Origin of the sequence: Atlantibacter sp. RC6 (assembly GCF_014193285.1) — a bacterium.
In the GTDB taxonomy this organism is placed as follows: domain Bacteria; phylum Pseudomonadota; class Gammaproteobacteria; order Enterobacterales; family Enterobacteriaceae; genus Atlantibacter.
In genome coordinates, this window is record NZ_JACHZE010000001.1 from 173,015 (window position 1) to 229,689 (window position 56,675).

Annotated in this window: 56 protein-coding genes, 1 other RNA gene and 1 other annotated feature (2 of these 58 running past the window's edge); of the genes, 21 read left to right on the plus strand and 36 right to left on the minus strand. The window is 53.4% G+C overall.

The features are described 5' to 3' along the window. The 12 genes from gspF to iagB all read left to right on the plus strand — a co-directional run. Window positions 1-1,029, plus strand: the 3' portion of a protein-coding gene (gene gspF / locus FHW74_RS00795) for a type II secretion system inner membrane protein GspF (protein ID WP_183168696.1). Its footprint begins 177 nt before the window's first position; the window shows 1,029 of its 1,206 coding nt (coding positions 178-1,206); its start codon lies off the left edge, out of view; its stop codon occupies window positions 1,027-1,029. Window positions 1,030-1,037: 8 nt separating this feature from the next. Beyond that, the gene (gene gspG / locus FHW74_RS00800) at window positions 1,038-1,514 is read left to right on the plus strand and encodes a type II secretion system major pseudopilin GspG (protein WP_183168697.1); all 477 of its coding nucleotides are present in this window, start codon (window positions 1,038-1,040) and stop codon (window positions 1,512-1,514) included. Further along, a complete protein-coding gene (locus FHW74_RS00805; protein WP_183168698.1) occupies window positions 1,511-2,014 on the plus strand; it encodes a GspH/FimT family pseudopilin in 504 nt (167 codons plus the stop codon). Before gspG ends, FHW74_RS00805 begins: the two co-directional genes overlap by 4 nt. A 2-nt stretch (window positions 2,015-2,016) precedes the next feature. Then, complete coding sequence (gene gspI / locus FHW74_RS00810; RefSeq protein WP_183168699.1) at window positions 2,017-2,391, plus strand: type II secretion system minor pseudopilin GspI; 375 nt, start codon at window positions 2,017-2,019, stop codon at window positions 2,389-2,391. After that, window positions 2,384-3,115, plus strand: coding sequence for a type II secretion system minor pseudopilin GspJ (gspJ, locus tag FHW74_RS00815; RefSeq protein ID WP_183168700.1), 732 nt, complete (start codon window positions 2,384-2,386; stop codon window positions 3,113-3,115). The genes gspI and gspJ overlap by 8 nt, the downstream gene beginning before the upstream one ends. Next, on the plus strand, window positions 3,112-4,164 hold the full coding sequence (gene gspK / locus FHW74_RS00820) for a type II secretion system minor pseudopilin GspK (protein ID WP_183168701.1): 1,053 nt from the start codon (window positions 3,112-3,114) through the stop codon (window positions 4,162-4,164). Before gspJ ends, gspK begins: the two co-directional genes overlap by 4 nt. Before the next feature lie 13 nt (window positions 4,165-4,177). After that, window positions 4,178-5,344: a type II secretion system protein GspL gene (gspL, locus tag FHW74_RS00825; RefSeq protein ID WP_183168702.1), complete on the plus strand. Its 1,167-nt coding sequence runs from the start codon at window positions 4,178-4,180 to the stop codon at window positions 5,342-5,344. Next, window positions 5,341-5,820 (plus strand): type II secretion system protein GspM, encoded by a 480-nt coding sequence (gene gspM / locus FHW74_RS00830; protein ID WP_183168703.1) that lies wholly within the window; start codon window positions 5,341-5,343, stop codon window positions 5,818-5,820. The genes gspL and gspM overlap by 4 nt, the downstream gene beginning before the upstream one ends. After that, window positions 5,817-6,620, plus strand: a complete 804-nt coding sequence (locus FHW74_RS00835; RefSeq protein WP_183168704.1) for an A24 family peptidase — start codon at window positions 5,817-5,819, stop codon at window positions 6,618-6,620. The genes gspM and FHW74_RS00835 overlap by 4 nt, the downstream gene beginning before the upstream one ends. A gap of 231 nt (window positions 6,621-6,851) precedes the next feature. Next, complete coding sequence (locus FHW74_RS00840; protein WP_183168705.1) at window positions 6,852-9,578, plus strand: glycosyl hydrolase family 18 protein; 2,727 nt, start codon at window positions 6,852-6,854, stop codon at window positions 9,576-9,578. Window positions 9,579-9,783: 205 nt separating this feature from the next. Continuing rightward, complete coding sequence (locus FHW74_RS00845) at window positions 9,784-12,378, plus strand: chitinase (protein WP_183168706.1); 2,595 nt, start codon at window positions 9,784-9,786, stop codon at window positions 12,376-12,378. A 61-nt stretch (window positions 12,379-12,439) separates the two neighbouring features. Then, window positions 12,440-12,874: a type III secretion system invasion protein IagB gene (gene iagB / locus FHW74_RS00850; protein ID WP_183168707.1), complete on the plus strand. Its 435-nt coding sequence runs from the start codon at window positions 12,440-12,442 to the stop codon at window positions 12,872-12,874. A gap of 81 nt (window positions 12,875-12,955) precedes the next feature. On the opposite strand, the gene FHW74_RS00855 is transcribed toward iagB, so the two are convergent. From FHW74_RS00855 to FHW74_RS00865, 3 genes are all read right to left on the minus strand, one after another. Continuing rightward, window positions 12,956-13,402: a type II secretion system protein N gene (locus FHW74_RS00855; protein ID WP_183168708.1), complete on the minus strand. Its 447-nt coding sequence runs from the start codon at window positions 13,400-13,402 to the stop codon at window positions 12,956-12,958. A gap of 327 nt (window positions 13,403-13,729) precedes the next feature. Next, window positions 13,730-13,951: a fumarate hydratase FumD gene (gene fumD, locus FHW74_RS00860; protein ID WP_183168709.1), complete on the minus strand. Its 222-nt coding sequence runs from the start codon at window positions 13,949-13,951 to the stop codon at window positions 13,730-13,732. Between the two features lie 81 nt (window positions 13,952-14,032). Continuing rightward, window positions 14,033-14,464, minus strand: coding sequence for an OsmC family protein (locus FHW74_RS00865; RefSeq protein WP_183168710.1), 432 nt, complete (start codon window positions 14,462-14,464; stop codon window positions 14,033-14,035). A gap of 177 nt (window positions 14,465-14,641) precedes the next feature. Here FHW74_RS00865 and FHW74_RS00870 point away from each other — a divergent pair, with 177 nt between their 5' ends. From FHW74_RS00870 to lpp, 3 genes are all read left to right on the plus strand, one after another. Continuing rightward, window positions 14,642-14,785 (plus strand): hypothetical protein, encoded by a 144-nt coding sequence (locus FHW74_RS00870; RefSeq protein ID WP_183168711.1) that lies wholly within the window; start codon window positions 14,642-14,644, stop codon window positions 14,783-14,785. Between the two features lie 451 nt (window positions 14,786-15,236). Continuing rightward, entirely contained in the window at window positions 15,237-16,649 is a 1,413-nt protein-coding gene (pykF, locus tag FHW74_RS00875; RefSeq protein WP_183168712.1) for a pyruvate kinase PykF, read from the plus strand. A 307-nt stretch (window positions 16,650-16,956) separates the two neighbouring features. Beyond that, window positions 16,957-17,193 carry a murein lipoprotein Lpp gene (lpp, locus tag FHW74_RS00880; protein ID WP_001082307.1) on the plus strand — a complete coding sequence of 79 codons (237 nt, stop codon included), beginning with the start codon at window positions 16,957-16,959 and terminating at the stop codon, window positions 17,191-17,193. Window positions 17,194-17,257: 64 nt separating this feature from the next. Here the strand turns inward: lpp and FHW74_RS00885 are convergent, their stop codons facing one another. The 7 genes from FHW74_RS00885 to sufA form a co-directional block, all read right to left on the minus strand. Then, window positions 17,258-18,307, minus strand: a complete 1,050-nt coding sequence (locus FHW74_RS00885; protein WP_183168713.1) for a L,D-transpeptidase family protein — start codon at window positions 18,305-18,307, stop codon at window positions 17,258-17,260. Between the two features lie 100 nt (window positions 18,308-18,407). Continuing rightward, complete coding sequence (sufE, locus tag FHW74_RS00890) at window positions 18,408-18,824, minus strand: cysteine desulfuration protein SufE (RefSeq protein WP_183168714.1); 417 nt, start codon at window positions 18,822-18,824, stop codon at window positions 18,408-18,410. A gap of 13 nt (window positions 18,825-18,837) precedes the next feature. After that, window positions 18,838-20,058 carry a cysteine desulfurase SufS gene (sufS, locus tag FHW74_RS00895; protein WP_183168715.1) on the minus strand — a complete coding sequence of 407 codons (1,221 nt, stop codon included), beginning with the start codon at window positions 20,056-20,058 and terminating at the stop codon, window positions 18,838-18,840. Next, window positions 20,055-21,326, minus strand: a complete 1,272-nt coding sequence (gene sufD, locus FHW74_RS00900; protein ID WP_183168716.1) for a Fe-S cluster assembly protein SufD — start codon at window positions 21,324-21,326, stop codon at window positions 20,055-20,057. Before sufD ends, sufS begins: the two co-directional genes overlap by 4 nt. Next, window positions 21,301-22,047 (minus strand): Fe-S cluster assembly ATPase SufC, encoded by a 747-nt coding sequence (gene sufC, locus FHW74_RS00905; protein WP_183168717.1) that lies wholly within the window; start codon window positions 22,045-22,047, stop codon window positions 21,301-21,303. Before sufC ends, sufD begins: the two co-directional genes overlap by 26 nt. Before the next feature lie 16 nt (window positions 22,048-22,063). Next, a complete protein-coding gene (sufB, locus tag FHW74_RS00910) occupies window positions 22,064-23,548 on the minus strand; it encodes a Fe-S cluster assembly protein SufB (RefSeq protein ID WP_183168718.1) in 1,485 nt (494 codons plus the stop codon). Between the two features lie 2 nt (window positions 23,549-23,550). Beyond that, a complete protein-coding gene (gene sufA, locus FHW74_RS00915) occupies window positions 23,551-23,928 on the minus strand; it encodes a Fe-S cluster assembly scaffold SufA (RefSeq protein WP_183168719.1) in 378 nt (125 codons plus the stop codon). 545 nt (window positions 23,929-24,473) lie between these two features. On the opposite strand from sufA, the gene FHW74_RS00920 reads away from it, so the two are divergent. Further along, window positions 24,474-24,653, plus strand: coding sequence for a glycogen synthesis protein GlgS (locus tag FHW74_RS00920; protein ID WP_255459852.1), 180 nt, complete (start codon window positions 24,474-24,476; stop codon window positions 24,651-24,653). Window positions 24,654-24,728: 75 nt separating this feature from the next. Here FHW74_RS00920 and FHW74_RS00925 read toward each other — a convergent pair whose 3' ends face one another. From FHW74_RS00925 to FHW74_RS00935, 3 genes are all read right to left on the minus strand, one after another. Next, complete coding sequence (locus FHW74_RS00925) at window positions 24,729-24,923, minus strand: hypothetical protein (protein WP_183168721.1); 195 nt, start codon at window positions 24,921-24,923, stop codon at window positions 24,729-24,731. 261 nt (window positions 24,924-25,184) lie between these two features. Further along, entirely contained in the window at window positions 25,185-25,595 is a 411-nt protein-coding gene (menI, locus tag FHW74_RS00930) for a 1,4-dihydroxy-2-naphthoyl-CoA hydrolase (RefSeq protein ID WP_161660091.1), read from the minus strand. Next, window positions 25,592-28,648, minus strand: a complete 3,057-nt coding sequence (locus tag FHW74_RS00935) for an FAD-binding and (Fe-S)-binding domain-containing protein (RefSeq protein ID WP_183168722.1) — start codon at window positions 28,646-28,648, stop codon at window positions 25,592-25,594. The genes menI and FHW74_RS00935 overlap by 4 nt, the downstream gene beginning before the upstream one ends. Window positions 28,649-28,898: 250 nt before the next feature. Here FHW74_RS00935 and ydiK point away from each other — a divergent pair, with 250 nt between their 5' ends. The 3 genes from ydiK to FHW74_RS00950 all read left to right on the plus strand — a co-directional run bounded on the left by ydiK (window position 28,899) and on the right by FHW74_RS00950 (window position 31,153). After that, a complete protein-coding gene (ydiK, locus tag FHW74_RS00940; protein WP_183168723.1) occupies window positions 28,899-30,014 on the plus strand; it encodes an AI-2E family transporter YdiK in 1,116 nt (371 codons plus the stop codon). Window positions 30,015-30,199: 185 nt separating this feature from the next. Then, window positions 30,200-30,307, plus strand: an RNA gene (gene rprA, locus FHW74_RS00945) — antisense sRNA RprA. Between the two features lie 171 nt (window positions 30,308-30,478). Next, window positions 30,479-31,153 carry a helix-turn-helix domain-containing protein gene (locus tag FHW74_RS00950; RefSeq protein ID WP_183168724.1) on the plus strand — a complete coding sequence of 225 codons (675 nt, stop codon included), beginning with the start codon at window positions 30,479-30,481 and terminating at the stop codon, window positions 31,151-31,153. 84 nt (window positions 31,154-31,237) lie between these two features. On the opposite strand, the gene FHW74_RS00955 is transcribed toward FHW74_RS00950, so the two are convergent. The 12 genes from FHW74_RS00955 to ppsA all read right to left on the minus strand — a co-directional run bounded on the left by FHW74_RS00955 (window position 31,238) and on the right by ppsA (window position 44,468). Continuing rightward, complete coding sequence (locus FHW74_RS00955; RefSeq protein WP_183168725.1) at window positions 31,238-32,212, minus strand: fimbrial protein; 975 nt, start codon at window positions 32,210-32,212, stop codon at window positions 31,238-31,240. Between the two features lie 91 nt (window positions 32,213-32,303). Then, a complete protein-coding gene (locus FHW74_RS00960) occupies window positions 32,304-32,834 on the minus strand; it encodes a fimbrial protein (RefSeq protein ID WP_183168726.1) in 531 nt (176 codons plus the stop codon). A gap of 9 nt (window positions 32,835-32,843) precedes the next feature. Next, entirely contained in the window at window positions 32,844-33,359 is a 516-nt protein-coding gene (locus FHW74_RS00965) for a fimbrial protein (RefSeq protein ID WP_255459832.1), read from the minus strand. 9 nt (window positions 33,360-33,368) lie between these two features. After that, window positions 33,369-33,953: a fimbrial protein gene (locus FHW74_RS00970; RefSeq protein WP_255459833.1), complete on the minus strand. Its 585-nt coding sequence runs from the start codon at window positions 33,951-33,953 to the stop codon at window positions 33,369-33,371. Continuing rightward, window positions 33,946-34,548 carry a fimbrial protein gene (locus FHW74_RS00975; protein ID WP_183168727.1) on the minus strand — a complete coding sequence of 201 codons (603 nt, stop codon included), beginning with the start codon at window positions 34,546-34,548 and terminating at the stop codon, window positions 33,946-33,948. The genes FHW74_RS00970 and FHW74_RS00975 overlap by 8 nt, the downstream gene beginning before the upstream one ends. Window positions 34,549-34,608: 60 nt before the next feature. After that, window positions 34,609-35,358 carry a fimbria/pilus periplasmic chaperone gene (locus tag FHW74_RS00980; protein ID WP_183168728.1) on the minus strand — a complete coding sequence of 250 codons (750 nt, stop codon included), beginning with the start codon at window positions 35,356-35,358 and terminating at the stop codon, window positions 34,609-34,611. A 103-nt stretch (window positions 35,359-35,461) separates the two neighbouring features. Beyond that, window positions 35,462-37,993 (minus strand): outer membrane usher protein, encoded by a 2,532-nt coding sequence (locus tag FHW74_RS00985; RefSeq protein ID WP_183168729.1) that lies wholly within the window; start codon window positions 37,991-37,993, stop codon window positions 35,462-35,464. Between the two features lie 8 nt (window positions 37,994-38,001). Continuing rightward, window positions 38,002-38,553 carry a fimbrial protein gene (locus FHW74_RS00990; protein WP_183168730.1) on the minus strand — a complete coding sequence of 184 codons (552 nt, stop codon included), beginning with the start codon at window positions 38,551-38,553 and terminating at the stop codon, window positions 38,002-38,004. A gap of 107 nt (window positions 38,554-38,660) precedes the next feature. Next, window positions 38,661-39,194, minus strand: a complete 534-nt coding sequence (locus FHW74_RS00995; protein WP_183168731.1) for a fimbrial protein — start codon at window positions 39,192-39,194, stop codon at window positions 38,661-38,663. 593 nt (window positions 39,195-39,787) lie between these two features. Continuing rightward, window positions 39,788-40,720, minus strand: coding sequence for a fimbrial protein (locus FHW74_RS01000; protein WP_183168732.1), 933 nt, complete (start codon window positions 40,718-40,720; stop codon window positions 39,788-39,790). 409 nt (window positions 40,721-41,129) lie between these two features. Then, a protein-coding gene (locus FHW74_RS01005; RefSeq protein ID WP_183168733.1) for an IS1 family transposase occupies window positions 41,130-41,824 on the minus strand; the annotation gives its coding sequence in 2 pieces (ribosomal slippage) (window positions 41,130-41,578 and window positions 41,578-41,824; 696 coding nt in all). Window positions 41,825-42,089: 265 nt separating this feature from the next. Next, entirely contained in the window at window positions 42,090-44,468 is a 2,379-nt protein-coding gene (gene ppsA, locus FHW74_RS01010; protein ID WP_183168734.1) for a phosphoenolpyruvate synthase, read from the minus strand. Between the two features lie 336 nt (window positions 44,469-44,804). Between ppsA and FHW74_RS01015 the strand changes: the two genes are divergently transcribed. Then, window positions 44,805-45,638 (plus strand): pyruvate, water dikinase regulatory protein, encoded by an 834-nt coding sequence (locus FHW74_RS01015; protein WP_125293472.1) that lies wholly within the window; start codon window positions 44,805-44,807, stop codon window positions 45,636-45,638. Window positions 45,639-45,792: 154 nt separating this feature from the next. Beyond that, window positions 45,793-46,839 carry a 3-deoxy-7-phosphoheptulonate synthase AroH gene (gene aroH, locus FHW74_RS01020; protein WP_183168735.1) on the plus strand — a complete coding sequence of 349 codons (1,047 nt, stop codon included), beginning with the start codon at window positions 45,793-45,795 and terminating at the stop codon, window positions 46,837-46,839. A gap of 41 nt (window positions 46,840-46,880) precedes the next feature. Here aroH and selO read toward each other — a convergent pair whose 3' ends face one another. The 11 genes from selO to rplT form a co-directional block, all read right to left on the minus strand. After that, window positions 46,881-48,326, minus strand: coding sequence for a protein adenylyltransferase SelO (gene selO / locus FHW74_RS01025; RefSeq protein ID WP_183168736.1), 1,446 nt, complete (start codon window positions 48,324-48,326; stop codon window positions 46,881-46,883). A 61-nt stretch (window positions 48,327-48,387) separates the two neighbouring features. Next, a complete protein-coding gene (locus tag FHW74_RS01030) occupies window positions 48,388-49,107 on the minus strand; it encodes an EAL domain-containing protein (RefSeq protein ID WP_183168737.1) in 720 nt (239 codons plus the stop codon). Between the two features lie 347 nt (window positions 49,108-49,454). After that, window positions 49,455-49,919 (minus strand): NlpC/P60 family protein, encoded by a 465-nt coding sequence (locus tag FHW74_RS01035; protein WP_183168738.1) that lies wholly within the window; start codon window positions 49,917-49,919, stop codon window positions 49,455-49,457. Between the two features lie 83 nt (window positions 49,920-50,002). Next, window positions 50,003-50,749, minus strand: coding sequence for a vitamin B12 ABC transporter ATP-binding protein BtuD (gene btuD / locus FHW74_RS01040; RefSeq protein ID WP_183168739.1), 747 nt, complete (start codon window positions 50,747-50,749; stop codon window positions 50,003-50,005). Continuing rightward, window positions 50,749-51,300, minus strand: coding sequence for a glutathione peroxidase (locus tag FHW74_RS01045; protein ID WP_183168740.1), 552 nt, complete (start codon window positions 51,298-51,300; stop codon window positions 50,749-50,751). The genes btuD and FHW74_RS01045 overlap by 1 nt, the downstream gene beginning before the upstream one ends. A 30-nt stretch (window positions 51,301-51,330) precedes the next feature. Then, complete coding sequence (gene btuC, locus FHW74_RS01050) at window positions 51,331-52,308, minus strand: vitamin B12 ABC transporter permease BtuC (RefSeq protein ID WP_183168741.1); 978 nt, start codon at window positions 52,306-52,308, stop codon at window positions 51,331-51,333. 101 nt (window positions 52,309-52,409) lie between these two features. Beyond that, the gene (gene ihfA / locus FHW74_RS01055) at window positions 52,410-52,709 is read right to left on the minus strand and encodes an integration host factor subunit alpha (protein WP_001229266.1); all 300 of its coding nucleotides are present in this window, start codon (window positions 52,707-52,709) and stop codon (window positions 52,410-52,412) included. A 4-nt stretch (window positions 52,710-52,713) separates the two neighbouring features. Continuing rightward, window positions 52,714-55,101, minus strand: coding sequence for a phenylalanine--tRNA ligase subunit beta (pheT, locus tag FHW74_RS01060; protein ID WP_183168742.1), 2,388 nt, complete (start codon window positions 55,099-55,101; stop codon window positions 52,714-52,716). 15 nt (window positions 55,102-55,116) lie between these two features. Then, entirely contained in the window at window positions 55,117-56,100 is a 984-nt protein-coding gene (gene pheS, locus FHW74_RS01065; protein WP_183168743.1) for a phenylalanine--tRNA ligase subunit alpha, read from the minus strand. A gap of 54 nt (window positions 56,101-56,154) precedes the next feature. Next, window positions 56,155-56,278, minus strand: a sequence feature (Phe leader region). Continuing rightward, complete coding sequence (pheM, locus tag FHW74_RS22750; protein ID WP_001386830.1) at window positions 56,229-56,273, minus strand: pheST operon leader peptide PheM; 45 nt, start codon at window positions 56,271-56,273, stop codon at window positions 56,229-56,231. Its footprint overlaps the feature before it by 45 nt. 115 nt (window positions 56,279-56,393) lie before the next feature. Continuing rightward, a protein-coding gene (gene rplT / locus FHW74_RS01075; protein WP_000124849.1) for a 50S ribosomal protein L20 crosses the window boundary here: on the minus strand, window positions 56,394-56,675 show its 3' portion. The gene runs 75 nt beyond the window's last position; 282 of the gene's 357 nt are visible here — the last part of the coding sequence; its start codon lies off the right edge, out of view; the stop codon is at window positions 56,394-56,396.

Consider the following 56,675-nt stretch of genomic DNA (forward strand, 5'->3'; position numbering starts at 1 on the left):
TCCAGCAATTCGCTGGCGCTATTTACCCGGCAACTGGCCACGCTCACCAATGCCGCCCTGCCGCTGGAAAGCGCGTTACGCGTTATCGCCCGGCAAACGGAAGATAAAAAATTCGCCCAGGCGCTGACCTCGGTGCATGAAAAAGTGGTGGAAGGCCATTCGCTCTCCGAAGCGCTGGCAGAGTATCCGCAAACTTTCGACAACTTGTACCGCACCCTGGTGACCGCAGGGGAAAAAACCGGTCATCTGGGCAGCGTGCTGGATAAGTTGGCGGACTATAACGAAATCCGCCAGCAAATGAAGAGCAAATTAACGCAGGCGATGGTTTACCCGATTACCCTCACCATCGTGGCAATTACCGTTATCAGTATTTTGCTGGTTGCCGTTGTGCCGCAGGTGGTCGGTCAATTTGTCCAGATGAAACAGGAGCTGCCGTTTACCACCCGCACGTTAATTGTGGTCAGCGATTTTTTAACGGCCTACGGGCTGTATATTCTGGTGGCGATAGTGGGCGGAATTATTGGTTTTCGATACTGGCTGAAAAAAGGCAATAACCGTATGCGCTATCACCGCTGGCAGGTGAAATCCTCCCCGTTGCAGAAACTGGTGCGGGCCATTAATAGCGCCAGATACATACGCACCCTGAGCATATTACAGGCCAGCGGCGTACCGCTATTAGAGGCGATGATTATTTCGGTGGATGGTCTGGAAAATTTATTTGTCCGCGAACGTTTATTAGAAGCCGCCGATAAAGTTCGCCAGGGCGCAACGCTCAATTCTTCGCTGGAGCAGACGCAACTTTTCCCGCCAATGATGCTGTACATGGTGGCGTCCGGGGAGGAGAGCGGCGAACTGGGCCCGCTGATGGAGCGGGCGGCGGATAACCAGGACAAAGGATTACAGCATCGTATTACCCTGACGCTGGCGATATTCGAGCCGGTGCTGGTGATTACTATGGCAAGCGTCGTGTTATTTATCGTGATGTCGATTCTGCAACCGATATTGCAACTTAACAATATGGTGGGATGAGAAACGCTATGAAAATATCAATCAACGCCGTACCGGCATTACGTCATCAACGTGGTTTCACCCTGCTGGAAATAATGGTGGTCATCGTTATTCTGGGCATTCTCGCCAGTATGGTGGTGCCTAACTTAATGAGTAATAAAGAGCGCGCCGATAAACAAAAAGCCGTCAGCGATATTATTGCCCTGGAAAACGCGCTGGATATGTACAAGCTCGATAATCACCGTTACCCCACCACCGAACAGGGATTAAATGCGTTAGTCACCAAACCGGAATTATCGCCGGTGCCGGATAACTATCGCTCTGATGGCTATATCAAACGGTTGCCGCAAGATCCGTGGGGCAATGATTATTTAATTGTCAGCCCCGGGGAACATGGTCCTATCGATGTCTTTTCTTCCGGTCCGGACGCCGAGCCGAATACCCCGGATGACATTAATAACTGGTCACTGGATAAAAAATCTGGCGATGGGCAGAAACAGCAATGATCGCGCCGCGACAACAGGGATTCACCTTATTAGAGGTGATGCTGGCCATCATGATTTTCGCCAGCAGCGCGCTGCTGGTGGTGATGACTATCCCTGACCGCAGCGGGCCTGGCGTGTTTGGGCAGCAATTTAAAACCCTGCTGGAATACGCCTCAACGCGGGCCGTTATGCAAGGCAACATCATCGGGATGGTGATAACTGACCGGGAGTTTTTACTGGTGGAGCTTAATCACAACGAGGTGGCGACAGACCAGGCCGCAGCCTGGCGTCCGCTGGATGCCGGACGCGTCACTACGCGGGGCGATTTCCCGGAAAATTTGCGGATCTCACTGGTCCCTCAGCGGCTTGCAGAGTCGCTGGCGTCGCCGCCGCAGGTGCTGTTTTTACCCGATGGCGAGACCAGCGCCTTTACGCTGTCACTCAGCGCCAACGGCGAGCAGCAAAGCTTTGACGTTGTCTCAAAGGGCGCAATGCCGATTGCCCTGGTGAATAAGGAATAACTATGGCGCACCGTGAATCTGGAATGACATTGCTGGAAGTCATGGTTGCGCTGGCTATTTTTTCTACCGCCGCGCTGGCGCTGATGAACACCATCAGCGTGAGCACCAACTACACCGGACGGCTTGGCGATGTGTTACGGGCCAGTTGGGTGGCGGAAAATATCATCGCCGAAGCGCACCTGGCCTCCAATAAATTCAGCCAGGAGATGCAGCAAGGAACGGTGACGATGGGTGGACAACAGTGGCGCTGGCAGGCGCAAATGGTGAAAGACGAAGCCGGTAAACCCGCCAATCAGGTCTCGGTTTATGCCGGTGAAGAGAATGCCAGCGCCCTGGTGACGTTATCGGATGCATCCGTATGGAGCAGCGATGAATAGCATGGTTCGCCGCCAACAGGGCTTCACATTGTTGGAAGTGATGATCGCCCTGATGGTGTTTGCGCTTATCAGCATGATGGCCTGGCAAATTATTCATGGCGCCATGGAAAACGCCGCCTTTACCGATAAGCAGACAGCGAACCTGAGCCAATTGCAGTTGACGTACAGCCGCCTGGAACGGGATTTCACCCAAATGGTGCCGCGTCCGGTTCAGGGTGACGATCGGGCGTTTCATCTGAATGGCGAGGCGCTGGCCTTTACCACCCAGGACAATCTGGCGGCTTTTGGCCGCCCCGCGGAACCGGATATTTTGCGCGTCACCTGGCTTGTGAATAAGAACACGCTGTGGCGGGAGTTCTCCCCCGCCCTGGATTTAGCCGCCAACACCCAGGGCACACGGGTGCCGGTGCTGGAGCATGTCAAAGGGGTGCAGTGGCGCTTTTTCCAGGAGGGTTGGCGGCCCACCTGGGACAGCAAAGCAAACATTCCGCAAGGTGTTGAGCTGACCCTGACCATGGAAAACGACGAACAGTGGCGCTGGGTTTTTGTCGCCAGCGAGGGATGGCCACAGGAGATCGCCGCCACCAGCGGCGAAGAGACCACGGCGAGCACGGATCAGCAAAACGCAGACAACGGCACGGCCGCACCCGCAGACAACAAGGCGCAAGCCGAATCAGGCGCGGCAGAGAACAAAACCGCATCACCACAAGGAGGCACGCAATGAGTCATTCTCGCGAACATCGTCAGCGCGGCGTCGCGTTGCTGGTGGTGCTGATCCTGCTGGTGCTGATGTCGGTAATGGCCGCGCGTATCAGCCAGCAATTTACCGGCAATCTCCAGCGTATTCAGTATCAGTTAAGCCAGCAGAAACTGCGTTGGGCCATGCTCAGCGCCGACAGGCAAATCCGCAGCGCGCTGGAAAAAGACATGGCGGACCCGCAAAAAGCCAGTGCGTTCAAGCGGATCTGGGACCAACCGCTGGAAACGGACATCGATGGCGCGGTAGTGAAAAGCGATGTGGTTGACGGGCAAAACTGCTTCAACGTCAACTCCCTGCTCCCCTCGCCCGAGGCCGCCCCTACGGCTGCGGTAACCACCACGCCGTCGGACAGCAGCGATCCCAACGCGGGTCTCTCCGAGGAAGCGCAACGTAAAAAAATGGTGGAATTCCTGCTCAACAGCGCCGGGATTAACCCGATGACCGCCGAAACGCTCTACAAACAGCTGACTGATTATCTGGGTATCGAAAACAGCGATCCCAATACGCCAGCGCCGGATTTCACTCAGGCTTATGCCTCGCAAAAACCGCCGCGCGTTCCGGCGCGTCAGATGATGGTTTCTATCAGCGAGATGAAACTGCTGCCCGATTTCCCGGTTGGCTATTACCCACGGGTGGCGAAGCTGTTTTGCGCATTACCCTCCACCAAAACAGCGGTGAATGTGAATACCCTGGAGCGCGACCAGGCCGCGCTGCTCTCGGCGATGTTCTTCGGCAGCCTGACGCCGGAAGACGTGATGCGCCTTATCGATCAGCGCCCGGAAACCGGCTGGGAAACGGTGGACAGCTTCAAAGAGCAGCTCGAAAAACAATTTCCGGTGAAAAGCCAGTCGGTGGATCTGGGCGCGTACATCACCACCACCAGCCATTTTTTTACTGTGTATCACAGCGGGAAGACGGATGCGTTAACGCTTCGCAGCGCTGACTCTCTGTATATCAATGCGGACGCGGGCAGCCAGTTGCTGTGGTCCCGCCGCTATCGCCTTGTCGATTAAAAGGAATGCGCGCATGAAAGAAGCATTACTCATCAGGCCAGGCTCGACACCCGAAGAGGTTGTCTGGTGGTGCGTTCTGGGATCGCCGGAACCCCCGGCGCAGCTTCAGGGATGGGCGCAGTTAAGCGAATTGTCCGGGCACCCGCTCGCCAAATCGGTATGCCTGCTGATCCCGGCCAGCGAGGCGATTTTTCGGGATTTTACCCTGGTGAAAAAAGGGCCATTCAGCCAGATGCCGCAGTTTAGCTGGCTGGCTGAAGAGACGCTAATGGGTGATGTGGAAGATCTGCACTGGACCGTGGTGCGCAAAGTCGCTAATCAGGTGGTTGCCGTCGCGGTCAACGCCACGCAGCTGCAACGCTGGATCGATGCCTGCCGCGACGCCGGGTTGGAGCCCATCAAAGCCATCCCGGACGCCCTGTTGCTGCCGCTTAATAACGATGGAGCAACCCTGGTTGCGCTGGACGATCAGTGGTGGATCCGCCAGAGCGAAGCGCAAGCGACAGTGATTGGTGCGCCGTTATTGCCTGTGGTCTTTGAACGCCTCGGTGAAGGCAATCACCAGTGCTATGGCGCCATGCCCGCCAACTTCAGCACGGCGGTTGAGCCCAATCCCTGGCAGCACCCGCTGCTGCTGATCCAACCGGAACTGCGCGCCAAAAAACTCAATTTGCTGCACGGTCCGTTCGGCCAGCAGGCAGATTTGAAAGATGAAATGCGCCGCTGGCGCAAGCCGCTGATCGGCACCCTGGTACTGGCGCTGCTGCTTAGCTTGCTGCCCCAGCTTGCCAATTTATGGCAGGTGAAAACCCACCAGAAAGAGGCAGAACAACAAGTTCAGGTGCTGTTTAGCGACTATTTTCCCAAAGCGAAATTCACCACCAATCTGAAGTACCACTTTACCCAGCAGCTGAAAAATCCGCCGCGCGATTTTTTCTTTGATATCGCTCAGTTAGATCGGGCGCGAAGTGCTTTCAATGACATCCAGATGGGCGTCATTAGTTACCAGGGCGCGCAGCGCAGCTTCACGGTGAAGGTTACCGCGCCCAGTAAAGCGCGCGTTGAAGCGTTTGTCAGCCAGGCCAAACCCACTTTCATCTTTGAGATTGAGGGCGGTCAGGAGAATGCGGCAGAGAAGACCTTCTCCGCCGTTCTGAAAAGTCAGGCAGGTAAAAAATGAAACAGAAGCTGAACGCCTGGTTTAACGCGCGCAACGGGCGCGAAAAAATGATGGTGCTGATGATGGTGTTCGCCTTGTTATGGGTGGCGTTTTTCTATGGCATCTGGCTCCCGCTTCAAAGCGCGATTGACGATGGGAAAGCCGCCATCGAGCGGGCTAACAGCACGCAAACCTGGATGCAGCAGCAGGTGGTGGAGAACGATTTACGGGTACAACGGGCGCGGGTCGCTAATCCGCAGCAGGCAATTAACAACAGCCTGAAGCAGAGCAATATTCCACACACGCCGTTGGCGGTTCAGGGCCAGAAGGCGACCGTCACACTCGAGCCTGTCTCCTTCGCCGCGTTTTATCAGTGGTATGTGATGCTCAACCGCACAGCGGGTGTCCAGATAGACAGCGTACAGTTGACGCCGCTGGGCAAAGACGACAGCGCCCTGAAAATTGATGTCACGTTGTTCTGGGGGAAAGCCGCATGAATACGCCCCAGCAGCTGTTTATGATGATGCGTGAAGAGTACAGCTTACTGTTTTTTGCCCAGTGCATGCTGCTGGGGGCGATCATCGGCAGCTTTCTGGGCATGGTGATTTCCCGGGGGCCGGGGCTGGCGCAATCGGAAACCGGCGTGATTTATCAGCTCTCTTTTCCGGCGTCCCATTGTCATCATTGTCAACGGACATTGCGCTGGTGGGAAAATATTCCGCTGGTAAGTTGGTTTTTATTACGCGGACGTTGTCATTCATGTGGCGAGCCTATTCCCGGTTGGATACCTGGCGTGGAAATAATCAGCGCCCTACTGTTCACGGTGATCGCGTTAATATTCCATCGACCGCTGGATATTTTCGCCGGCTGGCTGTTGGTGAGCTTTTTAATCATATTAAGCGTGATGGACTGGAAATATTTCTTATTACCCGACATGTTCACCCTGCCACTTTTATGGATGGGATTGTTATTTAATACCGCCACCGGCTCTGTGGCATTAAGCGATGCGATTATTGGCGCAGCGGCGGGATATCTCTCTTTATGGAGCCTTTACTGGCTGTTCCGTTTACTGATGAAAAAAGAGGCGCTGGGTTATGGCGACTTCAAGCTGCTGGCGGCGCTCGGGGCCTGGCTTGGCTGGCAGGCGATCCCGTATATCTGCATTATCGCCAGTTGTACCGGGCTGTTGTTTGCCGCCAGTTACCAACGTCGCGACAATACCCAGCCATTTCCTTTCGGCAGTTATTTAAGTTTTGCGGGTTTATGGGTGTTTATTTTTTACCACTATAGCGGTTGAACAGTAGCAATTCTGGATTAAATCAGCAAAGGGATTCCAGCGGGCCAATAAGCATTCGCAATGAAAACGCTTTTATTGGTAATCACTATCGCTTATTCGAGGAGAACGCGAGCACAAAAAACATTCTGAATTAGTTGAAGGGTTTAAAAGACAAGTCGTTCAGTTACATGCTTTCTCTGTTTTTAACAGAAAACGGCAAGCCTGAAATTTCACTGAATACGGGGCTATTGAATGAAACGATTTACGTTAAGTCTATTGGCGATGACCATTGCCTCTCTGTCTACGTCTTCCTGGGCGGCCTTGCCCAGTAAGCCAAGTATCAGCAGCGGCAATGATAAATTCGCTCTGGTGGAAATTGACCAGTCCGCCACCGCCTATAACGATCTGGTTAAGGTCAATAACGCAGCGAATGTGGTTGTTGAGTGGAATATCTGGAATGGTGACACCGGTACCAGCGCGAAAGTGCTGATGAACGGTAAACAGGTCTGGAGCGGTGCCGCAGGCGCCAGCGGCAAAGCCTCTTTTACCGTGAATAAAGGGGGACGATACCAGACCCAAGTTGAAGTTTGTAACGCCAGCGGGTGTACCAAGAGCGACAGTAAACTGATTATTGTCGCCGATACCGACGGTAGCCACCTGACGCCGCTTGTGGCGACCCCAGGCGAGAAAAACAAAACCTATTCCACTCATCCGAACAAAATCATTGGCGCCTATTTCCCGGAATGGGGGGTGTATGACCGTAACTACTCGGTTGATAAAATCCCCGCCGCCAACATGACCCACCTGCTGTACGGCTTTATTCCTATCTGCGGTGGTGATGGCATTAACGACAGTTTGAAAACCATCAGTAACAGCTTCGAAGCGCTGCAACGTTCCTGTGCCGGGCGTCAGGACTTCCAGGTTTCCATCCACGATCCCTGGGCGGCAATCCAGAAACCGCAAAAAGGGGTTACCGCCTGGGACGACCCCTACAAAGGCAACTTTGGTCAGTTGATGGCGTTAAAGCTGGCGCATCCTAACCTGAAGGTGCTGCCTTCTATCGGCGGCTGGACCCTCTCCGACCCGTTCTTCTTTCTCGGCGATAAAACCAAACGCGACCGTTTTGTCGCGTCCGTCAGGGAATTCCTGAAAACCTGGAAATTCTTTGATGGTGTGGATATCGACTGGGAATTCCCGGGCGGCGGCGGTGAAAACCCGAATCTGGGTTCACCGCAGGATAAAGAGACCTACACCGCGTTAATGCGTGAACTGCGCGCCATGTTAACCGGGCTGACGGCGGAAACGGGCAAAACCTATATGCTCACCTCCGCTATCGGCGTCGGTAATGACAAAATCGCCAATGTGGATTACCGCACCGCCAGTCAGTATCTCGATAACATCTTTATGATGAGCTACGACTTTTACGGCGCATGGAGTATGACCGATCGCGGCCATCAGACTGCGCTGTATGCGCCACAATGGAAGCCTGATACGCAATATACCGCCGATAATGGGTTAAAACTGCTGCTTGAACAGGGCGTTGATCCGAAAAAACTGGTTCTTGGCGTGGCGATGTATGGCCGCGGCTGGACCGGCATTAGCGGGATTACCAACAACAACCCGTTCACCGGCGGCCAGGCAACCGGGGCCGTTAAAGGGACCTGGGAACCCGGCGTGGTCGATTATCGCCAGATTGTGAATGAATACCGTAACGGCTCGGGTTGGGCGTACAGCTACGACGAAACTGCCGAAGCGCCCTATTTGTTCAAACAGTCTACCGGCGATTTGATCACCTATGACGATCCGCGTTCCGTGGCGGCCAAAGGTAAATATGCGCTAAGCAAAGGGCTGGCGGGGATGTTCGCCTGGGAAATCGACGCGGATAACGGCGAAATCCTCAACGCGATGCATGAAAGCCTGATGGGCGGCGGCGACAGTGGCGGCGGAACACCGGCACCCACACCGACGCCCACCAACCAGCCGCCGGTAGCCAGCGCGACGGACCAGCAGGTTATCGGCCCGTCGCAGGTCACGCTGGATGGTTCAGCCTCACACGATCCAGAAGGCGGCGCGCTGACCTATGCCTGGAGCCAGACCTCAGGCACCACCGTGACCCTTAGCAATAAGAACACGGCAAAAGCCACCTTCAATGCGCCAGCCACCACCACCGACAAGACCTATGGCTTCCAGCTCAAAGTCACCGACACCGGCGGGCTTAGCAGCACGGCCAACGTTCAGGTGCTGGATAAAGCCCCTGCGCCAAACCATGCCCCCACTGTAAACGCGTTTGAAGCCATCACGCTTCAGGCGGGTCAACAGATGAATCTGCATGCGCAAGCGCTGGATCAGGACAACGATCCGCTGACCTATCAATGGAATGTGCCCGCCGAATTCGCGCCTGAAGGCAATAATACGGCGGATCTGAGTATTACCGCACCTGATGTGACCGCGAATCAGTCGTTTAGCATTTCGGTCAGCGTCAGCGATGGTAAAACCAGTACCCAGCAGTCGGTTAGCGTGACCGTCACACCGCGCCAGAACGACGAGCCGTTGCCGTCACCGGATCCAACCCCGGGGCCGTCGCCGGAACCGACTCCTGAACCGCAACCGACGCCGGATGACGGCACCAGCGGCGGCGGCAGCGCAGGCGGCAGTTGCGCAACGCCAACCGATCCGAACGCCAGCAAGTACCCGGCCTGGTCGGCCAGTAAGGTGTACAACGGCGGCGAAACCGTCAGCTACAACAATCTGGCCTGGAAAGCGAAGTACTGGACGCAAAACAACGCGCCTGGCTTTGACTCCGATCCATGGCAGTTGGTCAGCCAGGTGAAAATGTCCTGGAGACCGGACGTGGTTTATAACGGCGGCGAATCTACCGATTACGCCGGCTTCCAGTGGAAAGCCAAATGGTGGACCAAAGGTGATGAGCCGGGTAAAGCCGATGTGTGGGTGAAAGGAGGTGTATCTGACTGTAAATAACCAGACACGAAGGCGTGTTGCGCCACGACACGCACGCCTGAATGTTGGCAATGCCGCCGCGACGTAGCCTGCGCGTCGGCAGAGGTTATGACCAGTCAGGTCACGGGCGGCGCAGTGGAGGTTTCACTGCGTCGCTCGCCCAACCCGTCGGCACCTTACGTCAGGCATGTGCTCATTCACAGAGTAAAACCATTAAGGTCATCCTATGAAAAGAAAAGCTCTCGCCACAGCCATCAGCGTCGTTTGCCTGTGCAGTATGGCCGCTCCCGCCTGTGCTCTGGAAGCCTGGAGCGGACAGGAAGGCGGCGATACCTATCAGGTAATTTTTGCCGGTAATGTCTATAGCAACGAATGGTGGGTGGGCGCCAGCAACTGCCCCACCTCTGACGATCCCAGTAACCCATGGCGGCAGCAACGCGCCGCCACCGCGCAGGAAATAAGCCAGTACGGCAACCCGTCCAACTGCGATATCTCGAATGGCGCGCCGGCGGCGAAACTCCCTGAGTTCAACAGCGCGCAAAGTTATGCCAAAGACGACAAAGTCGCCGTGGGCGGCGTGAGTTATAAAGCGCTGACCAACATTGGCGCTTCGACGTTTGCCCCGGGCCAGCCCAATCCCTGGATGGCCTATGTTCCCGTCCCGCAGTGGGAGCCCAATAAAGTTTACGATGGCGGCGATATCGTGTTGATTAACGGACAGGGTTATAAATCCCTGTTCTACAATATCGGCGTCGATCCATCTAAAGAGGAGCATCAGAACCCGACCGGTGACAATGCTCAACCGTGGCAACCGCTTGGCACCATCAAAGTCTGGACCGATCAGGAAGTCGCCAACGCCCAGGATTTGAACCTGCAAACACTCTATCCTGCCGGTTCGCTGGTGAAATTCCAGGGGCAGCCATACGTTTCGCTGGCCAATGTTCAGCAGGTGCGGCCAAGCGATCCGTCTCCCTGGGGCATTTATATCGACTGGGCCGGAACCAAAGAGCGCGTGGGTACGCCAAAATATGAGTGGCCCGCCCACGTCTATGCGCCCTATGTCGACTTTACCCTGAACACCATCCCGGACCTTGCCTCGCTGGCGTTGAGCAAAAAGATCACCCACTACACCATGGCCTTTGTGGTCGCCAAAGATGCGAATACCTGTCTGCCCACCTGGGGGACGGCTTACAACATCAATGACTATACCCAATACAGCAAAATCAAGGCGCTGCGTGAAGCTGGCGGGGATATTCAGGTGTCTATCGGCGGCGCAAACAACTCGCCGCTGGCCGCAGCCTGTAAGAACGTCAACGATCTCCAGACTCACTACTACGATATTGTCGATAACCTGAACCTGAAAGTGCTCGACTTCGATATCGAAGGGAACTGGGTGGCCGACCATGAGTCAATCCAGCGCCGTAATGAAGCGCTGAAAATCGTTCAGGAGCGCTGGAAAAAAGAGGGCCGTAAAGTGGGGCTGGTGTTTACCCTGCCGATCCTGCCCACGGGCTTAACCCCGGAGGGCATCTACGTGCTGGAAGACGCCAAAGCCAAAGGCGTCGAGCTCACCGGTATTAACGTCATGACCATGGACTATGGCAACACGGTTTGCCAGTCGTCCGGTAAAGAGGGCCAGAATATTCACGGTAAATGCGCGACATCAGCCGTGGATAATCTGTTCCAGCAGGTGAAGAAGATTTGGCCTGAGAAGAGCGACAGCGAAGTCAACGGCATGTTAGGCACGACGCCGATGATTGGCTATAACGATGTGCAGGGGGAGACCTTTTATCTCTCCGATGCCCATCTGGTAATGCAGCAGGCGCAGGATCGTAAAATCGGCATGATCGGCATCTGGTCAATGGCGCGCGACCAGCCCGGCCAGCAGGGTTATGTCGGCCCCGAGAACAGCGGCCTCACGACTCAACAGGCCCCTTTGTACGCTTTTAGCGACGTCTTTTCACCCTTCACGGTGGCAAGCGGCGCGAACACCGGCGGCGGCGGCGGAAGCCAACCTACGCCAACACCAACACCGGAGCCAACGCCGTCAAATACCCCGCCGGTGGCTAACGCAGGCGTGAGTCAGACGATTGAGGGCGCGCAAACCGTTACCCTGGATGGTTCCGGCTCTAGCGACGCCGACGGGAATGCGCTGACCTATCAGTGGACGCAAACCGCAGGGCCGAGCGTCACGCTCACCAATGGTAATCAGGCGCGCGCGACCTTTACCCTCCCCTCGGCTACTCGCGCAACCTATACCTTCCGTCTGACGGTCAGCGACGGTCAAAGCAGCGCGTATGCCGATACCACCGTAACGGTTCTGGAAGCCGCGCAGCCGGTGAAACCGACCATCACCCTCGCGCCTACCTTCCAGACGCAAAGCGGGAATTCGATCGTGATCACCGCCAGCGCCGCCGATGCTGACAGTACCAGCGCCCAGTTGAACTGGAGTTGGACGCTGCCGTCAGGTATCGGCCAGGTCACGGGCCAGACCACTAACACCCTGACCATCACCGCCCCATCGGTAACGGCGATCCAGTCTTATCCGTTAACGGTACGGGTGACCGACCAGAGCGGGCTTAGCGACACGGCAGCGACCGTGCTGCAAGTGAGCCCTGTGGCGACACCGTCGGGCGGCGACTACCAGTACGTCTACCCACAAAACATCAACCAGTATAAAGGCGGCACACGCGTCAAAGCCAAAGATGGCGGCATTTACGAGTGTAAACCGTTCCCGTATTCAGGATGGTGTAAAGGCGCAGCCTGGGCTTATGCGCCGGGTGAAGGCCAGAACTGGAAAGACGCCTGGATCAAACGTTAAGTTGTTCCCTCTAACGGCGTCATCGGCTGATGACGCCGTTATTTCAGGCCGGAGGCAGACCATGAAAGCCATTTTCGCGTTACCGCTTTTCGCCGTGAGTATGATGGCGCAGGCAACCTGCTGGGATGAAGCCGCGCGGTATTTTGATCTCGACCCCAGGCTGCTCACTGCGATTGCCCAGGTTGAATCGGGCATGGATCCTGAGGCGATTAACGTCAATACTAACGGCAGCTATGATGTGGGACTGATGCAGATTAACAGTACCCATCTGGCGCGGCTGCGCAAACTCGGGGTGGACGAAATCGTTTTGATGCGCGACCCGTGCGTGTCTGTGCTGGTGGGCGCATCGATTTTATCTGAGATGGTAAAGCTGTACGGCTATAACTGGGAGGCGATTGGCGCCTATAACGCCGGAACCCGTGCCAGCCGCCATGATTTACGCATGCGCTATGCCAAAAAAGTCTGGCAACGTTATCAACGGCTCCGGGGGTTTTAAATAAATTAAATAAGCGATGCGGCAATACTATTTGTGCGCACCGCTTTGCGGGAAGCGTTTATTGCTTTTAGCGAGAAGCGATCAGGCGTGAACATAATCCGGGGCAGGTAAATTCACGTCCTGCACCACACCGTGATAATCAACTTTAATATGATCTTTACTAATACTGACTACGCGCGCATCCGGGTAGCCCTGTAATGTTTCGCCAACATGATAAATCACCTGCTCCGCCCCTTGCTTAATGATGGTGGCTGAAAGATCGGCGTCATCGCTAAAAATAATCCCGCTAATATCTAACGCCAGTTTTGGCGCGCTGGCCTGGGCAGCAGGTGCGGCTTCGACGACATTATACAGTGCCAGCGTGACAGGCGCGCTGGACGCAGCCACAGGAGCCGGCTGATGGACAGCTAACGCCTCGCGGGTTTGCGACCAGTGTTGTACGCCCAGCGCGGATTGAGCTATTCCAGCCAGGGCAATGACACCCAACAGACCCGGGAATAAATATTTTTTCACAGATGTATTTATCATTTATTTCTCTATTTCACATAAAAAATGACGACCACCAATTAGCTCTATGAATAAATTGAGGCCACTTATTGAGAAATTATTTTATCAGCCAGTAATCCGAATCTCCAGGCGCAATTCGCCACGCAATTGAGTGCATTAATTATTTTTGCTTTACGTATAAATGAGTTAGCGGAGTGACCATTTTTAAGCAGCAGAGAAAAGATGATTAAATAAAAATGAATTAAAAGTAATAAAATAACATTGCCCAGTGATTAATAACAATTTAGTCATTAATAACGGAGCAATTTACTTTTCAATAAAAGAGCGCCAACCGGCTTTCACATATCATTAGCCGCGCGACGGCGTTAACGCTTCCAGCACTTTCTCCATCGCTTCTTCGGTTAGCGCGCTGCGTTTGATCTTCTGGTTGGCAAGCGAGGTACGGACCACCCCGGCAATAACAATATGTTTAGGCTCCTGGCCGAGGTCGCGCATTTCCAGCACCACTTTACCCACTACCCGGCACATCTCCTGGTACAGTTCTTCATCTTTTCTGGCTTTATTGCTCATGCGTATCCACTTTCAATCGTCCAGTTTTAAATCGCGTCTGGAAAAGAACGGCCGCCCGGGGACGGGCAGCCTGGTTTTTGTTTAGTTTTTCAACGTGTAGTCGAGGGTAATTTCTGCGTTCAGCACTTTAGACACCGGGCAGCCTTCTTTGGCTTTCTGAATGATCTCGTCGAATTCATTTTTATCGACGTCCGGTACCGAGACTTCACTGGTCAGCGCCACTTTGGTGATTTCGAAGCCCGCGCCCGCTTTATCCAGCGAAACGACGGCTTTGGTATCAATAGATTGCGCTTTATACCCCGCCTCGCCCAACATTAGCGAAAGCGCCATTGAGAAACAAGCCGCATGCGCCGCGCCAATCAGTTCTTCCGGGTTAGTGCCTTTTGCGCCTTCGAAACGGGTGTTAAAGCCGTAAGGCTGTTGGCTCAGCACGCCGCTCTCGGTGGTGACGGTGCCTTTGCCGCTTTTGATATCGCCTTCCCAGTGTGCCTGACCGCTTTTTTGAATCGTCATCGTTACTCTCCTGTTTCGGGAACAAAGCCTAAGTATAGGAAAGAATAGTCAACCTGCCGGAGATGACGGCCAGATGAGGCGCCGATTAAATACGGAACATTAAATTTTATATCGTCAGTTTTTCTTCCGCTTTTCACCCGCCAGAATCAACACGTTGCCGAGAAAGGAGGAAAGAAGATGATTGAACACTATCTGCAAAGCCTGAAACAGGTCTGGGCTAACGAACCCCGCCCCCGGCGCCCTTCGCCGTTTTATTTGTCTCCCGAGCAGCGGATCCGCATTTTAAGAGAATTGCTGCGCCCGGTCGCTAAGGCTAAATAATCCGCAAACCCGGCGCATCTTGCGAGGTGCGTCGATAAATCGCAGACTGACGGATTTATTTCCCGCCTTCCAAACCCGCCAGTGAGCGCGCGATCACATTATGATTAACAAAGTTTATTCAAACGCAACGCGCTGATAACAGACGATTGTGAAACTGCCTGAAACTTTTATGAAACAGCGTTTTCATTTTCTTTCCTGCTGCGTTTGCCTTATACTAGCGCCGTTTCTAACTTGAATGGTTTCAGCATATTGGACGGCCTTAAATCTTATAATGAATTTGCCTGCCTTTTCCCGGCTGAAACTTCAGCATACATTCCTCTGCACGCTTTTTTGATGTCACCTATTCTTATACGGTGCCACCAGCGCTTTAAAACACCTGTTTCCGCCCAGGGCACACAATGCCGTGGGGTAAAAATCCCTTATCCTTCTCAACGTTAAGATTAGAACTGTCATGAAAAAGACCAAAATTGTTTGCACCATCGGCCCGAAAACCGAATCTGAAGAGATGCTGTCCAAAATGCTCGACGCGGGCATGAACGTCATGCGTCTTAACTTCTCCCACGGTGACTATGACGAGCATGGCCAGCGCATCAAAAACCTGCGCAACGTGATGGCTAAAACCGGTAAGAAAGCGGCCATTCTGCTGGATACCAAAGGTCCGGAAATCCGTACCATCAAACTGGAAGGCGGCAACGACGTTTCGCTGAAAGCGGGCCAGACCTTCACCTTCACCACCGATAAAACCGTCGTCGGCAACAACGAAACCGTTGCGGTCACCTATGAAGGCTTCACAAACGACCTGAGCGTCGGCAACACCGTACTGGTGGACGATGGTCTGATCGGCATGGAAGTCACCGCCATCGAAGGCAACAAGGTGATCTGTAAAGTCCTGAATAACGGCGACCTGGGCGAAAACAAAGGCGTTAACCTGCCAGGCGTTTCCATCGCTCTGCCGGCGCTGGCTGAGAAAGACAAAAAAGACCTGATCTTCGGTTGCGAGCAAGGCGTTGATTTCGTTGCTGCGTCCTTTATCCGTAAACGTTCCGACGTGGAAGAAATTCGCGCGCACCTGAACGCCAACGGCGGCGAAGCTATCCAGATCATCTCCAAAATCGAAAACCAGGAAGGCCTGAACAACTTCGACGAAATCCTCGAAGCGTCTGACGGCATCATGGTTGCGCGTGGTGACCTGGGTGTGGAAATCCCGGTTGAAGAAGTGATCTTCGCCCAGAAGATGATGATCGAGAAATGCGTGCGCGCCCGCAAAGTGGTGATCACCGCTACCCAGATGCTGGATTCGATGATCAAAAACCCGCGCCCTACCCGCGCAGAAGCCGGTGACGTGGCGAACGCCATCATCGACGGCACCGACGCCGTGATGCTGTCCGGTGAGTCCGCGAAAGGGAAATATCCGCTGGAAGCGGTCACCATCATGGCGACCATCTGCGAGCGTACCGATCGCGTGATGCAGAGCCGCCTGGACAACCATAACGGCAACCGCAAACTGCGCATCACCGAGGCCGTGTGCCGTGGCGCGGTAGAAACCGCTGAAAACCTGGAAGCCAACCTGATTGTGGTTGCCACCCAGGGCGGTAAATCTGCGAAAGCGGTGCGTAAATATTTCCCGAACGCCACCATCCTGGCGCTGACCACCAACGAAATCACCGCGCGTCAGTTAGTGCTGAGCAAAGGCGTGGTACCACAACTGGTGAAAGAGATCGCGTCTACCGATGACTTCTACCGTCTGGGTAAAGAAGCGGCGCTGGAAAGCGGCCTGGCAAATAAAGGCGACGTGGTGGTAATGGTCTCCGGCGCACTGGTTCCGAGCGGCACCACCAATACAGCTTCCGTTCACGTTCTTTAATTAAGCAACGTTAATTAATTCGCCAAAAAGCACCCTCGGGTGCTTTTTTTATTTCTGTCATTAGCCAAATTAAATAAAAAATCAAATCGGAATTCGCTATTCAACAGGACAAAAATCTAAGATGAATCCGATGAAAAAAGACTGTTTTAACACACTTTTTTTAACAGAACAGTGAAATTCGCTGTTTCTTTGAGCGAACGATCAAAATTAAGTGGATTCTCATCAAAAAAATATTCTCAACCTAAAAAACTTTGTGTAATACTTGTAACGCTACATGGAGATTAACTCAATCTAGAGGGTATTAATAATGAATCGTACTAAACTGGTACTGGGCGCGGTAATCCTGGGTTCTACTCTGCTGGCTGGTTGCTCCAGCAACGCTAAAATCGATCAGCTGTCTTCTGACGTTCAGACTCTGAACGCTAAAGTTGACCAGCTGAGCAACGACGTGAACGCAATGCGTTCCGACGTTCAGGCTGCTAAAGACGACGCAGCTCGCGCTAACCAGCGTCTGGACAACCAGGCTACTAAATACCGCAAGTAATAGTACCTGTGTTAAGAATGGCGCACATTGTGCGCCATTTTTTTTGCCCTTCGTTTAGGCCCCGTCACTGCATCACCACGCCGTTTTGCCCACTCACCAGAGAAATGTCCTGTTGCGACTTCACCGCTTGCTGTGGCTGCGTTTTGACGCTCTGGATCGGCGCAATGGGCGCTAAGCCAGACGGCTTGCTCTGCATACCGCTGACGTCCACCGGATAGCCTGCCCGCCGGGTGATGGCATTATCCACCGCCATGCTGTCAGTGCGCCCATCGTCAATGAATTGCCCAAAGGCGGCATTAATCGCAATAGGCAGGGTTTGCGGATTGTCCCAGTCGTTTTTCGATAGCGGCTGATGCACTTCAACATAGCGTTTGCCGTCCGGCTCAACGCTGTACTTCACCGGCTCATCAATAATCTGCACGCGAGTCCCCCACGCCGCCTGGCTAAACAGCGCTTTGATATCCGGCGCGCGCATGCGGATACAGCCGGAACTGACCCGCATCCCGATGCTGCTGCGCACGTTGGTGCCATGGATCAGATACTCCCCGCCGCCCTCTTCCAGACGCAGCGCATAGCGCCCCAGCGGGTTATTGGGCCCGGCCGGGATCACCGCCGGCAGTTTAATGCCCTGCGCCAGCGAGCGCGCCCGGATATTGGCGGTCGGCGTCCAGGTCGGATTAGGGATTTTCTGGCTGATGCGGGTGACCATCACCGGCGTTTCACGCCCTAACTGACCAATCCCCAGCGGATAGACCTCCACCCGGTTTTGCCCTGGCGGATAGTAGTACAGCCGCAGCTCCGCCAGATTAATCACAATCCCCTCGCGCGGGGTATCCGGCAGGATCATTTGCGAGGGGATAATCAATGGCGTGCCCGGTTTCGGCAGCCAGGGGTCGACGGTATTGTTGGCCTCAATCAGTGACAGCACGCCGGTTTCAAACTTCTCGGCAATGTATTCGAGGCTTTTGCCGTCATTGGGCACGACATAGGTTTGGTTATGCCCAATGATACGGCTGCCTGGCGGCGGCAGCGGATAATCCACGGCATACGCCGCCTGTGAGGCACCCAGTAGTATTGATAATGTTATTGGAGTTAAAGAGACCGCGCGTTTCATATAATTATTTCCTGTGTTCACCGGCAGAACGCCGGAATGCTGAAAGAACACGAGGCGATAAATCGCCTCGCATAACAGGATGAAAGCAATCTCTTTGAGTTTAGCTAAGTTCTGCGGCCCTGGCGCGAATTGCGCGGATCATCGCTTCAAGCCCCTGCGAGCGGGACGGAGTGAGGTGTTGCGTCAGCGCCATTTGTTCAAACCACGGGCGCACGTCAAAGGCGACAATGTCCTGAGCGGTCATTTGCTGATACAGCGCGAACACCACCGCGATCAGCCCTTTGACGATGGCAGCGTCGCTGTCGCCCTGCAATTCAATCACGCCGTCATCGCGCTGAGTCAGCACAATCCATACCTGGCTCTGGCAGCCCTGGATTTTATTTTGCGCGCTGTGCGCCTCGTCGCTGAGCGCAGGCAGGCGCTGCCCCAGCTCAATGATGTAGAGATACTTTTCTTCCCAGTTGGCGCAGCGATTAAAGTTGCGCAGCAGTTTGTCACGTTCCGGCAAGGTTGCCATCACAATCTCCCTGTTAGCCCAACAGGCGGTGGATGCGGATTAACCCCGCCACCAGCCTGTCGACCTCTTCTTCGGTGTTGTACATCGCCAGCGATGCGCGGCACATGGCCGGTACGCCGTAAAAATCCATCAGCGGCATGGCGCAGTGGTGACCGGTGCGCACCGCGATGCCGTAGTTATCCAGAAAGCTCCCGACGTCATAGGCGTGATGCTTGCCCAGATTAAAAGCGATGACGCCAAGCCGCGACGCGGGGCCATACAGCGTTAAATCCGGCACTTTCGCGAGTTCGTCCAGGGCGTAGCGCATCAGCGTCTGCTCATATTCGCCAATGTTCTCCAGCCCGATTTTCCCGACATACTCGATCGCCGCGCCCAGACCGATAATCCCGGCGGTATTCGGCGTCCCGGCTTCGAAGCGCCACGGGGCCGCCGTCCAGGTAGTGCCTTCAGTCAGGCTGACGGTGGCGATCATCGCCCCGCCCCCTTCCCACGGCGGCATGGCCTGTAAAATCGCTTCTTTGACATACAGCACGCCGATACCCGTCGGCCCGTAGAGTTTATGGCCGGAAAACACATAGAAATCGCAGTCCAGCGCCGTGACGTCGATAGCGTGATGCATCACCGCCTGGGCGCCGTCAATCAGCACTTTCACACCCGACTGGTGCGCCAGCTTAATCATTTCAGCTATCGGGTTTTCGGTACCCAACACGTTGGACACCTGGGTAATGGCCAACAGTTTGGTGTTGGCATCTATCAGCGCCGGCAACTGTTCAAGCTTGAGCGTGCCGTCCTGATTCAGCGGGATCACCCGCAATTCTGCCCCGGTGCGTTTGCACAGCATCTGCCACGGCACGATATTGGCATGGTGCTCCATCGTGGAGATGATGATGTTATCCCCGGCGGAGACCGCGCTCATACCCCAACTGTTAGCCACCAGGTTAATCCCCTCGGTGGTACCACGCACAAACACGATCTCTTCCGGCGATTTTGCGCCAATAAAGCGCGCCACCTGGCTGCGCACGTTTTCCATTCGCTCGGTGGCCTCGGCGCTCAGGGTATGAATGCCCCGATGCACCGCCGCGTAACCGTGGCGATAGAGTTCCGACTGCGCATCAATCACCGCGTTGGGTTTCTGCGCGCTGGCGGCGCTGTCGAGATAGGCCAGCGGTTGCCCGTTGACTTCGCGGGTCAGTACCGGGAAATCGGCGCGCACCTGTTCAACGTTATAACTCATGCCTCACCTCCCAGGCGCGCCTCGATTCGGGCCAGCACCTGCTGTTTTAACGTCGCATCGGTTACTGATTCAGTCAGTTCAGCGGCAAAAGCGTAAATGATCATCTTCTGGGCCGATAACTGGTCGATCCCGCGCGAGCGCAGATAGAACATCTGCTCGTCGTCAATGCGCCCGACAGTGGCGCCGTGGCTGCACTTGACGTCGTCGGCGTAAATCTCCAGCTGCGGCTTGGTATCCACTTCCGCAAGACGCCCCAACAGCAGGTTGTTGTTGGTCATCTGTCCGTCTGTTTTCAGCGCATGCTTCGCCACTTTAATCAGCCCATTGAACACCGCTTTACCGCGATCCCGGGCGATGACTTTATGCAGCTGGCGGCTGTTGCAGTAGCCCTTGTTATGTTCAAGCCAGGTGCGGCTGTCACACACTTCGTTATTCACCGGCAGCGCCAGGCTGTTGAGCCGCAGGGTGATGTTTTCACCGTTGAGCTGGGTGCTGGTATTGTGGCGCAGCACTGCGCCGCCCAGCAGGAAACTGCTGCTCAGCACCGACGCGTCCTGCTCCAGCAGCAGATCGTTATGGGCAAAGTGGTGGCACACCGGGTTTTCGAACGCCAGTTTATAGTGATGCAACTGGCTGTTGGCCCCGCCTTCAATGGTCAGGCGTGAGCCGGTAAAGTGGCGCAGCGCGTCAAGGCTGACGTAGTGCTCATACACCGTGGCCTGCGCCCCGCTCTCCAGCACCAGATGGTGTCGGTAGTGGGCCGTGCTGATCTCATCGCCATCGCGCCCGCTGCTCAGGTGCATTAACAGCAGCGGCTTTTCTGGCTGCTGGTTGCGCTTGACGCGGATATGGGTCACCGCGCGCGCCAGGCTCTCCGTCAGGTGCAAAAACACCTCCGGTTGAACGGCAGCCGGCAGGCTGTCGCGCTGGTCGTTAACAGCGATCTCGAATCCACTGTTACTGGCGTCATCGCTCAGGGAGGGAGCATATTCACCGTCAACGAACACCAGCCTGATGGCCTCTACCGGCAGGGCCAGACGCTGAACCTGCGCCGCCTCCACCGGCTGGCGCGCCGGCGCCACGAAATTACGCTCAAGCAGGCCGTTCAGCGGGGTATATTTCCAGTTTTCATGTTTACGCCCCGGCAGCCCTTCGCGCAGCAGTTGTTGCAGGTGCTCCTGCGCCTGGGGTGAGCGCGTGTCGCCCTCGGCCTCAAACAGGCGGTGCCATTGTTGCAGTGCGTTAGCGTTGTTCGGTAAGCCAGCCATAGCCTTGCTCCTCCAGTTGTTTCACCAGGGTGAAATCGCCGGATTTCACAATGCGCCCCTGATAAAGCACATGTACATAGTCAGGCTTGATGTAATCAAGAATACGCTGGTAGTGGGTCACGATGATGAACGAGCGCTTGCCGTCACGCAAAGCGTTTACGCCGTCCGCCACAATCTTCAGAGCGTCAATGTCCAGCCCGGAGTCGGACTCATCCAGAATACACAGATCCGGCTCCAGCACCGCCATTTGCAGAATGTCGTTACGCTTTTTCTCACCGCCGGAAAACCCGACGTTGACCGAACGGGTCAGCAAATCTTCCGGCATCTTCAGCAGCTTGATTTTTTCTTCCATCAGGTCCTGGAAATCGAAGCGATCCAGTTCCTCCTGGCCGCGGTATTTGCGCACTGCGTTCAGCGCGGTTTGCAGGAAGAACTGGTTACTGACGCCCGGGATCTCAACCGGATACTGAAACGCCATAAAAATGCCTTCCCCGGCGCGATCTTCCGGGTCTAACTCCAGCAGGTCTTTGCCTTTGAAATGCACCTCGCCGCCGGTGACTTCATAATCTTCACGTCCCGCCAGGGTCGCCGACAGGGTGCTCTTCCCGGAACCGTTCGGCCCCATGATGGCGTGCACTTCGCCTGGCCGCACATCGAGGGATAAACCACGCAGGATCTGCTTATCTTCAACGCTAACTTCTAAATCTTTAATACTTAACATTTCGTATCCTTATGGCTTAACCGACGCTGTGCTCAAGGCTAATGGCTAATAATTTTTGGGCTTCCACCGCGAACTCCAGCGGCAATTCGGAGAACACATCCTTACAGAAGCCATTGACGATCATTGAGATGGCGTCGTCTTCACTGATGCCGCGTTGCAGACAGTAGAACAACTGGTCTTCGCCGATGCGCGAGGTAGTGGCTTCATGCTCCAGCTGCGCCGAGTTGTTGCGGCACTCCACATACGGGAAGGTATGCGCCCCACAATCCGGGCCAATCAGCATCGAGTCGCACTGGGTAAAGTTACGCGCGTTGGTGGCGGTGGGCATGATTTTCACCAGCCCGCGGTAGCTGTTCTGACTGTGCCCCGCCGAAATCCCTTTCGAGATGATGGTCGATTTGGTGTTTTTGCCAATGTGGATCATCTTGGTGCCGGTATCGGCCTGCTGGTGCCCACTGGTCAGCGCCACCGAGAAAAATTCGCCGATAGAGTTATCGCCGCGCAGAATGCAGCTCGGGTATTTCCAGGTGATGGCGGAGCCGGTCTCGGACTGGGTCCACGACATCTTGCTGTTCTCGCCTTCACACAGCGCGCGCTTGGTGACGAAGTTTAAAATCCCGCCGGTGTTGTTATCGCCGGGGAACCAGTTCTGCACCGTGGAGTATTTCACCTCCGCGTCTTTATGGATGATCACCTCCACGACCGCCGCGTGCAGCTGGTAGCTGTCGCGCACCGGGGCGGAGCAGCCTTCGATATAGCTGACGTAGCTGCCTTCGTCGGCAATCAGAATGGTGCGTTCGAACTGGCCGGTTTTTTCCGCGTTGATGCGGAAATAGGTCGACAGCTCCATCGGGCAGCGCACCCCTTTCGGGATATAGATAAAGGTGCCGTCAGAAGCCACCGCCGCGTTAAGCGCCGCGAAGAAGTTGTCGTTAGAGGGCACAACGGTGCCCAGATACTGGCGAACCAACTCCGGGAACTCGTGGATAGCCTCGCCGAAGGAGCAGAAGATAATCCCCTGGTCGGCCAGCTTTTCGCGATAGGTAGTCGCGACCGATACCGAGTCAAAAATGGCGTCCACCGCCACCTCTTTGCCCTCGCGCACCGGCACGCCAAGTTGATCGAACGCTTTTTCCACTTCATCGGTTAAATAGCTGTTGCTGCCGGTCTGCTGCACCGCGCCCGGCTGGGATTCGCAGTTATCATCGCAATTGCCGCAGGACGGCGCGGAATAATAGCTGTAATCCTGGTAGTTCAGCTTATCGTAATGGGCTTTAAGCCAGTGCGGCTCCTCCATCTCCAGCCACGCGTGCCAGGCATTGAGACGGAATTCCAGCATCCAGTCGGGTTCGTTACGGCGCGCAGAGATCGCCCGCACCACCTCTTCGTTGATGCCTTTCGCCAGCTCATCGGTCTGTAACCGGGTAAAAAAGCCCTCTTTATAATTGAGGTGCCCGGTCCAGGTTTTGACATCATCAGTTGCTTCAGTATTACGAGACATAATTAATCCGCCTGGACCCCAAAACTTTCGCCGCAGCCGCATTCGTTCTGGGCTTTGGGGTTATGGAATTTGAACAGTTGATTTAATCCTTCGCGTACATAGTCGACTTCCGTGCCATCGATAAACGGCATTGCCGACAGCGGCACGTACAGCCGCGCCCCATCCTGCTCGAACAGTAGATCGTCTTTATGGGGTTGTTTCACGGTATCCAGCACATAGCCGAAGCCCGCGCAGCCGGTTTGTTTGATGCCAAGGCGTATGCCCAGCATGCCTTCCTGCGCCGCCGTCAGCTTGCGGACGTGCTCCGCCGCCTCGGGCGTCAGGGTCAATCCCTGCCAGGCGAATTCTTTCGGATCGAAGTTATCAGTTTGCACATCCATCGTTCACCTCATTGATTCAAAGCCCACAGGCCGATAGCCCTATGTTAGTGATAACTATTCTCAATACAACATTCTGATAACAGGGATATTCGTGGAATGCTGCATTTTTGGGCGTCTTTACTAAGGATAGACCCTCACAGCAGTCTTGCAGATGGCGATCAGTGCGGTTTAGTCAATTGAATTAAAAGGCATTTTGAAAGGCAAAACGGGCATATCGCGGCACAATAAAAAGATGTATAGATAATACCTATTTATGTAATCAGGTAACAAAATTACCGTTGCAGAGATACCGCTTTTCGCGGACGCGTCACTCAGGCAAAAGTATTAGAAATGTGTATTTCTGTACATTTTCATCCATAAGCGAATAATTATTACCGCTACGCTCCACTCCTGACATTAAAATTTACATGTTACTGATTTTACTAATGAAAATATTTTCCACATTTTTCTGGAATATCGCTAATACTTATCTCCGGTCAACGTTAAACCTTTTAAACATTGTCGTAGAGGTGCAATAGATGCAGTTTGTGAGTGAAAGTAGCGTGATGTCTGAACAAAACTTTGATTTTCTTGCATTTAGTTTCGCCGGGATGCAATTACGCGGCAGGGAAGTGAATCTGGATAATATTACCGGCCTGATGGAGCATGAAAGCAAAATCTGGTTCCGGAATCGGTATGATTACTACCTTAATCAGTTCAGAAATGGGTTCGCAACTCACAAGTAATTGCGCATCAACCGGGTAGCGTCCGCTACCCGGCCTGTCTGGCGTAAATACTCGCCACCAACGTATCGTCAAAAATTACAACGGCCTGACGGGCCTGTCCGGATCCTCAATATCCGGCACATCCGGGTCGATATCGTCTTCCGGAAGCCGATCCGGGTCTTCAATATCGGGAATATCCGGGTCTAAAGGATCGTAATCATCAGGCGGCAAACGTTCAGGGTCATCTGTTATCGGTCGGTCAATCGGATCATAATCAGGACGCTCAGACATATTACCTCCGGCTACTCGATAGAACGCTACAGTTCGCTATTTCCTGTTTTCCCGGGTTCGTCTTCCTTCCAAATCAAACCATTTATCGGGATCTTTCGGGGGTTCTTTAATCATGCTTAAAACGAGGCATTTCATGGCCGGCTCCGCAGGATAAGCAGTACATGCTGCGACTGAAGTATAGGCACGGCGCGGCATTCCGGCGAGCGGAGCGGAGTCGGATTACTCTCTATTCGGGCCAGTTTATTGACCCGAACAGGGGTTTTACACCACCGACGTGGTCAGGCGGGAAGTACAGCAGAGTTTGTTTTGTTCATCGAAAATATCGATTTGCCACACCTGATGGCGGCGACCAACGTGCACTGCGCGGCACACGCCGCGCACTATGCCCGCCCGGGCGGAGCGCAGGTGGTTGGCATTGACTTCCAGCCCTACCACCCGTTGTTCTCCCTCGGTGCATAGATAGCCCGCCACCGAGCCGAGGGTTTCCGCCAGCACCACCGATGCGCCGCCGTGCAGTAGCCCAAACGGCTGGCGGGTGCGGCTGTCCACCGGCATAGTGGCTTCCAGCGAATCGTCGCCGATATGGCTGAAGGTGATCGCCAACAGCCCCACCATATTGTCGTGCCCCATGGCGTTCAGGGCTTCCAGCGTCGCGCTGCGTTTCCAGATCATCCCAGTATCTCCAGCATTGCCTGTAAGGGGTGACGCACGCCGTTGCCTTCGATGCGCTTCACCTGGCTGCGGCAGGAGTAGCCGGTCGCCAGGCAGCGGTTGCGCGGCAGGCGCTGCATCGCCTGGTGCCACGACAGCTCGTAAATCCCCAGCGAGTTGGCGTGGTTATTAATTTCGTGGCCGTAGGTGCCCGCCATGCCGCAACAACCGACGCTGACGTTTTCCAGCTTTGCGCCAAGATGGGCGAACAGCGCCGCCCACTGCCCCGTCGCGCCGGGCAGCGCAGTCACTTCGGTGCAGTGGCCGAACAGGTACCAGGATTCGCCCACCACCGGCGCCGCCACTTTATTTTCAAATACCCGCAGCAGCCATTCATGCACCAGCAGTACGTTGAAATCACCGCGCTCCTCGCCGATTGCCTGGCGGTACTCGTCGCGATAGCACAGCACCAGCGCCGGATCGACGCCCACCATCGGCATCCCGAGTTGGGCCACGCGATTGAGAAACTCAGAGGTTTTGCGCGCGGTACGGGCAAAGCGGTCAAGGAAGCCTTTAATATGCTGCGCTTTACCGTTGGGCGAGAATGGCAGCACCACCGGATTAAAGCCCAGCTTCTCGATCAGCCGGACAAAATCCGCCACCACCTGCGCGTCGTAGTAGCTGGTGAACGGGTCCTGCACCACCAGCACCGTGCGGTCGCGCTCAGCAAAACTCAGCTCTTCAAGATCTTCCAGCGTCATATTGGCGCTGCGGTGGCCCACCAGTTGCTGTTGCAGCGTCGGGGTGGAAAGCAGCGGTAAATCCACCATACCGATATGCTTCGCCGACAGCTCTTTCACCCACGGCTGACTCATAAAGAAATTGAACACCTTCGGCGCGCGGGCCATCAGCGGCGCGTAGCTCTCGACGGTCGCCACAAAGTGGTCGCGTACCGGGCGCAGGTAGCGGGTGTGGTAAAGCTGCAAGAAGCGCGAACGGAACTCCGGTACGTCGATTTTAATCGGGCACTGGGTCGAGCAGGCTTTACAGGCCAGGCAGCCGGACATCGCCTCTTTGACCTCATGGGAAAAGTCATACTCGCCTTTTTGCGCATGCCAGGTGTTGCGGGTGCGCTCAATCAGGGTACGCAGGCTGGCGCGTTTTTCCGGCAGGCTTTTTTCCAGTTTGATCGGGTCGACGCCGCGATCTTCCAACAGCCGCAGCCATTCACGCACCAGCGTGGCGCGCCCTTTCGGCGAGTGAATACGGTTGCTGGTGATTTTCATCGACGGGCACATCGGGCTTTTCACGTCGAAGTTAAAGCACAGGCCGTTGCCGTTGCACTCCATCGCCCCGCGCCAGGCGCTGCGTACCGCAATCGGGATTTGCCGATCAAACGTGCCGCGCTTGACGTCATCGACCTTTTTCATCGGCGCGTCGAGGCCGGCAGGCGGGCAGATTTTACCGGGGTTAAGGCGGTTTTTCGGATCAAACACCGCTTTAATCACCCGCAACTCGTGGTAAAGCTCATCACCGAAAAACGCCGGGCTGTACTCGGCGCGGAAGCCTTTACCGTGTTCGCCCCACAGCAGGCCGCCGTATTTGGCGGTTAACGCCACCACCTCGTCGGAGATACGCTTCATCAGCACTTCCTGATGCGGGTCGCACATATCCAGCGCCGGGCGCACGTGCAGTACGCCGGCATCCACGTGGCCGAACATGCCATAGCTCAGCCCATGGCTGTCCAGCAGCGCGCGAAACTCGACGATATAATCCGCCAGGTTTTCCGGCGGTACGCAGGTGTCTTCGGCAAACGGGATCGGCTTTGCCAGACCCTTTGCGTTGCCCAGCAGGCCGACGGCTTTTTTGCGCATCGCGTAGATACGCTCGACGCCCGCCAGATCGGCGCACACCTGCCAGCCGATCACCCCGCCCTCGCCGCGCGCCATCAGTTCATCCAGACGGGCGCACAGCGCCCTCACCTGGCGGTCAATCAGCGCTTCATCGTCCCCGGCGAATTCGACAATATTCAGACCCAGCAGATTTTTATCCGGCACATCGGTAATCAGCTCTTTTACCGAGTGCCAGACAATGTCTTCCCGCGCCAGGTTAAGCACTTTAGAATCGACGGTCTCAACTGACAGCGCCTGGGCCTGCACCATAAACGGCGCATTGCGCAGCGCGGAGTCGAACGAGTCATATTTCACGTTCACCAGCTGGCGCACTTTGGGCAGCGGCGTGATATCCAGCCGCGCCTCGGTAATAAACGCCAGCGTGCCTTCTGAACCGGTGATGATGCGCGTCAGGTCGAAACGGCTCATATCGTCGCTGTAGACGTTTTTCAGGTCGTAACCGGTCAGGAAGCGGTTGAGTTTGGGAAATTTCGCCAGGATAAGCGGGCGCTGCGCGCGGCAGCGTTCTACCACGGTTTTATAGATGCGGCCAATTGGCCCCGGCTCGCGGCCCATCTCTTCGGCGAGTGAGGCGGACATCTCGTGAGTATCGAGAATATCGCCCCCCAGCAGCACCGCGCGCAGGCCTAAGACATGATCGGAGGTTTTCCCGTACACCAGCGAGCCCTGCCCGGAAGCGTCGGTATTGATCATGCCGCCCAGGGTGGCGCGATTACTGGTGGAGAGTTCCGGCGCGAAGAAATAGCCGTAGGGTTTGAGGTACTGGTTAAGCTGGTCTTTGATCACGCCCGCTTCAACCCGCACCCAGCCCTCTTCCGGGTTAATTTCCATGATGCGGTTCATATGGCGCGACATATCAACAATAATACCGCTGTTCAGCGCCTGACCGTTGGTACCGGTGCCACCGCCGCGCGGAGTAAACACCAGCGAGGCAAAGCGCGCTTCATCCGCCAGCCGGGCAATCAGCGCCACGTCTGCCGTGGAGCGCGGGAAAAGCACCGCATCGGGTAGAAGCTGATAAATACTGTTGTCGGTCGCCATGGTGAGGCGATCGGCGTAGCTGGTGGCGGTATCGCCGGTAAACCCGTGTTGCTCCAGTGCCTGCAAAAAGTTGACCACCAGCTGAACTAACCCTGGCGCCTGAGAAATTTGTGGGATCATTAGCCTTAAACCTGCCACATCGAGAAGTTGTGAGTTGCGAGCCTGCTACAACAAGCCTCGTTGTCATCATTGGAAGTTATCGTTTGCGTGACGACACCACGTTTGTATCACACTTTTTCGGACTCGCCCACGAGATTTAACGGCGGTTTTAGTCTCGTAAAACCGCCTGAAATCACTCATCATTTATCAGCATCAACTCAGTGCAACTTTTCGCGCCGTCGTTCTGGCGTATCACATTGTGAAGGTCATTATGATTAATTCTCGTCAACCCATGGACGTGCCGCAAACGCTGCTGTCCGTGCTGTTTTTATCGATCATGATCATTGCCTGTCTGTGGATTGTTCAACCGTTCATTCTGGGCTTTGCCTGGGCCGGCACGGTAGTGATCGCCACCTGGCCGGTACTGATCCGCCTGCAACGAATTTTATGGGGACGCCGCTCGCTGGCGGTGCTGGTGATGACGCTGCTGCTGATCCTGCTGTTCGTGATCCCTATCGCCCTGCTGGTCAACAGCCTGGTGGACAACAGCGGTCCGCTGATTGACTGGGTATCAAAAGGCCAGACCGGCATGCCGGAACTGAACTGGCTGAACAGCATTCCGCTGATTGGATCCCGGCTCTATTCCGGCTGGCACAACCTGCTGGACAGCGGCGGCAGCGCCGTCATGGCGAAAGTGCGGCCCTATATCGGCAGTACCACCACCTGGTTTATCGGCCAGGCGGCGCACGTCGGGCGGCTGGTGATGCACTGCGCGCTGATGCTGCTGTTCAGCGCCCTGCTGTACTGGCGCGGCGAGCAGGTGGCTTACGGCATTCGCCACTTCGCGATTCGTCTGGCGGCCAAACGTGGCGACGCAGCGGTACTGCTGGCGGGCCAGGCGATCCGTGCGGTGGCGTTGGGCGTGGTGGTCACCGCGCTGGTGCAGGCGGTGTTGGGCGGTATAGGCCTTGCCATCACCGGGGTGCCCTATGCCGCTGTGTTAACGGTGGTGATGGTGCTCACCTGCCTGGTACAGCTCGGACCGTTGCTGGTGTTGATCCCGTCAATTATCTGGTTGTACTGGAGCGGCGATACCACCTGGGGCACAGTGCTGCTGGTGTGGAGCTGCGTGGTGGGGCTGATGGATAACGTTATCCGCCCGATGCTGATCCGCATGGGTGCGGACCTGCCGATGATTTTGATTCTCTCTGGCGTTATCGGCGGCTTAATCGCTTTTGGCATGATTGGCCTGTTTATCGGCCCGGTGCTGCTGGCGGTTTCCTGGCGGCTGTTCTCAGTCTGGGTGCAGGAAGCGCCTGCCCCGCAGCAGTCAACCAGCGAGGCGATTCATTCGCTGGAACAGCAGAACCATCCTCTTGATAAATAACCCTGCCGGGCGAAGCTATTCGCCCGACACTTTAGAATAACTAATCATTTACCGCTCTATTTTTAACCGCGCTTAGCGCTAAGCCTTCTGCCGCTTAACATCCTGTGCCGCAAATAATTTACCTTTGGTTAACGATTGGGACGAATCTGATCGACGCTGGAGGTGGGGCTACCTACAATCAAATCACGGTTATGAATCAACGCGTTGATTTATAAGCATGGAAATCCCCTGAGTGAAACAACGAATTGCTGTGTGTAGTCTTTGCCCTTCTCCCACGAAGGGCTTTTTTTTGCCTGCTCCCCGTTTGCCCCACGCTGTAAAGTTTCAAAACATCTTAAATATCTAATGAATTAAATTTATTAATTCTGAATGTTGCTAAATCCTAATTTTAAGTTAATAATTTTTATCATAAAATAATATTTATTTTATATTAGCTTATTCTTATGATACTTAGGGTGCCACCATTGCAAAGAGAAACAGACTCGTATGAGTTTCCCAATAGTTCCGGGACGTTTAGTCATCCCGGACAAGAACTCAATGAGTTGATTGGAAAACTCATCCCCTACGGCGAGCCTGTTCAGCTTGCTAAAAGCCAGCGTATCTATTTGAAGCAAAAAGAAGAAAATGCCTGCTATTTACTGGTTGACGGGTATTATTCTCTGCGTTATCAAAATGATGGTACGATCATCAGTAATATTTATCCGCCTATCATTGCAGGGCTTGCGGAGATATTCGCTAACCATAACCCGGGTTATTTCCGTGCAGAAGTGGCCGCGCAAGCGATTCGGGTAAGTGAGAAGGCTTTCTTTAAATGTCTGAGTGAGCATCCTGAACAGTGGCTGACGATAGCGAAAATTCAGTCTTATACTATTTTGAGATTGCTGCTTCGCGACAGACAAATTAATACTAAAAACGCCTATTTGACAATCTGTCATTTACTTAATGATTTGAATAATCAGCCTGCGATGATTCGTGAACACACCATTGCAGCCCATTATATTCTTGACCGCACCCACCTTGCCCGTAGCACTATTATGAGTATATTAGCGAAGTTACAACGCGGAAATCATATTGTGATAAAGAAAGGCGGGTACCTGGTTGAGATAAATCACCTGCCAGAGCAGCTTTTTAATAACTAGTCTCGCATGCTATACGGATGTAAATTTAAGTTATAAAAAAATCAGGATCGTTTAAAACCGATCCTGATTCTTCTGAAATTATAACTATTGTTGCGTCATTTCAAGTATGGCATTAGCAGTAAAGGTGCCGGTAGCAATATCTTTTACTTCTACGCCAGGGTCTCGTACCGCCTGGAAATATAATGTTAATGTGTTTGAACCTTTTAAGAAGGTAATATTTTTACTGTCCGTGGTAGCTATCGGCTCATTTTCATAGATAATCGCCACACCTACTCCATTCGTTGTGGTTGACACTGCCTGACTGCTGCCGATGATTATTGGGTTGTTATATTTAAGTTTCATCGCGAAGGATACATCACCGCCGGCACACTCCACCGGAATCTGCACGGCTTTTGCTGAACCTGAATCAGGTACAGTCGGAAGTTCCGAACGCACAGATTGACCTAATGAAACTGATAAATCGCTGCCGTTATTAATTTCGCATGATGTATCAGGTGGGTCCGGAGGAAGGGGTGAACCAGAGCATCCGTCAGCCCCTCTTCCACTTAACAAATAGGTAGCCCCACTCTCATCCAATAGATAATAACATACAGCTATTGTATCCCGGGAGCTATCATATACTGTCCGGCTACCACCACTCATTGTTACTGATTGTTCCTCAAAGGACTTTGATGCATCTAAATAAAAATACGATGAATCAACATACTGTCCCATAGGTAATTCTTTTACCCTTACTTTAAAGTTTCCGGAATGTGGCGGATATAATGAAGAGCCGTAAGTGCAGCCAGCATTTGGCGTGATAGTAATGGCAACTTGATGCTCATAATAAACGGAACCTGTGATCGAAGAGCTTTGACAATAGTGATCGCCGGGAAAATCGCTAAATGTCCAGGAATAAAAATTTAGAATATCCGCATTGGCTTGCGTGCAGGCTATCATTAAAAATAATGCAAATAACCAAGACTGGTAGCCTGATACACAGATCTTTCTACATATCATGGCAATCTTTTTATAACATAAATAAAGAATTCTCAATGACCTGAAACCTGTATTTATCATTTTAAGGCAACCTTTGTAAAATTAGAAACCACTAACTTAGGCACAGCCGTCAACTCTATTTTGAGCAATACTAATTTTAATGTTCTTGGGTTTACGGATAGTTCAACTCAAATGTTGCCGTTGCCGTAAAATCGCCTGATGTAATAGTCTGTTGCGCTATTGCATCCGGTTCACCCTGCAAAAACGCGTGTAAAGTTAGACTATTCGTTCCTGGTGATAACGTATATTCCGGCGTCGGTTTGTTAAATGGCAGTGGCGTTCCTTCCGGGGTTTCCATACCAATAGCGACGCCTGTCGCCGCACCTGTTACGGCCAGGTAACCCGGTAATGCCGAACTCTCTGTTCCTGCAAAAGTAATAGTAACTTTATCTCCTAATGTTACATCGCAGCCCGTAAGATTAATTGTGAACGGAACGCTGGAGGTCCGGGTGTATAAAAAGAAGCTACCTCTTACAATCGATTGAAAATTCACATCAAGATCGGTTGTTTGCGGATCCAGCGTACAAGGCTCGCTCACCAGCGTGCCGCTAAATTGTAAATTATGATCCAATGCCTGGGCTGGTATAACTGCGCCAATGTAAAAAGCGAGCCCTGCTGCGCAAGATAATAACGTGTTTCGCATTTTTTGTTCTCACTGATATTGCGCGGTCAGGGTTGCGGTAGCCGTAAACGTTTGTTCCGTCAGACTAACCAGAGGATCTTTCACCGGTACCGCAGTTAAACTTAACGTTTTTATATCCCCTACGGTGGTACTCAGCGGCTTATTTATTTTCATCCGTTGCCCATTGGCCTGAATTTGAATGGCCAGCCCTTCCGCAGTTGTGGTAATGGCCGTATCGTCATATGCAGGGGTAACCGCGACGATATACAGATCCAACGGTGAATTATCTGGCGCACCATGGCAATCTACAGTAAAGGGAATAGGCTGCATATTATCGATGCCGTTCACCTCGTTGATGCCAATATTGCCAAAGGCAATATTTCTCACTTCATCATCTGAAACTGTACAGGGTGTGGAAATAATAAATTTCCCTTTAAAGCTCAAAAGCATTGTATCGCCAGTCTGCAAAGCGCAGGCCTGTTGCAGTCCAACCGCTATAAATAATCCAATAGCGGAAATCATCAGCGCAAAATTCTTGCCGTTCATTGCCGAACCTTAATTAAATGATAATTTCAACGTGCCTGACGTTGAAAACGTATCGCCGCTCACCACGTTTTTACTGTTGGTGGTACTTAACTGCACCAGTTGTGCCTGTAATGTGGGGAGATCATTTTGATCGACCGTAAACCACTGCCCCATGTCTTGAGGCGCACCATTCACCAGAAGCTCAATACCGACAATATCAGTTTGGGTGCCCAGAACTTGGGTACCGTTATAGGTTTCATAGCTATCGCCAATGTTACTGAGCTGCATTTGCAATAAGCCAGCGCTGTCGCCTGAACATTGGAAATCACTGACAATCGGTTGAATGTAATTGCCATCCAGCGTGACGGTATTAGTGCCACTGGCGGTTAGCCTGATGTCGCCAAAATCAACCGTCAGGCTACTCCCTTGATTAAATTTACAGGAGCCATTCGCGACGATCGTGCCGTTAATATCAATGTTTATGGTAGAGACATCACCTTGATTACCCGGCATCGCATACGACACGCCGGAAAGTGCCAATAATAGCGTGGTAGTGAACATGACGGAGAACTGGCGTAAAATGTTAGTATTCATCTTCATCATGCTCTTAGTCATAAATCATACCGAAATTAACGATGGCATGAAATTTACCCGCTATCAGCGGTGCTTTTGTGCGTACCGGAATAACGGTATAATTCAATTCATTGCCACCCGTCGTTATAAACTGCGGTTTACCGCGTTCTCCAGGGATAACCTGCTGGCCCTGGCTATCCATTAATCTCAAACCGATGCCAGACAGATTATCCACTTGTATTAAAGATGGGTCCTCGGGGTTGGACGACGCCAGAAAAGTCACCGTTATGACTGGCTGCGTATCACTCCAGGCTTTAATTCCACTTCGTTTGGATTGCTGAAATCCCTCAACAGGCTGACAACCCAGCAAACGGAAAGCTATTCGCGTCGGCATACCGGTATCGCCCGCTTTTTTCATCGCGCCGATTGCCGAATTATCCAGGACAACCTCCTGAAATTTCGAACGCATGCTCAATAAACATGTCCCGTTTACCAGGTAGCCATGCACCTCAATTTTACCCTGATCGCTGCTAACACCATCGGCGTCTGAGGCATATCCGGAAGTCATAAAACTTGCTCCCGTTATCAAGCTCAGCGCCATGAGTTTGCTGCATCTGATAAAAATTTTTCTCTTCACTACAAAATCCTTTTGTCAGCAAAACGGTTTGCGGAAGACTGTTTGCAGACCACCCGATCTTTAACCAGCTTTAACATGATCAACAGCACAGGTGTTGCCGCTACAGTTAAAAATCAGCTTTGGACGACCGCCAAAATCGTTGATGAACGTGAGTACCGGATGAGCGCCCAGCGCAGATGCATTGGCACCCAGACTGATATTACTCTTCGGTGACACCATGACGGGCTTAAAGTCTTTTATTCCATCACCCTGCTCGCTTGGCCCTGCAGTGATAACTGTCACGAAATAAGGCGTTGGGTTAGTTAATTGATAACCATCCCCTGCGCGGACAAGCGTCAGTTGCTTTTGCATCTCGTTTTCACCATTTTCAGGGAGCTGCAACCCTTTGGGTCGATAAAACAGCTTCACGCGCGTTTGCAACGCCAGTTGCAGTGTGTTTGGTTTATTGCTTTTAGGTGGGATTTCACGAACGTTAAAATAAAACAATGACTCCCGATCCTGCGGCAAACTCTGCGCGCCGCTGACCTGGATTTTCACCTGGCCTTTTGCGCCTGGCTCGACGCGTTGAACGGGAGGCAACGCCATGAGGGGAGACTGAATTTTATTACCGTTAACATCATCAATCCAGGACTGCGCTAAATAAGGTAACGCTTTGTTCTGATTGGTAATCGTTACGCTCATGGAGTTTTTGGCACCGTCATAAATGACACGGGTACGATCCAGAGCAATAGCCGCATGGGCTTGCTGAGCGCAAATTGATAACGCAACAAGGCTTGCTGCAAGCTTTAAAGTTTTTTGTACAGAAATCATGGGTACTCTCATTCATTACGAATTAAACAATTAAGGGGCTGCATCCTTGTCGGGTTCATCCTGACCCCATGCGATCTCTTAGCAGACGCATGGGGTTTTAAACCTAACGGCAAGGAAGCAATAGCCCCTTACCTAATTCAGGCAGCGGTTTTGGCAAACTAATCCGGCATTGCACGCCATCATTCCAGACGACGTCCATCGTTGCCCCCGGTCGGATCCCGGAAAGCCAAACATTGCCTTCTTCGCCAATAATCCCTGTCTGCGCATTGTCAGTATTTCGCACCTCCGCGCCGAAAGGCGGTGTGCTGCCATCAGCCAGCTTGACGATAGCCATCGCTTTTTCTCCTGCAAGAATGCCGAAGGTGCGATAGCCAATTGCGCCTTCCGTGAGGGTTTCCTGAACAACAGAACGTGTAGCATCAACATTGTCCGGCAGCTTATCGAGATCAACACTGACGCTACTGCGGTAGTAACTACTGATATCAGCGACCACAGCTTTGCCAAAGTAATTCGTTCTGCTAACACCACCACTTCCATGGATCGGCACACCACTGACGCCTGCTGTATCGACCATCATCCGGGTCCCGCCTGCTGCCCCGGTGCGGTGTAATGCCACGCCGTGTGCAGTCGCGGTCATACCGCCCTGCAATGACATGCCTGCAGCGCTGCTTTTACTGCCCGTAAAGCTGGCATTCGCCGTTACACTTGCCATATCGCCGTCATGAGTGAAGTAACCATCGCCGGTTCCTCGCCCATCGGTCGTACTACCGGCGTTAATCCGATAGTTATTGTTTTCATCCAGGCGCTGGTAATAACCCAGGCTATTACTGCTGTCCGAACCGCTGTACTGCCCGTTATAACTGAGGGTTCCGCCTTCTCCCCAGGGAATAGAAATACTCGCGTATACGCCATCATCCCTGGAATCATCGTATTGCGTCCGATAGGCTGATAAACTCAGGCTGATATTTTTAATTTTGCCGATATCAAAAAAGTTAGATATCGATAGATTCCATGTATCACTCGCCGGGCGATCCCAATATGTCTGATGGCTGTAATTCAAATACGCCGATAGATTTAACGATCGGAACTGCTTGTTCATAGTAATGGTATACAACTCTTTATCGCTGCCGGTATCCTCCGCGTTGTGATAGCGGCGATCGAGATACTGGGTCATGCTCATAAAGTTGCGCTCAGCGAAGCGATAACCTGCGAAGGTCACCTGGCTGTCAAGTTCATCAAAACGCTTCGAATAGCTTACGCGGTATGATTTACCGCTTTGGGTGTCACGATCGGGCATTTCCGCCCGAGACTGTGTCACATCCAGCGACAGCGCACCCAGCATAAGCAGGTCACGACCAATACCAATGGATAAGGCGTTATAATCCCCCGCCAGCAGCAGCCCGCCGTAAAGCGACCAGCCGCTATTCACACCCCATGAAGCCTCTGCCGTAGCAAAATTCGGGCCTTCAGAGTGATGGTCATAGTCAGAGGGTTTACCCAAGGCCATTTTGAAACGCACCTGGCCTGGGCGAGTCAAATAAGGAATATTGGCGGTATCCACCTGAAAGGTCTGGGTGGTACCATCCTGCTCTTCAACCTTTACGTCCAGTTTGCCTGATACTGCCGAGTTAAGATCCTGAATACGAAACGGACCGGAGGCGACAGTGGTTTCATACAATACGCGTCCCTGTTGGCTAACAGTCACTTTGGCGTTGGTTTTCGCCACCCCCACCACTTCTGGCGCATAACCGCGCAGGTTTGGCGGAAGCTGGGAGTCATCACTCGCCAGGCTGGCACCGGCAAAGCGGAAGCTATCAAACATTGCGGAACTGAGATAGTTTTCACCCACAACAAGTTTGGAACGCAGGGAAGTAATTGCCCGGTAGGCATAAATCCGGCTCCAGTCCCAGTTTTTCCGGTCACTACTGTAATCGCCAGAATTATGCTGATACTGCGCCTGCCAGTCAGCCCGTAAACGCCACGGCCCGGCGTTAAAGCCTGTGGTACCGTTACCGCTGACAGTATTAGTCCGTGAATCCTCATGGTTCGCTACCATGCCATTGACGTTATAATCAAACAGCAATCCTGGTATCCCATTATCCCAACGAGAGGGCGGATCCCAGTTTTCTGAGGTGTATTCCATGTACGCTTGAGGAACGTTGATATAAAGCGAACTATTTCCTAAATCCGCTTTCGCTGTAACGCCGCTTAGCGAAGCTATATCAAGACACTGACCATTGTGCCACCAGGTGGCTTTCTCAAACGCAGAGTTTTTAAGACCAAACTGCTTTACCATTTCTGGAGTCAAACAAGGATCGCTGCCTTTGGGATCGTTATCTGGTGCAATAAATTCGACCATCCGATCCGGTATTTCCGCTTTATTAATATGCAGGGTGAGTTGATACTGTCCCGGCATTAAATACCCGGCGCGGGAAAACTGGCTTAAGTCGACTTTCGCACGTTCTTTTACGTCCAGTACATCGGTATTAAACTCAACATTGTCGTCAGCATGCGCAAAACGCATTGCAGCAAAAGCAAGCAATACACCAATCGCCACAGGATGCAGTGTATAATTAAACAAAGAAACCGAGCGCCCCTGCTCTAAAGCGAATTTATTATTATTCACGTTGTCCATCTTCAGATTCAGAAATAATCGACTTTATAACGCAATACGGCGTGATACTCGCCGACCCTGAGCGCGTCGTGATTACTTACAAGACGCAAGTTAAAATCCATACGCTGATTTGCATATTCTTCAGACGTTATTGTAATAACCTTTCCGGGTTGCACAATGTTCCCTGCTTTATCAGTTATTTCCAGCCCAACACCAGAAGCACCACTAATGCGAAAGAGATCCCCGGCTGCCGGCCCATCAAACATGGTTTGGAACCGTGATGAATTTGAACTATCAGACTTGGGAAAATTCAAGGCTAAGTCACAGTTTATAAAATGAAAAGAAAAGGAATGCTTTTCCCCCCCACCATGATGAACAACTTCACCGACGGTCGTCAGGCCCATTTCGATAGTCTGTGCAAGATCTGTCGTAGCAATCGCACAAGCGGTATCAAGAATACTGCCTTGCATATTGACTTGCCCTTGATATGAGTTTACTGCGTAAACAGGTAGAATAAAGAAAAAGGACAATATCGGCATGCAGGGAAGCACTCTTCCCTTTAGATCGAAAATCACAGACATATAATCTCCGGTCATTGCGACAGTTATTAAACGCCGCGCCGATGACTATTTATAATCTTCAGCGCGACGGAATTAATTAAACGTTAAATACGTTTGGCGCGGCTATATTACTGATAAGCCAGAGTGAAGTTCGCAATTGAAGTGAATGAACCCGGGACGATCGGCGCAGTGGAGTTGTCACCCTGCAGATAAGCAGAGAACGCCAGGGTATTTTCACCATCTGCTAAAACTTGCGCTGCTGTCGCAGTACCCAGCTTAACTACAGTACCGGAACCATCAGTAATAGCGATAGATGCGCCTTTCGCAGTACCAGTGATGCCTAACAGATCCGGGTTGCCTGCAGATGCAGCGCCAGTAAAGGTAGTGGTTACTGTTTTATTAGTCAGGGCACTGGTATCGCACTGTTCAAGTTTTACATAAAAAGGAGTAGGAACAGAGCTTCCGCCATTTTTAAGCGCCACATTAGAAACTTCACCCAGATCTACTGTTTGATCATTAGTATCTTCAGAAATAGAGCATGGGGCATCTACAATCGAACCTTCAAATTTGACGGTACCGTGTCCCTGGTCTTTTGCATGGGCATTCGCCATCAGAGAACCTGCAGCCATAGCAACCACAATAGCAATTTTCTTGATATCCATAAATTTTAACTCTCTTTATCAACGTTTAAGCAAAAATAATAAATACCACCCACTGCGTTGGGCAGTCCTCCAACATCCTGGCACCCATAGCGCGTAGGAAGAATTGAAAGGTGATATTAACCTCTAAGAATGAAGCGAAGTGAAGATATAAAAACTGGCTTTATAAAGCAAAAAAAAGCATTCCAATATCAGACTCACATCAGGTAACCTACTGAAATCAATTGAAATTGGCACAACAGTCTATAGCGGCAATAAATTATTAAAAACTCACTTCAGCAGCTTGCTTCGAAATAATAAACACGATAAATATATTACGTTATAAATAAATTCTTAATGGCAACTCTGCTTCAGAATAATTTTATTGTACTATTTTTATACATTTACAATTCTGCTTAATAGCTTTTTTATCAACATTTAATTATTGTCTGCCGCCAGGTTTTTGACTTTCTGTGAAGACTGGATGTTGTCGGGTTAGCATGACAAAAAAATGTGGTGAACACCCCACAATTAACGCGTTCTCGCGTTATTGAGGATTGTTCACCACACAGGCTTCACTAGTTATTAATACTGAACGGACTTCGCACTGCCAGGTTTTACTGCTGCGTCATCACTATCGCCGCGCTGGCGGAAAATCCGCCGGTTGGCACATCGGCTACATTGACCTCTGAGTCCCTTACCGCTTGAAAATCTAAATCCAGGGTGTTTAGCCCCTCTAAAAATGTCAGGGTCGTGGTATCAGTGGTAGAGATGGGCGTGTTGTTATAACTGATAGTCACACCCACCCCATTCGCCGTGGTTTGCACTGCCTGGCTGCTGCCCATTGTCATGGGATTATAGTTAAGCTTCATCGATACCGTGACGTCGCCGCCGGTGCACTCTACAGGGATTTGCACTTTCTGGGCCGTTGTCGTATCCGAAATGGTAGGAAGCTCTGCGCGTTCGATGATACCTAATGAAACCGTTAACGTATTACCATAATTGATAATGCATGAAGTATCAGGAACCACAGGTTGTGGCGATAACTGAGGATAATGCCCACAAACACCTGTGAACGCGCTTTCAGAATCAGGATCATAAATATTGCCATCGTCATCAATAAATCTCCTGCATATTACGACGTCATCATCAGATAAAGACAAGTGCTGGGCAGGACCGCTTACATCGACGTTTTGCTCCGCCAGAGATTTAGAACCGTCAAAATAAACACGTCCGGATGTCCCTGAAGTCAGAAAGGAATTACTGTAGTAGTAGAACACATCAACTTTCACTTTATAGTAGCCTGAATGCGGTACATATAAGTTATATTTAATCTGGCATAATGGCCCAAACAATGTCGTAGGGCCGGGGACATAAGCGACCGCTGCGCGTCCCGAGCAATCATAATAACCGTCAGCACCAGCGAAACCATATACTCCTGTAACAGTAGCTTTTGCAGCACCGCTGATAAATAATAAAAACACAATAATCGACAAAAAGATTATTAATGGCATGATACATTTTAATAAATTTTTACAGATAGTGAGCATTTATTTTTCTCTGTTAAATTGTATATGCGTTCCTTGCCGAGAATCGCCATTACAATAATATTGTCGATAACCTGACTTTCAAACCTGTTAGTTTCGCCTGAGATTTTGTGGCGTCTCCGGGCAGTGGAAGATACAATACTAGCGGACGCAATGCAAAACAACGCGTTCCATTATCAGACTCATACTGGGTATTTCATTGATAATTAATGACTTATTAGACATTATTGACAACAAAAGCAGTGCAGAAAATTCATAAATTCGAGTTGAAATCATTACCTTTTCAGGACACAATTTGTTGCTGAGAATAATATATATATTCAGCTATTCTTTATCAAAAATTCAGTCTGCATTACGTAATATTTATTATTATTTTGGCAAAGAGAGTTACATTTTGCGGTGATGATTCCAATTAGTAGAACATGTATTTTTCGATAAAAGCACCAATGACTTTTTCATGCAGCTCTACAGAGCGTGAGAAACAGATAGTTCTGCGAGCCAGACGTTTGAGCCGGGTTCTCAGAGTCAGATTGTTGCGTTCGATGCGCTGAGTAAAAATCTTGCCGGTCAGATGCTTCTCTTTCGGTAGCTCTCTGGCGTAGCTGCCCCATTCGTCAGTGGTCAACATACCGATGGTAAAAGGGGTAAGCAGAGCCAGTAATTCACGACAGGTTTCATCGGTCCGGGGGCCAAAAGTGTAGGCCAGTACGCCGCCGGTTTTCGTGTTGTATGCGTACCAGAGCCAGTGTTGCCGGGCTTTACTACCGACAAAGCTCCATTGCTCGTCGAGTTCGCAGATAAGCGCCACATCAGCATGAGCGACCGGGGATGACGTTATTCGTCGTGGCGAGAGTTTTTTAAAGTCCGGATAACGGTATTAATACCGATTTTTAGCGTTCGGGCGGTATCGCGAACCCCTGCGCCGTTGAAAGCCATTTCGGTGATTTGGTCTTTAACGCCCGGTTTACGGGCCTCATAAGAGTAAGTGAGCTGAAACACGCGGTGACAGTCACGGCAGCGGAATCGGTCATTCCCTTTTGGGTTTTGCCCGTGACGGTAAACCTGAACGGACTGACAACGGGGACAATGAATGTTAACGCTGACCATGAAGGAACCTCAAAAAGGAAGATTATATATCGAATTCAACCAATTGGATACATCACCCATTTTGCATTCCAGGTTCCCGCGATGAATAACCGATACTACACGAGTCATGGTAATGACCCATAACGTTAGCATTGCTTTTGCTTATCTGCCTCGCGCCTTTATCGGCAGTGCCCTCTTGATCCAGAAGTAAAAAAGTGAACGACCTGCAATTAACACTATGTTATTACAAATCGTTCACTTACCAGGTTTTACCGCTTATCGCGGATTATTTCTTTAATTCCGCCAGGCTGAGCCAGGTCTGCACCACGGTATCCGGGTTCAGGGATAAACTATCAATCCCCTCCTCCATCAGCCACGCGGCAAAGTCTTCATGGTCGGACGGGCCCTGACCACAAATCCCCACGTATTTGCCCTGTTTCTTCGCGGCGCGGATCGCCATGGAGAGCAGCGCTTTCACCGCGTCGTTACGTTCGTCGAACAGTTCAGACACCACGCCGGAATCGCGATCCAGGCCGAGCGCCAGCTGCGTCATATCGTTGGAGCCGATGGAGAAGCCGTCGAAGTATTCGAGGAACTGCTCCGCCAGCAGGGCGTTAGACGGGATTTCGCACATCATGATGACTTTCAGCCCGTTCTCGCCGCGCTTCAGACCCTGACGTTCCAGCTCTTCCACCACCGCTTTAGCCTGATCGACAGTACGCACAAACGGCACCATCACTTCTACGTTGGTGAGGCCCATCTCGTTACGCACGCGCTTAACGGCCTCACACTCCAGCGCGAAGCAGTCGCGGAAGCTGTCAGAAACGTAGCGTCCGGCACCACGGAAGCCCAGCATCGGGTTCTCTTCATGCGGTTCGTAGCGCTCGCCGCCCACCAGGTTGGCGTATTCGTTGGATTTGAAATCGGACATGCGCACAATCACGCGTTTCGGGTAAAACGCCGCGCCCAGGGTGGCGATGCCTTCGGTCAGGCGACCAATGTAAAATTCCACCGGCGAGTCGTAGCCCTTCATCATCTCCTTGATCTCTTTTTGCAGCGCGGGCTCTTGCTGATCAAACTCCAGCAGCGCGCGCGGGTGCACCCCGATCATCCGGTTGATAATGAATTCCAGACGCGCCAGGCCAACGCCTTCGTTCGGCAGGCAGGCGAAGTCAAACGCGCGGTCCGGGTTGCCGACGTTCATCATGACCTTGAGCGGCAAATCCGGCATGGTGTCGACGCTGGAGCTTTTCACGCTGAAGTCGAGCAACTCAGCGTAAACGTAGCCGGTATCCCCTTCGGCGCAGGAGACGGTGACATTCTGGTCGTCTTTCATGCGTTCGGTGGCGTCGCCGCAACCGACCACCGCCGGAATACCCAGCTCACGGGCGATAATCGCCGCATGGCAGGTACGCCCGCCACGGTTGGTCACGATGGCCGCCGCTTTTTTCATGATCGGCTCCCAGTCCGGGTCGGTCATGTCAGTGACCAGCACATCGCCTGGCTGGATGCGGTTCATCTCACTGATGTCATGGATCACTTTTACCGCGCCGGAGCCGATGCGGTGGCCGATGGCGCGGCCTTCAGCGATGATATTGCCGTGGGCGTTAAGGGTATAGCGCTCCATCACCTGGCCGCGGGAACGCACGGTTTCCGGACGCGCCTGAACAATAAACAGCTTGCCGGTGTGGCCGTCTTTGGCCCATTCGATATCCATCGGGCGGCCATAGTGTTTCTCAATCAGCACCGCCTGCTTCGCCAGCTCCTGCACCTCATCATTGGTGATACAGAAGCGGTCGCGCTGTTCCTGCGGCACGTCTTCGATTTGTACCTGCTTGCCATGTTCCTGGGTCGCAGCATAGGTCATGCGGATTTTCTTCGAGCCCATGGTACGGCGCACAATCGCCGGGCGGCCCGCTTCGAGGGTCGGCTTGTGAACATAGAATTCATCCGGGTTCACCGCGCCCTGCACCACCATCTCGCCAAGCCCCCACGCGCCGGTGATAAACACCACCTGATCGAAGCCGGACTCGGTATCGATAGAGAACAGCACACCTGACGCGGCAAGGTCGGAACGCACCATGCGCTGTACGCCTGCTGAGAGCGCCACGCCGCGGTGGTCGTAACCCTGGTGCACGCGATAGGAAATGGCGCGGTCGTTAAACAGCGAGGCGAACACGTGCTTCACCGCGACCATCACCGCATCAATGCCCTGCACGTTCAGGAAGGTTTCCTGCTGGCCGGCGAACGACGCATCCGGCATGTCTTCCGCCGTGGCGGAGGAGCGCACCGCGAAGGAGGCGTCGGCATCATCAGCGGAGAGCTGGTTATAGGCATCACAAATCGCCTGCTCAAGCTCAGGCTGGAATGGGGTGTCGATCACCCACTGACGGATCTGCGCACCGGCTTTCGCCAGTTCAGACACATCATCGATGTCGGTTTTATCGAGCAGCTCATAAATGCGCTGGTTAACGCCGCTTTGGTCGAGGAACTGATTAAACGCATCAGCGGTAGTAGCAAACCCGTTGGGCACGGAAACACCCACGCCGGACAGGTTAGTAATCATTTCACCCAGGGAGGCATTTTTGCCCCCAACTCTGTCTACATCATTCATGCCGAGTTGGTTGTACCAAAGCACTAGCGGTGACGAGCCATTGTTGGACATCGAAACAATCCTTTTGTGATATTTGATAGGGGTAAATAAATATCTGACGACGCATTAAGCCTGGCATATTTAGCCGGTCGGGAAAAACGGTGAATCGTTCAAGCAAAATAAAAAATGTTCACTGCAACGTGCAAATGCTCAAAAATATAACCTATTGATTAGAAACAAGTCATTAATATACCCATGGTTTAAAAGGAAATATCGGGAAATGAAATCCGCTTTTCAAATTAAATAAAAACAGCATTTCATTTTCAAAAAATGAGAGGATCGCTATGTCAGAATGGGAAGATTTAAATTATCCTTTAAGGATATTCCCAATTTCATCAGGACGTTATTATGGACAGCAGTGTCGATCGCCATGTGTTTTATATTTCCGACGGAACGGCAATTACCGCAGAAGTGCTGGGCCACGCGGTCATGTCGCAGTTCCCGGTGTCCATTAACAGTATCACCCTGCCGTTTGTTGAAAACGAAAGCCGCGCCAAAGCGGTGAAAGAGCAGATCGACGCCATTTATCAGCAGACCGGCGTGCGTCCGCTGGTATTTTATTCCATCGTGATGCCGGATATTCGCGCCATCATTCTGCAAAGCGAAGGCTTCTGTCAGGATATCGTCCAGGCGCTGGTGGCTCCGTTGCAACAGGAGATGAAGCTCGACCCGACGCCCATCGCCCACCGCACCCACGGCCTGAATGCCGCCAACCTGAATAAATACGACGCGCGTATCGCTGCGATTGATTACACCCTGGCGCATGATGATGGTATTTCGATGCGTAACCTCGATCAGGCGCAGGTGATTTTACTGGGCGTATCGCGCTGCGGTAAAACCCCTACCAGTCTGTATCTGGCGATGCAGTTCGGCATCCGCGCCGCCAACTACCCCTTTATTGCCGACGATATGGATAACCTCAACCTGCCCGCCGCGTTAAAGCCGCTCCAGCATAAACTGTTCGGCCTGACGATTAACCCGGAACGCCTGGCGGCCATCCGCGAAGAGCGTCGCGAAAACAGCCGCTACGCTTCAATGCGCCAGTGCCGGATGGAGGTGGCGGAGGTCGAAGCCCTGTACCGTAAGCATCAGATCCCGTATCTCAACAGTACTAACTATTCTGTGGAAGAGCTGGCGACAAAATTGTTGGATATCATGGGGCTCAATCGCCGCATGTACTAATTTACTAGTACACTCGTGCGCTTTTCTGTGTTAGGGTGTCGCGCATTGTGGCCCATCGCAGCCGCTTATCTTGAAATCAATCAGGATTGGTTTATTGTGATGCCCATCACTTCCCGGTACTGAAGCCGTTGAAGCACAAAATTTTGAGACACCCATGAATAAAACTGACGAACTCCGCACGGCGCGGATCGATTCGCTGGTGACGCCAGCCGAACTCGCCCTGCGCTACCCCGTTTCTGCCAGCGTTGCTGAACACGTCACCGCCTCACGCCGCCGCATTGAGAAAATTTTAAACGGCGACGATAAACGCCTGCTGGTGATTATCGGCCCCTGCTCGATCCACGATGTCGACGCCGCTATGGATTACGCGGCGCGTTTACAGACCCTGCGCGAGAAATACCAGTCACGGCTGGAAATCGTAATGCGCACCTATTTTGAGAAGCCGCGCACCGTGGTGGGCTGGAAAGGCCTGATTTCCGATCCCGATCTCAACGGCAGCTACCGCGTTAATCACGGTATTGAGCAGGCGCGCCGTCTGTTGCTGCGCGTGAACGAGCTGGGCGTGCCCACCGCCACCGAGTTTCTTGATATGGTGATCGGCCAGTTTATTGCCGACGTGATCAGCTGGGGCGCGATTGGCGCGCGCACCACCGAAAGCCAGATCCACCGCGAAATGGCCTCGGCGCTCTCCTGCCCGGTGGGATTCAAAAACGGCACCGACGGTAACACCCGCATCGCGGTGGACGCCATCCGCGCCGCCCGCGCCAGCCATATGTTCCTGTCGCCGGATAAGCACGGCCAGATGACCATTTACCAGACCAGCGGCAACCCTTACGGGCATATCATCATGCGCGGTGGCAAGCAGCCCAACTATCACGCCGACGATCTCAACGCCGCCTGCGACGCGCTGCGCCAGTTCGATCTGCCGGAGCATCTGGTGGTGGACTTCAGCCACGGCAACTGCCAGAAGCAACACCGCCGCCAGCTGGATGTTTGCCAAGATATTTGCACACAAATCCGCAACGGTTCCCGCGCGATTGCCGGGGTGATGGTGGAAAGCTTTATTCAGGAAGGCAACCAGCCCATCACGTCTGGCAAGCCGCTGGCCTACGGCCAGTCGATTACCGACCCGTGTCTGGGCTGGGAGGATAGCGAAACGCTACTCGCCATGCTTAACGATGCGGTGGAAAGCCGTTTCTGACTTATTTCTATGCCCTCGTCCGAGGGCAATTATCGGTGTGATCAACTGGAACAACTGACCTCCAGCCGTTTTCCCCAATCCGGCGGACGGCGGCTGTACTCATCGTCACGATCGGCAAAGGGCTGGCGCAGCGCCTCGCTCAGGCGCAGCATCTCGCCCGCATCCCCCTGCTCTGCGGCTTCAATCGCGCGCTGCGCTAAGTAATTGCGCAGCACAATTGCCGGGTTGACTGCTTTCATCGCCGCCTGACGCGCATCGTCGGTCACTTGCTCCTGTTGCAAACGCGCGCGGTAGCGGCCAAACCAACTGTCAAACGCGGCGCGATCGATAAACTCATCGCGCAACGGCGAAGCAGCGGAGTGCTGTTCGGTTTCGCTGAGCATGCGGAACGTGCGGGTGAAATCGCTGCCTTCACGCTGCATGATACCCAACAACTCGTTCAGCAGTTCGTTATCGCCGTGTTGCTGGATCATCAGCCCCAGTTTGGCACGCATCAGCGCGCCGTAATCACGCAGCAACACCTCCTGATAGGTATCCAGCAGCCCGTTGAGCCGCTCAGCGCTGACGAACGGCGCGAAGGTTTGCGCCAGCCGCTGTAAGTTCCACAGGCCTACCGCCGGCTGGTTATCAAAGGCATAGCGCCCCTGGTAATCGGAATGATTACAGATAAAACGCGGCTGCCAGTCGTCCATAAAGCCATAGGGCCCGTAATCAATCGTCAGGCCGAGAATCGACATATTATCGGTGTTCATGACGCCGTGGCTGAATCCGACCGCCTGCCAGCGGGCGATCAGCGTTGCGGTGCGGGCGACCACCTGCTCCAGAAACAGCGCCAGCCGATCGGGCTCATCGACCAGCGCCGGGAAATGATGGCGAATCACATACTCCGCCAGTTGCTGCACCCTTTCCGGTTCGCGCCGGTAGTAGAAATGCTCGAAGTGGCCGAAGCGCACATGGCTTTCGGCGATACGCATTAGCATTGCGCCGCGCTCGGCGGTTTCGCGGTAAACCGGCGTATCGCTGGTGACAATGCTTAACGCGCGGGTGGTGGGAATACCCAGATAATGCATCGCTTCGCTGGCAAGGCACTCGCGCAGCGTCGAGCGGATCACCGCCCGGCCATCCCCCATTCGGGAATACGGCGTCAGACCCGCACCTTTCAGATGCCAGTCAAACCGCCGCCCGTCGGGAAGTTGCTGTTCGCCAAGCAAGATGCCGCGCCCGTCGCCGAGCTGCCCCGCCCAGACGCCAAACTGATGGCCGCTATAAACCTGCGCCAGCGGCGACATGCCCGGTAGCAGAGATTCACCGCCCCATACGCCTGCGCTGCCATGATAATCGAACAGAGTGTCGGGAAGTTCCAGAGATTGCGCCAGCTGGGGGTTATGCCAGAACAAACGCGCATTGTTTAGCGGCGTCGGCGAGAGCTCGCTGTAAAAGCCGGGTAGCTCGTCACGCCAGGTAGTAATAAATTTTGGATTTTTCATCAGGCCTCCTGCTTCCAGTGTAGTGCCTGACGAAAAGTTTAAACACGGGTCAACCTGAGGGTTATTGGCGACTGCGCAACAAAAACAGCAGCGCTTCGGGCTCCATTACCGGCCACAGATTGCCCTGCATGGCGTGGAAACGCACGTTGATCGCTTTCTGGCGCGCGCTCTCGGTATCAATGCCCGCCACGATCATGGTGTGGCAAAACGGCGCGACCTGATCGACGATAGCTTTCATAAAAGGCTCGAATGAGGGCTCGCTAATACGTTTATGAATAAAAAATTTATCCATGATGATGCGTTTAAAAAGGCGGTCGAATATAGAACGGGTGGTCGCCACGCCCGCGCCGAAATTTGCCAGTACCAGCGCATAACGGCGTGAAAATGTCAGTAAAGAGAGATTGTCTTTCCCGTCATTTAATCCAGGGTAATTCTCGCTGAGGGTGAATTCCAGAAAAGGGAGTTGCGCCAGACGCGTCGCCAGTTTTTCATTGCTCAAAATAGCCGCAACATGGACAGCATTAATATTTATCCATGCACAAAGTCCATGGTTGATAAAATGGACGCGGAATTGTTCCAGCAGCGCGAGTTTCTCATAAAATAGTATTAACTGTTCATCCTCACTAATACGAGGAATAACCAGATCGGTTGGAATACGGATATCGCCTTCGCGTGATGCAAAGTTTGCTATCACCTCTACTCCCAGTAGCGCGCCGTTAACCTTCCTGATCGGCTGGAATAGTAGGGTTGACTGATAATCTTTATCGAGTGAAATAATCATATTACCTGTCCCATTAACTGGGTAATAAACGGCATCCCTCCGCTCGCAGGGCTATGCTGAATACAGTTACCTGTATTCGAATAAAACGAACATGTTGGCTGAAATCGTTGATGCATTACGTGCACTTTCAGGCATCAGTGTAACTAAGATAGCCTGGTAATCAAAACAGGGTTAACGTTAGGTAAATATATTTAATTTATCGTTACAGAGTACACAAAACTATCACTACCAATATTTGTACTTTGACAATAACTGGCGGCAAACTCACCCATTTGCGATATGGATTAAACTGAATTAACTGCTAGCGATCGTAAATCAGACGCAAAAATAATTAACCGGACCGGCATCTAGATACGTCTGGCTTGCCAGAACTTCTTATTCCAGTACACATTATCCAGCGATGATTTAATCACGCCCTGGCTGGTGGAAGCATGGATAAATTGATTGTCGGTATCATAGATTCCGACGTGCAAACCATTCTCACCGGAGCCGGTTTTAAAGAACACCAGATCCCCTGGCAACAGTTCTTCTTTATCAATACGAGTGCCGATCTCGGCTTGTTCGCTGGTTTGCCGGGGTAAACGCAGCGCAAAACGATCGCGAAAGGTGACCAGGACAAAGGCAGAACAATCGACACCGTGACGGCTCATCCCGCCATAGCGGTACGGCGTACCGTGCCAGGTGTTGAGCTGATCGTTTAGCTCGGCAATCACGGTAATAGAATCCGAAAGCCGCGCGTTTGGCGGCGGCGCATGATGATGCCCACAGCCCGCCAGTAATAATGTTGCGATGACAATGAACCACATCCGCATTTTTCAGGCACATCCTCTAGCCTTTATTCCCGAAAGGTAATTTAGCGTGAGCCGTAAGCCGTGGCAAGACGCGTTCCGTTAACTCACGGGCAGATCAGCAGAGTATGTCCGTCCACTTCTACACGATGGAAGTCAATGCCATATACGGGATTGAGATGCGCGGGGACCATGACATCGCGGCTTTTGCCCTGGGCAATCATTGTGCCATTTTGCAGCAACCAGACGCGATGGGCGCGCCGCAGGGTATGGTTCAGATCATGGCTGCTCATCACAATGCTCACGCCCTGCTCGCACAGCTGGTGCAACAATTCGTCCAACGCCGCCTGCTGCGCCACATCCAGGCTATTCATCGGTTCATCCAGCAGCAGCAATGCGCCATGGGGATTATTGCGCGGATGAATTTGCAGGATCACAGCGGCAAGGCGCACCCGCTGCCATTCGCCGCCGGACAGTTGATTGACGGGCCGGGTAAGTTTACGCGTCAGCCCCAGGGCATCGGTGATTTCATTCAGTAGCGCGTCATCGGCGACTCCATGGCGGTGCAGCGCCAGATAGTGCCAGACCGGCATGGCAAACGGCGGCGTTTGCTGTTGGGTGAGCCAGGCGCGGTGCCGCGCCAGCGCCTCGCCCTGCCACTGGTTGAGCGGTATCCCCAAAAAGGCGATGGTCCCGGCAGGCTGGCGCATCCCTGCCAGCCCGGCGAGCAGCGTGCTTTTCCCGGCACCGTTAGGGCCCACCAGGTGCAGCCACTCCCCTCTGCGGATTTCAGCGGTAACAGGGCCGACTCTGCCCGGCTCCTGCACCGCCTCCAGCGACATCAGTACCGTCATTATTTGGCCAGTGCCAGTTTGATCGCTTCCATCACAATCGGATCTTCTGGCGTCATATCCGGCGAGAAACGCTGAACCACCTGGCCGTCACGCCCCACGAGGAATTTTTCAAAGTTCCACAGAATGTCATCCGGGTAAAGCGGCGCGCGGCCTTTGCTCGCCATACGCTCGTAAAAGCCGCTGGCCTCCGGCGCAACGGCGGTTGGCGCGGCGTCGATCAATTTCTGATACAGCGGATGGCGGTTTTCACCATTGACGTCGATTTTGCTGAACATCGGGAAGGTGACGCCGTAAGTGGTGCTACAGAAGGTTTTGATCTCCTCTTCACTGCCAGGCTCCTGGCCGAGGAACTGATTGCAGGGGAACCCGAGCACCGCGAAGCCCTGGTCGCGCCAGGCCTTGTGGATGTTCTCCAGTTGCTCATACTGCGGCGTCAGGCCGCATTTAGAGGCGACATTGACGATCAGCAGCACGTTGCCACGCCAGGGCTCGAGAGTGGTGGTTACGCCATCAATGGTCGTCACGTCAGTGTTCAAAATGTCGTTATGCATAGCAACCTCATTATAATGGTGTGATGTTTTTTACCGGGCTTTTAATAATAGCCAGATAAATACCGGCGCGCCGAGAGACGCAGTGACAACACCGATGGGCAGCTCCGCAGACGACAGCGCAAGGCGCGCGATCACATCGGCCAGTAACAGCACCGCCGCCCCGGCGGCCATACAGGCGGGCAACAGCACCCGGTAATCCGTCAATCCGCAAAGCCGCAGCACGTGCGGGATAACCAGGCCAATAAAGCCAATCGACCCGGCCAGCGCGACGCTGATCCCCACCAGCCAGCCGGTCGCGATAACCAGCAGGTTGCGCCACAGCCAGACCGGCAATCCTAACTGCCGGGCGGACATTTCACCCAGCGCCAGCACATTAAGCGGATGCGACTGGCGGCAGACCCAGAGCATCACCGGGATCAGCGCCAGCATCAGCCAGCCCTGACGCCAGTCGACGCCGCCGAAACCGCCCATCATCCAGTACATCAACTGGCGTAAATCGAGGCTGGTGCTGAAATAAACCGCCCAGGTCATCAGGGCGCTGCAAATGATGCCCAGCGCCACGCCTGCCAGCAACAGACGGCTATTGGAGAGATGGCGTCTGGCGAAGCGCAGCAGAATAAGCGTGATTAGCAGCGCGCCAGCGATAGCGCAAAGGCTCAGCGCCCAGCCCGGCAACACGCCCTGCCCCAGTAAAATCGCCGCGATGAGCCCGACGCCCGCGCCGTTCGACACGCCAAGCAGGCCCGGCTCCGCCAGCGGGTTCTCAAACAGCGCCTGGAGGATAGCGCCGCACAGCGCCAGCGAGCCGCCCACCGCCATTACCGCCAGAGTGCGCGGCAGGCGAATTTGCCAGACGAACAGTTGCCCGGTGGGCGAAAACCAGTCGCCGGGGCCGATCCACAGGTCGCCTGCGCACAGGCTGATTAGCGCCCCCGCCAGTAGCAGCAGCGTCAGCGTGGTGAGCCAGGTTCGTTCCCGTCGGCGTTGTGCCTGTATCAATGAATGCATAAATAAAATGAATGGCTTACAGAGAGGATTGATTCTACGGTGCCCGGACGGGCAGGCAAAGAAAAAAGGCCGCGCAATGCGGCCTTTTTAATTACGTCAGATTACTCTTCTTTCGGCGAGGCGTTTTCAACCCGGCTCTTCAGCTTTTGACCGGGTCTGAAGGTCACCACACGACGAGCCGTAATGGGAATATCCTCACCAGTTTTTGGGTTACGCCCGGGACGTTGGTTTTTATCGCGCAAATCAAAATTCCCGAAGCCGGAAAGTTTAACCTGTTCGCCATTTTCCAGAGCACGACGGATCTCTTCGAAAAACAGTTCAACCAGTTCTTTGGCATCCCGTTTGCTAAGTCCAAGCTTATCAAACAGATATTCTGACATTTCAGCTTTAGTAAGCGCCATAGGTTCAATCCCTCAATGATGCCTGGAATCGCTCTTTTAGTGCCTCTACGCATCTGGCAACGGTAGTGGCAATCTCCTCTTCTTCGAGTGTACGGCTGGTATCCTGAAGGATCAGGCTGATGGCAAGGCTCTTAAAGCCCTGTTCAACACCCTTGCCACGGTACACGTCAAATAAGTTTACGCCAACTATCTGATTTGCGCCAACTTTCTTACACTCGGATAAAATTTCCGCTGCGGGAACGTTTTCCGCCACCACAACCGCGATGTCACGGCGGTTCGCCGGGAAGCGTGAGATTTCCTGAGCTTGCGGCACAACACGGCCAGAAACCTTGTCCCACAGCAGCTCGAACACCAGCGTACGGCCATTCAGATCGAAGCTACGCTCCAGTTCAGGATGAATAACGCCAATGAAACCAATGCGTTCGCCTTCTAAATATATAGCAGCACTTTGGCCAGGATGCAGCGCCGGGTTGGCTTCCGCTTTAAATTCAATTTCAGAAAGTTTACCGGTAAGTTCCAGAACGGATTCCAGATCGCCTTTGATGTCGTAGAAATCAACGCCGGTTTTCGCCTGGTCCCAGTGCTCTTCCACGCGGTTGCCGCAGATAGCGCCCGCCAGCATCACATCCTGACGAATGCCCAGCGGAGCCTGGGTATCCGGCACAAAGCGCAGACCGGTTTCGAAAATACGCACCCGGCTCTGTTGACGGTTCTGGTTGTAGACCACCGTGCCCAGCAGGCCGGTCCACAGCGACAGGCGCATCGCCGACATATCGCTGGCGATTGGGTTCGGCAGGATCAGCGCTTCTTCGCCCGGATGTACTCGTTGTTGAAGTTTCGGATCCACAAAGCTGTAGGTGATGACTTCCTGATAGCCTTTGTCGTTAAGCAGGGTTTTCACGCGCTTGAGCGACAGGTTGGCTTCACGGTGGTTACCCATCACCAGACCCGCCTGTACCGGCTCGTCAGGGATGTTGTCGTAGCCGTAAATACGCGCCACTTCTTCCACCAGATCTTCTTCGATTTCCATATCGAAACGCCAGCTCGGCGCAACCGCCTGCCACTGGCCCTCGCCTTCGGTCACGTCGCAGCCCAGACGGCGCAGAATATCGCTGACCTGGTCATCAGGGATGTGATGGCCAATCAGGCGGTCCAGCTTGCTGCGGCGCAGCGTGATGGTGGCGCGCGCAGGCAGATGCGATGCATTGGTTACATCAATCACCGGGCCCGCTTCGCCGCCGCAGATGTCGATCAGCAGACGGGTGGCGCGCTCCATGGCTTTGTGCTGCAACGCCGGATCGACGCCGCGCTCATAACGGTGAGAAGCATCGGTATGCAGACCGTGACGGCGCGCGCGGCCAGTAATCGCCAGCGGGCTGAAGAACGCGCATTCCAGCAGCACGTTCTGGGTTTCATCGTTAACGCCGGAGTGTTCGCCGCCGAAGATGCCGCCCATCGCCAGCGCTTTGTGGTGATCGGCGATCACAACGGTGTCTTCATCCAGCTTCGCTTCGCTGCCGTCCAGCAGTACCAGGGTTTCGCCTGGCTTCGCCATACGCACCACGATGCCGCCGTCGATGCGGTCTTTATCGAACGCATGCATCGGCTGGCCCAGTTCAAGCAGCACGTAGTTGGTGACGTCAACCACCGCGTCAATGGAGCGGATGCCGCAGCGGCGCAGCTTCTCTTTCATCCACAGCGGCGTCGGCGCTTTCACATTGATGCCTTTAACCACGCGGCCCAGATAGCGCGGGCACGCCTGCGGGGCATCAACGGTAATCGGCAGCGTATCGTTGATGGTGGCGGCGACCGGCGCCATTTCCGGCTCGTTAAGCGGCGCTTTGTTCAGCACAGCCACGTCGCGCGCGACGCCGATAATCCCCAGACAGTCGGCACGGTTAGGCGTGACGCTGATTTCAATGGTGTTATCGTCGAGCTTCAGGTATTCGCGAATATCAGTACCAATCGGCGCATCCGCCGGCAGTTCGATAATGCCGCTGTGATCGTCGGAAATGCCCAGCTCGGAGAACGAGCACAGCATGCCTTCAGACGGCTCACCACGCAGTTTAGCCGCTTTAATTTTGAAATCGCCCGGCAGCACCGCGCCTACGGTCGCCACGGCCACTTTCAGGCCCTGACGGCAGTTCGGCGCGCCGCAGACGATGTCCAGCAGACGCTCACCGCCCACGTTGACTTTTGTCACGCGCAGTTTGTCGGCGTTAGGATGCTGACCGCATTCAACCACCTCACCCACTACCACGCCGTGAAACGCGCCGGCAACGGCATCCACGCCGTCCACTTCGAGGCCAGCCATGGTGATTTGCCCGGACAGCGCCTCGCTATCAATGGCGGGATTTACCCATTCACGTAACCAGAGTTCACTGAATTTCATTGGATAGTCCTGCCCTTATTTAAACTGTTTGAGGAAACGTAAATCGTTTTCGAAGAAGGCGCGCAGATCGGTGACGCCGTAACGCAGCATGGTCAGACGCTCCATGCCCATGCCGAAGGCGAAGCCGGAATAGACTTCCGGGTCGATGCCCACGTTGCGCAGCACGTTCGGGTGAACCATGCCGCAGCCCAGCACTTCCAGCCATTTGCCGTTTTTACCCATCACGTCAACTTCCGCGGAGGGTTCGGTGAACGGGAAGTAGGACGGACGGAAACGAACCTGTAGGTCTTCCTCAAAGAAGTTGTTCAGGAAATCGTGCAGCGTGCCCTTCAGGTTGGTGAAGCTGATGTTTTTATCGACAATCAAGCCTTCCATCTGATGGAACATCGGGGTGTGGGTCTGATCGTAATCGTTACGGTAGACGCGGCCTGGCGCGATAATGCGGATCGGCGGCTGCTGGTTTTCCATGGTGCGGATCTGCACGCCTGAAGTTTGGGTGCGCAGCAGACGGGTCGCGTCAAACCAGAAGGTATCGTGGTCGGCGCGCGCCGGGTGGTGGCCGGGAATATTCAGCGCGTCGAAGTTGTGATAATCGTCTTCGATTTCCGGGCCCGTCGCCACGGTAAAGCCCAGTTCGCCAAAGAAGCTTTCAATACGATCAATAGTGCGGGTCACCGGGTGCAGGCCGCCGTTCTCGATGCGACGGCCCGGCAGAGAAACGTCGATGGTTTCTGCGGCGAGGCGTGCATTCAGCGCAGCGCTTTCGAGCTCGGACTTACGGGCGTTCAGCGCCTGTTGTACCTGCTCTTTGGCTTCGTTAATCACCGCGCCTGCTGCCGGACGCTCTTCTGGCGGCAGTTCACGCAGGGTGGTCATTTGAAGGGTCATGTACCCTTTCTTGCCCAGATATTCGACGCGTACATTCTCTAACGCGGCAACATCGGAGGCCTGGTCTATAGCTGCCTTTGCACTGGCAACCAGCTCTGCGAGATGTGGCATGGTTTTCCTCATAATAGTGGCGCATGCGCCTGAGTAGTGATTGTTCTGTCGACCAAAAAAAAAGCCTCCACGATGGAGGCTTTTGGCGTTTATTTTCCGTTTCTTTCTTACGCGCAAGCCCCCTGAGATCAGGTGCTAAAGTAAAAAAAGAAGCGGAAAATAGCAGCGTTCATGCTTGCAGTTACCTTAATACTGGAAACGAATTCGTCTATTGAAAGGCTATCAGGTTGAAATGTCAATAAAACGAAGGCCAGAAAGCAAAAGAGGGAGCAAGCTCCCTCCTTCAAACTGGCTTACGCCAGAGCTGCTTTCGCTTTTTCAACCAGGGCAGAGAATGCCACTTTGTCGAATACAGCGATGTCAGCCAGAATCTTACGGTCGATTTCAACAGAGGCTTTTTTCAGGCCGTTGATGAATTTGCTGTAAGAGATACCGTTCTGACGTGCTGCTGCGTTGATACGCGCAATCCACAGTTGACGGAACTGACGCTTACGTTGACGACGGTCACGGTAAGCATACTGACCAGCTTTGATAACAGCCTGGAAGGCAACGCGGTAAACGCGTGAACGCGCACC

What these genes read in the sequence shown, in the direction of transcription:
- FHW74_RS00990 (WP_183168730.1), bottom strand. Translation starts at nt 38,553, where the DNA reads ATGTCTGTGATTTTCGATCTAAAGGGAAGAGTGCTTCCCTGCATGCCG.
- btuD (WP_183168739.1), bottom strand. Translation starts at nt 50,749, where the DNA reads ATGACGGTACTGATGTCGCTGGAGGCGGTGCAGGAGCCGGGCAGAGTC.
- FHW74_RS00805 (WP_183168698.1), top strand. Translation starts at nt 1,511, where the DNA reads ATGATCGCGCCGCGACAACAGGGATTCACCTTATTAGAGGTGATGCTG.
- ihfA (WP_001229266.1), bottom strand. Translation starts at nt 52,709, where the DNA reads ATGGCGCTTACTAAAGCTGAAATGTCAGAATATCTGTTTGATAAGCTT.
- pheS (WP_183168743.1), bottom strand. Translation starts at nt 56,100, where the DNA reads ATGCCACATCTCGCAGAGCTGGTTGCCAGTGCAAAGGCAGCTATAGAC.
- pheT (WP_183168742.1), bottom strand. Translation starts at nt 55,101, where the DNA reads ATGAAATTCAGTGAACTCTGGTTACGTGAATGGGTAAATCCCGCCATT.
- FHW74_RS00865 (WP_183168710.1), bottom strand. Translation starts at nt 14,464, where the DNA reads ATGACGATTCAAAAAAGCGGTCAGGCACACTGGGAAGGCGATATCAAA.
- FHW74_RS01030 (WP_183168737.1), bottom strand. Translation starts at nt 49,107, where the DNA reads ATGATTATTTCACTCGATAAAGATTATCAGTCAACCCTACTATTCCAG.
- ydiK (WP_183168723.1), top strand. Translation starts at nt 28,899, where the DNA reads ATGATTAATTCTCGTCAACCCATGGACGTGCCGCAAACGCTGCTGTCC.
- iagB (WP_183168707.1), top strand. Translation starts at nt 12,440, where the DNA reads ATGAAAGCCATTTTCGCGTTACCGCTTTTCGCCGTGAGTATGATGGCG.
- selO (WP_183168736.1), bottom strand. Translation starts at nt 48,326, where the DNA reads ATGAAAAATCCAAAATTTATTACTACCTGGCGTGACGAGCTACCCGGC.
- FHW74_RS00845 (WP_183168706.1), top strand. Translation starts at nt 9,784, where the DNA reads ATGAAAAGAAAAGCTCTCGCCACAGCCATCAGCGTCGTTTGCCTGTGC.
- gspG (WP_183168697.1), top strand. Translation starts at nt 1,038, where the DNA reads ATGAAAATATCAATCAACGCCGTACCGGCATTACGTCATCAACGTGGT.
- FHW74_RS01000 (WP_183168732.1), bottom strand. Translation starts at nt 40,720, where the DNA reads ATGCTCACTATCTGTAAAAATTTATTAAAATGTATCATGCCATTAATA.
- pykF (WP_183168712.1), top strand. Translation starts at nt 15,237, where the DNA reads ATGAAAAAGACCAAAATTGTTTGCACCATCGGCCCGAAAACCGAATCT.
- gspI (WP_183168699.1), top strand. Translation starts at nt 2,017, where the DNA reads ATGGCGCACCGTGAATCTGGAATGACATTGCTGGAAGTCATGGTTGCG.
- ppsA (WP_183168734.1), bottom strand. Translation starts at nt 44,468, where the DNA reads ATGTCCAACAATGGCTCGTCACCGCTAGTGCTTTGGTACAACCAACTC.
- gspK (WP_183168701.1), top strand. Translation starts at nt 3,112, where the DNA reads ATGAGTCATTCTCGCGAACATCGTCAGCGCGGCGTCGCGTTGCTGGTG.
- FHW74_RS00965 (WP_255459832.1), bottom strand. Translation starts at nt 33,359, where the DNA reads ATGAACGGCAAGAATTTTGCGCTGATGATTTCCGCTATTGGATTATTT.
- FHW74_RS00925 (WP_183168721.1), bottom strand. Translation starts at nt 24,923, where the DNA reads ATGTCTGAGCGTCCTGATTATGATCCGATTGACCGACCGATAACAGAT.
- FHW74_RS00935 (WP_183168722.1), bottom strand. Translation starts at nt 28,648, where the DNA reads ATGATCCCACAAATTTCTCAGGCGCCAGGGTTAGTTCAGCTGGTGGTC.
- FHW74_RS00960 (WP_183168726.1), bottom strand. Translation starts at nt 32,834, where the DNA reads ATGCGAAACACGTTATTATCTTGCGCAGCAGGGCTCGCTTTTTACATT.
- sufD (WP_183168716.1), bottom strand. Translation starts at nt 21,326, where the DNA reads ATGGCTGGCTTACCGAACAACGCTAACGCACTGCAACAATGGCACCGC.
- gspM (WP_183168703.1), top strand. Translation starts at nt 5,341, where the DNA reads ATGAAACAGAAGCTGAACGCCTGGTTTAACGCGCGCAACGGGCGCGAA.
- lpp (WP_001082307.1), top strand. Translation starts at nt 16,957, where the DNA reads ATGAATCGTACTAAACTGGTACTGGGCGCGGTAATCCTGGGTTCTACT.
- FHW74_RS00870 (WP_183168711.1), top strand. Translation starts at nt 14,642, where the DNA reads ATGATTGAACACTATCTGCAAAGCCTGAAACAGGTCTGGGCTAACGAA.
- FHW74_RS00995 (WP_183168731.1), bottom strand. Translation starts at nt 39,194, where the DNA reads ATGGATATCAAGAAAATTGCTATTGTGGTTGCTATGGCTGCAGGTTCT.
- sufE (WP_183168714.1), bottom strand. Translation starts at nt 18,824, where the DNA reads ATGGCAACCTTGCCGGAACGTGACAAACTGCTGCGCAACTTTAATCGC.
- fumD (WP_183168709.1), bottom strand. Translation starts at nt 13,951, where the DNA reads ATGAGCAATAAAGCCAGAAAAGATGAAGAACTGTACCAGGAGATGTGC.
- sufA (WP_183168719.1), bottom strand. Translation starts at nt 23,928, where the DNA reads ATGGATGTGCAAACTGATAACTTCGATCCGAAAGAATTCGCCTGGCAG.
- aroH (WP_183168735.1), top strand. Translation starts at nt 45,793, where the DNA reads ATGAATAAAACTGACGAACTCCGCACGGCGCGGATCGATTCGCTGGTG.
- menI (WP_161660091.1), bottom strand. Translation starts at nt 25,595, where the DNA reads ATGATCTGGAAACGCAGCGCGACGCTGGAAGCCCTGAACGCCATGGGG.
- gspJ (WP_183168700.1), top strand. Translation starts at nt 2,384, where the DNA reads ATGAATAGCATGGTTCGCCGCCAACAGGGCTTCACATTGTTGGAAGTG.
- FHW74_RS00985 (WP_183168729.1), bottom strand. Translation starts at nt 37,993, where the DNA reads ATGGACAACGTGAATAATAATAAATTCGCTTTAGAGCAGGGGCGCTCG.
- FHW74_RS01045 (WP_183168740.1), bottom strand. Translation starts at nt 51,300, where the DNA reads ATGCATAACGACATTTTGAACACTGACGTGACGACCATTGATGGCGTA.
- FHW74_RS00970 (WP_255459833.1), bottom strand. Translation starts at nt 33,953, where the DNA reads ATGACTAAGAGCATGATGAAGATGAATACTAACATTTTACGCCAGTTC.
- FHW74_RS01015 (WP_125293472.1), top strand. Translation starts at nt 44,805, where the DNA reads ATGGACAGCAGTGTCGATCGCCATGTGTTTTATATTTCCGACGGAACG.
- sufS (WP_183168715.1), bottom strand. Translation starts at nt 20,058, where the DNA reads ATGAGTTATAACGTTGAACAGGTGCGCGCCGATTTCCCGGTACTGACC.
- gspL (WP_183168702.1), top strand. Translation starts at nt 4,178, where the DNA reads ATGAAAGAAGCATTACTCATCAGGCCAGGCTCGACACCCGAAGAGGTT.
- FHW74_RS01035 (WP_183168738.1), bottom strand. Translation starts at nt 49,919, where the DNA reads ATGCGGATGTGGTTCATTGTCATCGCAACATTATTACTGGCGGGCTGT.
- FHW74_RS00920 (WP_255459852.1), top strand. Translation starts at nt 24,474, where the DNA reads ATGTCTGAACAAAACTTTGATTTTCTTGCATTTAGTTTCGCCGGGATG.
- FHW74_RS00955 (WP_183168725.1), bottom strand. Translation starts at nt 32,212, where the DNA reads ATGATAAATACAGGTTTCAGGTCATTGAGAATTCTTTATTTATGTTAT.
- FHW74_RS00855 (WP_183168708.1), bottom strand. Translation starts at nt 13,402, where the DNA reads ATGATAAATACATCTGTGAAAAAATATTTATTCCCGGGTCTGTTGGGT.
- FHW74_RS00840 (WP_183168705.1), top strand. Translation starts at nt 6,852, where the DNA reads ATGAAACGATTTACGTTAAGTCTATTGGCGATGACCATTGCCTCTCTG.
- btuC (WP_183168741.1), bottom strand. Translation starts at nt 52,308, where the DNA reads ATGCATTCATTGATACAGGCACAACGCCGACGGGAACGAACCTGGCTC.
- FHW74_RS00980 (WP_183168728.1), bottom strand. Translation starts at nt 35,358, where the DNA reads ATGATTTCTGTACAAAAAACTTTAAAGCTTGCAGCAAGCCTTGTTGCG.
- FHW74_RS00835 (WP_183168704.1), top strand. Translation starts at nt 5,817, where the DNA reads ATGAATACGCCCCAGCAGCTGTTTATGATGATGCGTGAAGAGTACAGC.
- sufC (WP_183168717.1), bottom strand. Translation starts at nt 22,047, where the DNA reads ATGTTAAGTATTAAAGATTTAGAAGTTAGCGTTGAAGATAAGCAGATC.
- FHW74_RS00885 (WP_183168713.1), bottom strand. Translation starts at nt 18,307, where the DNA reads ATGAAACGCGCGGTCTCTTTAACTCCAATAACATTATCAATACTACTG.
- sufB (WP_183168718.1), bottom strand. Translation starts at nt 23,548, where the DNA reads ATGTCTCGTAATACTGAAGCAACTGATGATGTCAAAACCTGGACCGGG.